Here is a 50,097-nt window from a genome sequence, read left to right on the forward strand (position 1 = left end):
ATTCAAGGTGGGAATCAGCAAGGATTCAACAATCGAACCTCCCTGCCACGCGTTGCCGAGATCGTAAACAACGACCCGATTGTTCTTTTCCAAAACTAAAGACAACCCATGCCCAACATCCAAGATATCGATTGTTAATTTGTTTTGCTGCTTACCGAACTCCCACCACAGTACAAACACTGCAATGACCAATATTGATAGTGTTCGTTTGAGATATCGACTGACGAACCCGAAAAATAAGATGAGGAATACAGACAACGCCATACTGTGATTATCAACTTGAATCCAAAATCGTTCAGAGAAAGGAAGGCTATATACGAGAGGATCAAGCGACAAGTCGACCAACATCCATAGCTGTTCAGAAAAACCATTGCTTAACGCTGTCAAACTCATCACCTCAGACACTGACTCCAATATTAAGCTAAGTAACATCGCAAGAAACAGCAGCGGGATCGTCACTACTGATACCCAAGGCAAAAGGAGCAAGTTGTAGAGAACAGAGACTAGACTCACCCCTTTGAAAAACAGTATCGAAAAGGGAGCAATAAGAAATGTCAGCATCAGTTGAATCTTGATGAGCTGCAGCCCTCGTTCGATAAGAGTGGCGTTTGAAGATGATGGCCGACTATTCAAGGCGATATAAATAACGGCACCCAACGCACCAAAGGATAGCCAAAAGCTGCTCGACAATGCTGAAAACGGCCAAATCAGCAGAACCATGCACAGGCTTAAGACGACATACCGAAGCACACTGATATTTTGCCCACGCCACAAGAAATAGCTCGCGATAATACACATCACTAAAGCTCTCAAGGTTGGCAGCGTGAATCCAGCAAACCAACTATAGAAATAGGCTAAGCCGAGCCCGAATATTGTGGGAAACCAAAGAAATGAAGGTGAGAGTAACCTGAATACCTTTCCTACCTGATAGCCGATACCAAAGGCAATCCCAATATGTAGCCCCGAGATAGCCATCAAGTGAATCAAACCACTGCTTTTAAGCAAATCCCAACGCTGAGGATGGATAAGGTCTCGGTAACCAAAACTCAAAGCCATAATGAGGTCTTGATTTGCTAACTCACTTAACCTTTCAAGACGGTTTTCAAACCAATGAGACCGCATGTTGGTATTGGTGTGAATTCGATATTTGGTATCGGCTCTGTAAGTTGCATTGGCAACCACACCGGTACTAAACAAATACTTTTCTAGATCAAAGCCTGCTTCATTGAGTTTACCCCACACTGGTTTTATTGAGACTGATAAATAGACATCATCCCCGAGCGTCAACTTAAAAGGAGTAAACAAACGCAATTTTATCAATTGGGGAAAGATTAATTTTTCGCCGCCAATTGATCTGGCTACTATTACGCTTTCAAAACCGTGGCTATTTTCACTAAAAAGGCTAACAACCGAAGCATTTATGGTAGTATTCTGCCCTGATTGGAATAAGCGACTCGTTTGTATTTCAATCGCATTCCCTAGGCAGATAACTAGTATCAATGCTGTTGCTAGACCTCTTGCACTCCGGAAAACGCTATACTTTGTTGATGCTAGCAGTAACAACAGCATCAATGGTGCCCAAACCCAATGTGGCATCACAGGCCAGAAGCTGGCAGACACAACTGTCGCAGCAAATGAAATCAAGAACCAAGTGTTAAACAAGAGAGTAGCTTCCTCCTATGCCAAGAAAGTTTATCAAACGATTTATGCCTGACCATGAGCTAATCAAACGTCAGAAAGCATTGAAAGTTTTTGGCAATGTTTTGTACAACCCCAACTTATGGTGCCTTAATCGTCGCTCTGCGGCTGGTGCGTTCGCTGTTGGGTTATTCATGGCGTTTGTCCCTTTACCAAGTCAAATGATTATGTCTGCAGGTCTTGCGGTCGCATGTGGTGTTAACCTACCACTGTCTGTCGCACTGGTTTGGATCAGTAATCCTGTGACTATGCCGGTGCTGTTCTACTTTGCTTATAAAGTAGGCGCGTTTGTGATGCATGTGCCGCCTCAAGCCTTTCATTTCGAACTGTCTTGGGATTTCATCTTGGCGCAAATGAGCACCATAGGACCTCCGTTCTTGCTGGGTTGTCTGATTTGTGGTGTGGTTTCTGCAATGGTTGGCTACTTTGGTATTCGCGGGTTATGGCGTTACTCAGTAGTAAGAAGCTGGAAGAAGCGACAAGCAAGATACTGAACGACCGTTCCTTGTTATTCAATCTATCCTTGTATGCGCTTCACTTAAAACGTACACAAGTTAAAATCAGATGAGCCACTGAACTCTGCAAGATTGACATGTAACGAAAGTCGTAAAGAACACGAATTGAATTCAATAAAAAAGGATCCCATCAGGGATCCTTTTTTTGTTTATGCCGTTAGTCTATCGCGCAACGTGACGTTTCTTGGCGTATTACTTCGAGCTAAGCACCGAGGCTGGGTTTAACTTAGCCGCTCGTGAGGCTGGATACCATGTCGCCAATAAGCTCAACACAATCGCGGTACCGGAAACCACAACAACATCCGTCATATCAAGTTGTGATGGCAAGAAGTCGACAAAATAGATATCACCGGACAAGAATTGGTGATTGACCAACTTTTCGAGCCCTTTGATAAGCGTAGTGAGATTAAGCGCCACCAAGACACCTATCGCACTCCCGACTAAGCTGCCTAACACACCCGAGAATACGCCCTGCCAAACAAAGATACGTTTAACAAGGCCGTCTGATGCGCCCATGGTTCTTAAGATCGCGATCTCCGATGCTCTGTCTTTGACTGCCATCATTAAGGTCGAGACAATATTGAAACAAGCGACACCAATAACCAGTACCATCACCAGATACATAATGGTCCGAACCAACTGAATATCTCGATACAAGAAGCCAAACTTCTGTTGCCAACTTCGTAGATACACATACACATCAAGCTGGTTACCCACTTCACGCACAATAGAGTTCGCGTTCAGCACATCGGTCACTTTTAAAGAAACTCCGGTTACTGCCTCGCCTAGGTTTGCATAAGCTTGAGCATCGCCAATCGGGATTAGTGCCAAGCTGTGGTCTATCTGGCCATTAAGCGTCAGCAAGCCAACCACTTTCACTCGAACTCGTTTTGGCGCCTGAACTTTCACAGAACCGTTAACCGTTGGAATCATCAAAGTCAGATAGTCACCCACTTTCGCCCCCAACACGTTAGCCACACCAGAACCTAAGATGATTTGTTGTTGCCCTGCTTTAAACTCACTCCAAGCTTGTTTATCGATAAATTTCGATAGGCTTGATACCTGTTGTTCAAGTTGTGGATCAACACCGCGAACTTCAATTGCTTTGAGTTCTTTGCCCTTTTCAGCAAGCGCAGTAATTTTTACATAGGGTGCTGCAGCTACAACTTTATCATTTTTCACCGACTGCTCAATCACGTGCTCCCAGCGAGTCACTGGTTCATTGACACCCTCGAATTCACCATGTGGAATAACGGAAAGTACACGCGATTCAAGCTCTCGCTCAAAGCCATTCATTGCAGACAAACCGATAATGATCACTGCCACACCAACGGCAATACCAATCGTCGAAGACAAAGAGATGAACGACACCATTTTGTCTCGTTGTTTCGCTCGGCTAAATCGGCCACCTATCAATAGAGATAAAGAAGAAAACACTTAGCTCTCCTCTTTTTCTACGTTGACCAATAAACCATCTTGCATGTGAAGCTGGCGATCCATCTTACCTGCAAGTTCACCATCATGAGTTACTACCAAAAAGGCCGTGTCGTACTCGCGGTTTAGTTCACGCATTAAGTCGTAAATAGAAAGTGCGGTGTTGTGGTCAAGGTTGCCGGTAGGCTCATCCGCCAACACCAAAGCAGGTTTATTCACTAAAGCTCGAGCAATCGCCACACGTTGCCTCTCACCACCAGAAAGCTCTGAAGGTCGGTGGTCAACACGATGACTCAATCCAACTTTATCCAACAGACGTTGCGCCTCTTCTTTTGCTTTAGCTGGCTTTTCACCACCAATCAGCAGCGGCATTGCCACGTTTTCTAACGCTGAAAAGTCCGAAAGAAGATGATGGAATTGATAAACAAAGCCAAGATGCTGGTTGCGAAGCTTCGCCTGCTTATTTGAGCTCAAAGATGCTAAGTCTTGTCCGAGAAAGCTCACGCTGCCGTCAGACGCATCATCCAATGCCCCTAAAATATGCAATAACGTACTCTTACCGGAACCAGAGGTACCAATGATAGCGACTAGCTCACCCTTTTCGATTTCAAAGCTGACTCCCTTGAGAACCTCAGTATCTAACGAGCCTTCACGGTACGTTTTACGGATATCATTACATTGAAGAAAATTACTCATAACGAAGGGCCTCAGCAGGTTTCACAGACGATGCACGATAAGATGGGAATACAGTGGCAATCAAGCTAAGTGCAATAGCCAGAACCACAACAACGGCGATTTGAATTGGGTTAATTAAAATTGGCAACTGTCCACCAAATGAGAACAGAGCGACACCCATCGCCTCTAAAATAGTATTGAGGTTCGAAGCCAAGATCACTCCAAGAATGCCACCAGATAACGCACCGATGACACCGCTACTCGCGCCTTGAACCATAAAGATCCCCATGACTTGACCATCACGCATACCTTGAGTTTTTAAGATGGCGACTTCGGATTGCTTCTCCATCACCACCATAATCAGCGCGGAAATGATATTAAACGCAGCAACACCAATGATCAGCCCAAGCATCAAGCCCATCATGTTTTTTTCCATACGAACGGCTTGGAAAAGCTCGCCACGTTGGTCACGCCAATCACTCCACACCCAACCTTCCGGTAGAGGGGTATTCGATAAATTTGCGACTTCAAATGGGTCATCAAAAAACAGTCGCCAGCCTGAAATCGTATCAGACTTATAACGCATCAATCGCCCTGCGTCTTTGATGTCGGTAACCATCAATTGAGCATCGATATCAGATCCTGTATTGAAGATGCCGGCTACCGTGAAATTTCGCTGGCTAGGAATACGTCCGAGCGGTGTGTATTGACTGGCACTGGTCACCATCAGGCGAACTTTGTCGCCCATAGATACCTTCAAATTTCTTGCCAAGGTATGGCCAAGAAATAGCTGATACTGACCCGCTTTAAGTGAAGACAATCTACCCGCAATCAAGTGGTTCTGAAGAGGGTCATCTGAATTAGGTTCAATGCCGATCAACATACCTGCAGATAACTGAGCAGGACTTTGAATTACCGCTTCACTGCGGACAATAGGTTCAACGTGACCATTGAGCGACATTTGCTCCGCAAAGCTAGGCGCTTGAGCAGAAAGTGACGTGGTACCGCCTTGCTCGTACACAACGGCTTGAGGAAGTACACCAAGAATTCGGTCTTTTAACTGCGCTTCGAATCCATTCATTACCGATAAAACAGTAACCAAAGACAGCACACCAATGGTGATTCCGGCCGTCGACATATAAGAAACAAAACGGCTAAAGCGATCACCTGAACGGCCTTTCAAATAACGCAGGCCAACAAACAATGAAATAGGATGAAACATACTTTGAACCATCTAAAGGAGATGCGGGTTAATGTAACGGGTATTGCCGTTACTGTGTAGGGGTTAATTGAAAATATAGAGTGAATTAACTCAATTAGTTAGGCTTGAAAAACAGAACCTTGTCAAATAGCCAACTTTCAAACAACTATTTGAGACTTTCAATTAACTGATCTTGATTACTGCGGCCACATAGCGATAATCAATAGATCACTTCAAGGAACTAACGCATGACAGAACAAGAGTTTTTCACCGTTCACCACAGCCTTACCGCTAATATTGAGCCAATGGACAGTAACTTCGCTTTACCTTCTCAGATTCAATTCGAATCGGAGATCCCTGCCCCTTTTGTTGTGGCAAGTGAGTTTAGCCAATTGGACCTATTAGCCGACAGTGCTCGCAACGAACTGAAAAACAGCGACTTGAAGAATGTCATCAGTTTATTGGATGCACAGAACTCTAAATTAAACCTCTTGTTGAGCTTTATGTTATCGCAACAAGATGATGAACAATTTCGTACCCACACGTATTCATTTGGCGCGAGTCAGTTCTCTTGTTTTTCCAAAACAGATATCGAAGCGGGTCGCTTAGTTAAAGCTAAGCTCTTTATCGAGCACCCAGCCGCCGCTATTTATTGCTACGCAGAAGTCTTCGCTAGCGAACCAAAAGATTCAGGTTTCGAAATCAAATTCAAATATGCTCATCTTCGTGATACTGACCAAGACTTGCTGATCAAAGCTGCGCTTCATCAACAACAAAAGCTCTTACGTCAACGCTCTCTAGAACGAGATAACAAGTAAATAGACATGACAAAACAATCCATTTTTACACTACCTAAGCTCAAAGGTGCCGGTGATAAAAAACACATCGGTAACCTAGTTGGTTCATCTCTCGCGCTTGCTATCGCTAGACTTGCGGAGCAGCATAACAGCCATACTTTACTTGCAGTGCCCGATCCTCAAATCGCACTCAAGCTTCAATCAGAAATTGAACAGTTTACGTCACATGAAGTGGCGCTATTCCCTGATTGGGAGACTCTGCCATACGACAGCTTCTCACCGCACCAAGAGATCATTTCTGACCGTATAGCGCGACTTTATGCACTGCCAACGTTAAAAGATGGCATCACGATCGTACCGATCAGCACGCTACTACAACGTCAGTCGCCACGTGACTTCTTGTTGCAGCACACCTTAATGGTGAAAACGGGCGATCTGTACTCGTTAGAGAAGCTGCGTCTTCAACTTGAAAAATCTGGCTATCGTTACGTAGACCAAGTGTTTGGCCCGGGTGAGTATGCGAGCCGAGGTTCAATTCTCGACTTGTTCCCAATGGGCAGCAAAGACCCGTATCGTATCGACTTCTTCGATGACGAAATCGACACCATCCGTACTTTCGATCCAGAAAATCAGCGCTCTATTGAAGACATCTCTGAGATCCGTTTGCTGCCAGCTCACGAGTTCCCAACCTCTGAAAGTGCTATTGAAGATTTCCGCATTCGCTGGCGCCAACAGTTTGATGCGCGCCGTGAACCAGAATCGGTTTATATGCAGGTTTCAAAAGGCACTTGGCCCGCAGGTATTGAATACTGGCAGCCGCTGTTCTTCGACCATACTGAAACCTTGTTTGATTATGTTGCCGATGAAGCGCAAATCCTCGTTCTAGGTGATGTCGAGACTGCGGTAGATTCATTCCTAACAGACGTTTCTCATCGATACGAACAACGCGGTGTTGACCCGTTACGACCACTGCTGAAACCTGAACAACTTTGGCTACAAAAAGACGAACTGTTCGCACATTTCAAACAAAAGCCACAGGTCAATCTGAGCTTAGATTCAATTGAAGAAAAAGCCGGACGTACCAACCTTCCGGTTGTGTCTCTGCCTGATCTCAGCGTTCAACATCAGAATAAAGAACCTTTGTCTAACCTAAGAAAGTTCACTGAAGCCTTCGACGGCAAAGTAGTCTTTTCGGTTGAATCTGAAGGCCGCCGTGAAGCACTGAGTGAATTGCTTCGAGGCATCAAAGTTCGTCCAAGCGAAGTTGAAAACCTCGACGCGGCGATTAAAGGTAAAGATAAGTTCACCCTGATCCTAGGTTCTGCTGAGCATGGCTTTATCCACGAAGAGCAAAACATCGCCCTTGTCTGTGAAAGCGACCTGTTAGGTGATCGCGTTGTACAACGCCGTAAGAAAGACAAGAAAAGCGTTAACAGCGACACTGTAATTCGTCACTTAGCCGAACTTAAACCAGGTCAACCTGTGGTTCACATTGACCACGGTATTGGTCGTTACATCGGCCTGCAAACACTTGAAGCGGGTGGCATGAAAACCGAATACGTAACGCTTGAGTATCAAAATGATGCCAAGTTATACGTACCTGTTGCTTCTCTGAACTTAATCGGGCGCTACTCTGGCGGCGCTGAAGATTCTGCACCACTGCATAAACTCGGTGGCGAAGCATGGCAGAAAGCTCGTAAGCGCGCCGCAGAGAAAGTTCGTGACGTTGCAGCCGAACTGCTTGATGTTTACGCTAAGCGTGAACTAAAACCTGGCTACAAATTTGTACTCGATCGTGGCCAATACGCGACCTTCAAGTCTGGCTTCCCGTTTGAAGAAACGGATGATCAAGCAATGGCCATCAATGCCGTTATGTCGGATATGTGCCAAGCAAAAGCCATGGATCGCTTAGTGTGTGGTGACGTTGGTTTTGGTAAAACTGAAGTCGCGATGCGCGCGGCATTCGTTTGTACCGACAACAGTAAACAAGTAGCCGTGTTAGTTCCAACGACGCTACTTGCTCAGCAACACTTTGAAAACTTCCGAGACCGTTTCGCGAACCAACCGATACGTGTCGAAGTGCTGTCGCGATTTAAATCAGCTAAAGAACAAAAATTGATCATGCAAGATGTTGCCGACGGTAAGGTCGACATCTTAGTAGGTACTCACAAGCTTCTTTCCAGTGACCTTAAGTTTAAAGACCTTGGCTTGTTAGTCGTTGATGAAGAACACCGTTTCGGTGTACGCCAAAAAGAGAAAGTGAAAGCGATGCGCGCGGATGTCGATATCCTCACGCTAACCGCAACACCGATTCCAAGAACGTTGAATATGGCAATGAGCGGTATGCGTGACTTGTCGATCATCGCCACACCACCTGCACGACGCTTAGCAATAAAGACTTTTGTCCGTGAGAATGATGACGCGATAGTCAGAGAAGCGGTACTGCGTGAAATCATGCGTGGTGGTCAAGTTTACTTCCTGCACAACCAAGTCGACACGATTGAAAAGACGGCAGAGTCACTGCAAAAACTGATTCCAGAAGCGCGTGTCACCGTTGCCCATGGTCAGATGCGAGAGCGAGAGCTAGAACGCATCATGAATGACTTTTATCACCAGCGTTTTAACTTGCTAGTGTGTACCACCATCATCGAAACGGGTATCGACGTACCAACGGCAAATACCATCTTAATGGACAGAGCTGATAACCTTGGTTTAGCGCAACTGCATCAATTACGTGGGCGTGTGGGTCGATCTCACCACCAAGCTTATGCCTACTTGCTAACACCTCCCCCGAAAGCAATGACCAAAGATGCCGTCAAGCGATTAGACGCCATTGCTTCACTTGAAGACTTAGGTGCAGGCTTTACGCTAGCAACCCATGACTTAGAGATTCGTGGTGCAGGTGAACTACTCGGTGATGAACAGAGTGGTCAAATCCAGTCGGTTGGCTTTACGCTTTACATGGAGATGCTTGAACAAGCGGTTGAGGCATTAAAAGAGGGACGAGAGCCATCGCTTGATGACCTACTGCGTGAACAAACTGAAATTGAGATGCGCCTGCCAGCACTGTTGCCTGATGACTACATCCCAGACATCAATACACGTTTGTCTACCTATAAGCGTATTGCGAGTGTGAGTGACACCGACGAATTGGCCGAGTTGAAAGTCGAGCTGATTGATCGCTTCGGCCTTCTACCAGATGCTACCAAAAACTTGTTGTCAGTTTCCGAGCTAAAATTAGCCGCGGCGTCAATCAAAGCGAAGAAAATTGAAGCTCACGATAAAGGTGGATTCTTAGAATTCTACCCAGATGCTGACATAAACCCGGCCTACCTTGTTAAACTGTTGCAATCTCAACCGCAAAAGTTTTCAATGGAAGGACCAACAAAGTTCAAGTTTACGATACCATTGGTCGACAGACGGAAACGAATTCAATTTGTTAGTGATTTATTGGGCGAATTCAGACAGAACTTGCTGCCTTCAGCATAAGACCCAATCCACTTGCACATATAAATTATCCAGCCGATAGATCGGCTGGAAGACGGAGTAAAAATGAAAAGACTGATCCCACTGCTACTATTGTTCGTCTCACTGCCAAGTTTGGCGCAGAGACAATTTGATATAGAAGTGATCATTTTTAAGCGTGCTGTTGATGCAGAAAAAGTGAATGAATCTTGGCCTAACACACAGCCTAAGATTTCACTTGATCGCGTTGGTTCATTTCAAGATACCCAATACCGAGCAAAGAAAGGCGTTCAAATGCTGCCTTACTCGGAATACAAGTTAACGCCTCAGAAAGACAAGCTACGTAAACACGCTGGTTTTGAAGTGCTAATGCATACCGCTTGGCGTCAGGGCGACCAAGGTAAGAGCTCTGCACCTGTATTCCACATTCAAGCAGGTAAAGATTTCTCTAAAGACTTCAACGCTGACGGTTCAGAGAAAGGTGCAGTAACTGCAGCAAATACTGATGGCTTCAAAGAAGAAACCATTGATAAGCCACTTTACGAATTAGACGGCAAGCTGCAAATCTACGTTCAGCATTACCTCTACGCTGAAACAACATTGGATTTAAAAGCGCCGAGCGTTCGTGAAGTGACTCTTCAAGAGCAACAAATCGAGCTAGATTCACCAGTAAGTGGCGCCGAAAGCAATGTTCAAGTGGGCAACCTCACTGAAATCTCTCCGACGGTTGAAGTGGAAGAGTTCCTTAAGAGCTACCGCATGGACCAAAAACGTCGTATGCGCAGTACTGAGACTCACTACCTTGATCACCCGCTTCTTGGTATGGTGATTCAAGTTCGACGTGTGGCGCAGTAAGTTACTTGCCGATTCGGCTATAATTATATAAATAATTCAATACGCCCTCCATTGTGAGGGCGTTTTATTACGCGGTACTTACTATCCTTATCTACACGTTACTTGGTACGTCCTATGAGCCCTGACTTTCAGATCAATACACAAAATCTCAGCCTCAAAATTATTGAAGCCTCAGGCGCTCAAGAATTTTCGCAGCTGGTTAAGTCCTCCCCGAGTTTATTGCCATGGCTCGACTGGTGTCATAGCGAGTTTTCTATCATCGAGGCCGAGAAATTCATTCTGGCGACTCGCTTAAACTGGGTTAAAGCCGAAGCGTTTGGCTTTGGTATCTTCGAGCGAAAAAGCGATAAGTTAGTCGGTATGGTGGCCATTAACGAGCTTTACCACACCTTTAACATGGCAAGTTTAGGTTATTGGGTAGGTGATGAATTTCAAAGAAAAGGGATAGCCAAGGAAGCGATGATTGCCTTATTTGAATTTTGCTTCGCACTGCTCAAATTAACGCGTTTGGAGGTTGTCTGCGATACAGAGAACCTACCCAGCCAAAAGCTGATCGAGAAATGTGGCGCTGAACGTGAAACCATTGCTAAGAATCGCTTTATCTTTAACGGTAAGCCGAAAGATGGCGTGGTTTATTCCGTGCTACCTCCAACCTCTTAACAGCTTAATAGCTTAATAGCTTAATAGCTTAATAGCTTAATAGCTTAATAGAGTAACAATCCGTCACAACACGCAGTCGACACGATCAAAAAAGAACTCCGAAGAGCTCTTTTTTATTATCAGCGTAATGACCTTAGAAGGCTTACCTGATTAGTGAAGCTTTAGGTTTGGACGAAGTACACGGTTAATACGACCAACTAACATCATCAGCGATGTTTTAATTAGTCCGTGAAGCGCCATCTGATGCATACGGTACAAAGAGATGTAAACGATACGAGCAATACGACCCTCAACCATCATCGAACCTTTAGTTAGGTTACCCATCAAGCTACCTACCGTAGAAAATCGGCTTAGCGAAACAAGTGAGCCTTTGTCTTTGTAGATGTAATCTTTCAGGTCACGACCGTTCAACTTAGCAATGATGTTGCTGAATGCACAACTTGCCATCTGGTGAGCCGCCTGTGCACGTGGTGGAACGAATGAACCGTCTGCTTGCGTACATTGCGCTAAGTCACCAATAGCAAAGATGTTGTCATCAAGCGTAGTTTGTAGCGTGTTTTTCACAACCAACTGGTTGATACGGTTCGTCTCAAGACCACCGATATCTTTCATGAAATCTGGCGCTTTAATGCCTGCAGCCCAAACCATGATTTGTGCTGGGATCTTCTCACCATCTTTAGTCGTTAGGCCGTCAGCATCAGCTTGTGTAACCATTGTAGTCGTACGCACAGTTACACCAAGCTTCGTAAGCTCAGAGTGTGCTGCACTCGAAATACGAGGAGGTAAGGCTGGAAGAATACGCTCACCCGCTTCAACAAGGTTAACGTTCAGCTTGCTTGAATCTAGATCGCCAAAGCCATAAGTACGAAGCTCTTTAACCGCGTTGTGCAGTTCTGCAGAAAGCTCAACACCTGTCGCGCCAGCACCAACAATAGCAATATCTACTGTGCCTTGGCCGTTCTTAGCGTGAAGCTTTAAGAACTGGTTGTTCATTTCTGTACGGAAACGGTGCGCTTGCTCTGGACTATCAAGGAAAATACAGTTGTCGCGAACGCCTGGTGTGTTGAAGTCGTTTGACGTTGAGCCTAGCGCCATCACAAGAATATCGTATTCAAGTTCACGGCTTGGCATAAGCAGTTCACCGTGGTCATCTTTCAGTTCGCTCAGGGCGATCACTTTACGTTCACGATCGATGTCGTTCAGGCTGCCCATTTGGAAATCGAAGTAATGGTTTTTTGCGTGTGCGCGGTAGCTTAACGCATCAACACCCTCGTCCAATGAACCCGTTGCTACTTCATGAAGTAATGGTTTCCATAGGTGGCTTGCTTTACGATCTACCAGAGTAATCTGGGCACGCTTTTTACGACCTAAAGTGCGGCCTAGCTTAGTTGCTAGTTCTAAACCACCAGCTCCACCGCCTACTACGATAATTTTTGTCACAATGACAATCCTCTACAAAATGAATAAATGGGGTTCGGTTCGATTACTCCAACCGATAAATTCTATGTATCTACTCGGCCTTGAATGCGAAGGCTGTTACAAATTGGATTACCGCGAAAAAGAATAACGACAGCTCACCGAGTAGTTAGAGGGGTTACAAGCAACAAACATTGGCTTGCCGCTTTGCTCACTTGGATAAAAAAGGTGACTACCTGAGAGGTAGAGCACAAATAATGGGCAAGTTTTATCACTCGCTCTCAATTTTTCTTGATATTTATCAAAATATTTTGCTTGGGAACATTATATATAGCAAAAAGATGACCGCAACAAAAATCCTTACCCACAATGAGGATTCGCGGCGAATTAGTTAACGTTTGCGCAAACTTATCTTTAAATGCTCAAACTCTTCAAAAAATAACTACAACCATTTGATTAATGTTCGGCTCTTGGGTTCAGATGTAAAAAAAGCAGCACTCAATTGAGTGCTGCTTTTATAAAATAACTGGAATAATTAAGCGTTTTTAAACGCTTTCATTGTCTTCAAGTGCTGAGAGATTTTTTTGAACTTATGACTCTCTTTTTCGTCCCAGATGACATCATAATAATCTTCTAACGCGGCAGCTGTTTTGGTACTGTCGTGAATCTCATCTTCACGAGAAAGCACCACTAAACAGCGACCTTTGTTCTTCATACGATATTGAGCAACACACTTAGTCGCGATGTCTTCGTACTCTTCTGGACGGTCAATTCGACCTACCATGTTGTTCTCAGGGTGCAGATTCGGGTTGAACACCACCTGCTTGATACCACATAAAAAACCAATACGTTCAGACCAAAAACCACCTAAGCCTACACCACAAATAATCGGATGCGGGTCATCGGATTGCTCTATCACTTTATGCACTTCTTTTAGCAAATGTTGCATATCGTGTTTTGGATGCAAAGTACTGTAGTTGATGAAACGAACGTCATCATCAATGAATTGCAACTGCAGTATTTTTCCGTGATTGCCCGGGCTAGTTGAGTCGAAGCCATGTAGATAAATAATCATTAGTACCTCCTTGTTGAATATTGGTACGTTTTAATTAATCTAACATGAAAAATAAGGTTTTAAAGGGAACACGAACGAAATTATATTTTTCACTTCCTAAACGTGATCCTAGCTACATAAAGTGTGACTCAGCGCCTCTGCTTCACGCAGATAACTTTCATCGCCCCAGAGCTGATGCGCAAGTAAATACCACAGCATCGCCATCATTTGGCTTCTTGGTAACCATGCTTCTACCCCATCAAGCCAAGGTTGGGCATCATGGATGCCTCGCAGCTGACAGTACTGATTAACGGCTTCAGCAACTGGTAATCCTGCAACAGCAATGGTCAGCGTAAGATCAAGTCTAGGGTCTGCTAATGCTGCATATTCCCAATCAATAATCTTAATCCCATCACTATTTCTCACTAAGTTATAACCACCTAAATCAAAATGGCACAAAGACAGGTCAACATTTGGGATACTTGGAGCCACGCGCCACTCTTGATAAATCTTGGTGCAGGTTTCAGTCTTATGAATCGCATCAAGTTGGAGCCAGTAATGATCGACTCGCGCTGTGAAACTGAACGGTTGGAGTGGTAATCGCGCGGTATTAACCAAATGCACCGAGATCAGAGTCTTCAACAAATCATCAAGCTCTAAGCCTTCGTAAAGCGTCTCACCCGCAATCCATTCAACCAATAAGCCTTGCTCATTGACCACTATTGGACTTGGTCCAATACCTAGACGTTCAATCGTAGACAGCACTTGGTACTCTTCATGACGAGAGATGAAGAACGCTTTGGTGATAGGAGTGGTTGGCCGCCAAACATACGCGGTGCCATCGGCTGCAACCAGTTTCCAACATCGATTGGTCAACCCACCGGTCAGCGTTTGAGCTCTAACAGGTGGCTCAGAAAAGTAACCATCAAGCGAACTCAAACTGGTATCAAGAAGCTTAGCCTCAGACCAAGAAAAAATTGCCATATTTACTCCCTATAAACGTCTTCATTTCCCTACAAAAAAAACACTGACCAAAAGCCAGTGTCTCTTCATAAACAGCACATCATGCACTGCATTGGCGCGTAACCAAGCTCTGTGTGGCCAAGCTATGCGTTACCAAGACTAGACGCTGTCAAAACTGGCTGCGTTTAGTTGGCAAGTAAGCGAAATTAAAGGCCTAGTAGGCTCTTAGATTGTTGCTTACGGATTTCAGTCTCGTCAGCCCATTCGATCAAGCCAGACTCAAGATCCATTAGACGCATCGTCATTTTGTAGTAAACGTCTTCGTCGCTACCGTCTTTCTTAACGATGCTTGACAGGTTACCGTACAACATGTATTGAGCACCGACCATTTTACCGAATTGAATTGCTGAGCTTTGATTTACAAGCTCATCATTGTTTTGGAAGTTCAATTGGTCACGAACAGACTCTACACGGTCCATATCAACGAAACGGAACTTACCAGAGTTCAGCATCTTAGTACTGATAGTGTCAGTGATTGACTCAGTATCGATGTGCTCACTTGTTTTGTTCTTGATTCGCTCTACAAACACGATCGGACGCTGTTCACGAGTAATGTAAGACACAGAACCAGACGCCATCATGCTATCGACCATTTCACCCGCAATCGTTTGAAGGTCAGTTGAACCGAAATCGATTGTCGTGGTTTCTACTGCTTGTGCATCACCGTAGCTTACCTTGTTTGAACAACCGCCTAAAATAACCGCTAAACCTAGTAGCGCAACGACACTCTTTTTCATTTTGTTTCCTCAACTTATCACTGAGCGGGGTTACCCACACTCTTAAATTCTTGTATTGGCGAATCATTAGATCCGTTTTATCAGACTTACTGCTCTCGGAACTGGACTCTGAACTGAGTTGCTTTCGGGTTTACCGACACTTCTGACAGCGAAATACTTTCAAAACCACGAACAATCGCTTGCTTCCAAGGGCCTTGTTTTAGGTTGACCTCAAGCCCTGCATCGTCGTACCAGTAAAAACGATAAAGGATATGTTGATCGCCTTTATAGTTACTGTTTAAACGAACAATTCCTCGAGTGTGACCGTCAACTTGGTCGGTACGGATATCTTCAACCAACAAACGGCTGCCCAATACCTTGTCACCAAAGAAAACGTTCTGAGTCAGACTATCAACCCTTACGCCAGCTGTATTATCAGCACAACCAGCCAGAGCCATAACCGCTGCTAAACTCACTAACCACTTTTTCATTACAGCCTCCCTAGCTGTTTATGCCACATTGTTGCATTGTTACCTTGTCGAGAAATCCACACCAAAGTGGTCTGCCCTTCTCGGATATCAAAGTCGTACGTTTTAGCGCCCGCTTCTAGCGTAAATTGACCGCTGTTTGCTACGAACGTGCTGCTCTTAATCTCAGCCGGTAGAGATTGCCAACTGCGGGTGTCTGGTTGTTCAGTGAAAGTATTCCACACATTGAACAAGATATTGCCGACATCGTTGCCTTTGGTCGCTTCTTTACGGATACGGTCTTTCGCGACTACCCGTAGCGCTTGGCGAATAACAATGCTCGTCATACGTTCAGATAAATCGTTTTGCGCCATCGCGTTTACGTCAGTGATCAAGTGTTCTTGTAACGGTTGCCCGCTGATTCGCAAAGCAGAAAAACGCTCTACGTTTTGGCTCGGATAATAAGGCAGCGCAAGAGAGTATATTGCCCCCTGATCGCGACTGTCATAAACAGGTAAATCTAATCGCCAACTGTCCATTGCTTGTACAGCGCTTTGCTCTTGAAGAACAATCACTCGCCCTTCACCTGCACCAAGCTTAGATGATTGCTTGTAACGCTTTTCCAATGTCGCTAAATCTTGTCGCATCCCTAAACGGGCGGCAGTTGCCATCGTTCTGTCGATAATTTCTTGGTTGTCAGGCATAACAGCCAAAGCACGACGATAGTCAACGTATGCGCTGTTTAAATCATTCGAAGCTTCATAAAGTAGTCCAGACAAGAACATCAAATACGCATTCTGTACCGACTGCAGCTTCTTACCCGCATCAGGATAGTTTGCAAGGATGCTCCCCACATTGGCAGACAACCCCTGCTTCTTCGCATCGCTGGCTGCTTTGTCTAACTCAGCTTCACGTTGCTTCTTTGCTTGTTCTTGAACTTGGTTGGCGCGACGCATTTCAATCACCGCACCTTCTAAATCGTTTTTCTTGAGATAATTTAAACCGAGATACAGATGAAGAAACCCCAGCTCATAATCGGCTGGCACATACTCAGTAATATTATCATTCACCGCCAATGCACCCACGCTGGTTGCACTGTCTGAAATCGAGATCACGGCTTGTCTTTGCTGCTCAGTTACCGCTTGATCCGCCACTTCAAACGAAGACTTACTCTCTGGGTATTGCTGATCCAGAAGGTTAATTCTACCTCTTTCAAAGTTATCAAGGATGTCACCCGCAGCGTAATCTGGTAGCTCTTGTTGAGCCTCTGAATAATCTCCAGATTTAACGGCTTGGTAGATCTCTTTGTTTTGCGCGCTGTAATGACTGAACAGGGTTCCTGCAGACATACTTGCACAGCCCACAGTCAACGCCGATAACAGGGCAATGGAAGCGAATCTAAACTGTTGCTTCACTTATCGTCTCCGTGCATGTTTAAAATGCCAACTTTGTTAGGGTCTGCTGACCTTTCGTGGTTAAATTTTGTTCGAGATAGAACCCTTCGGGCAGTCTTTGTGGTTCATTTCTACTGCGTTATCAGCTTCTCATGTAGGCTAGCTACACTTCAAAGCCTCTGCCTTGTATAAATTTCCCACAAAGTGCTGCAAAAATCATCTCGAAAGATCAACAGACCCTAGTCTCATTATCAAAACGAAACGTGTTGTAAAAAGGATCTCAAGCCAGTTGAAACCCTACTGATTTAGCTTTTGCCAAGGCGATGCCGACATTCAGACAACAGATAGAACTTAAAGTTGGCATACAAACTACAAATTTTCCAACTAACTACTTGTGCTAACCCACTAATGAGTTCGTTTAAACTAGCTCATTAGCTTTCATTAACTTGGTAGCTTTGCATTAGCTCATTAACTTTTTATTAGCTCATTAATAGCGGACCAAGTGGACGGCCACCAACCAAATGCATGTGAATATGGTAAACCTCTTGGCCGCCATGAGAATTGCAGTTCACAATAAGACGGTAGCCATCTTCTGCAATGCCTTCTTCTTTTGCTAACTTGCGAGCCACGGTAAACATGCGCCCCATCATGGCTTCATCTTCTACTTCAACATCGTTGGTTGTTGGAATCAGCTTGTTTGGGATGATTAAGATATGGCTTGGCGCGCGAGGGTTGATATCGCGAAATGCGGTTACTAAATCGTCTTGGTATAGTAGATCTGCTGGGATTTCTTTGTTGATGATCTTAGTAAAAATGGTTTCTTCAGCCATGTTTCTCTCCGATAAAACATTTATTTTTTAATGCTTTGAGTATGCGCTATGCCGCATCAAACCACAATAAATCTGCTTTAAAGCATAATAAAAAACACCGTTCAAATCAAAGAAAACGAGCCTTAGCTCTCAAGAATGGCATGTTGGTTATAACTGAGGGCTATTTTTGACGTGTGCGTCATAAAATGCGTAAACGGAGCTCAATAGAATGCTGATAATTTTGTTAGTTTTACTTTGACCTGACATTAGGTCTGCATTTTTATTTAGGGAGAAAGCCATGAAGGGATCTGTGATCAAGCGTATGTACGCTGGTTTCGCACTGATCATCATCATGTTCGCAGTCACGATAACCATCATGATGAACAGCATGAATCAGATACACAGCAATTTTGAGAGTGTCTCAGAAACCTCACTACCACTTGTCGCGCTTTCAAATCAAACAAGTGTTCAATTGCTTTCTGCTGATAAATCATTCAAAGATTACTTAACCACACAAAACGCTGAACGCATGTCTGCAATGCGTACTGAGTTTGCTGCGTCACAAAACTCGTTTTCAGAAGTTCTCGGAAGTTTAGAAGCGGCAAGCCAAAACAATGTTTCGCTCACTGAACGCATTGCCCAATTAAGAGCAATGGAAGAACGCTACTTCGCCGAAGCAGACGAAGCGATGAACAACTACGTCGCGATGTTTGAAGCTCAAGAGCAAGTACAGAAAGCATCTCGCGATTTCCAACGCTTACATTCAGAGTTAACTGTTGGCATGAAAGAATACGTTGCCGACCAAAAAAGCATCTCTGTAAAAGTGATGGCAAAAAGCTACTTCATTAAACTTCAAGATGCTGAAGTGATTACCTCTGATGCGCTAGCGAGTTCTGATGTTGCCTTCGTTCAGAAAGCCGTTAACCAAAACAAAAAGGCCGTTACTCACCTTAACTACGCTTATCGCGGCCTATCCACACAACTGCCAGCACTTAAAAATGTCTTTGATGAATCGGTTCAGAAATTCACCAAAGACGTTGGTCAAAAAGGCGGTGTGTTGGACAAACACAACAACTACTTGAAAGCGAAACAAGCTCTGTACATCAACATTGCTAACTTAGCCGTAGAAATAGACCAAGCCATGGCTGTTTTAGACTCATTCAACGTGACTGCGGAAGAGCAACTGAACGCTTCACTTGAAGACGCAAGCAGCATCTACGACAAAGGCCTGTTCAATGCGATTGCAATTGGTATTGTTGTCACCGTATTCGCTGCAGCAATTGGTTACCATATTGCACATAGCGTAAGAGAGCCATTAACTCGTATTCTAGGTACATTAGAAGGCCTAACTGAAGGCGATATGACTCAGCGTATCGATATTCGTTATGACAACGAATTCAGCCGTGTGAGTCGTCACATCAACACCTTAGCCGACAACCTACGCAATATTCTGGTGAAACTGAATGACGCTTCAGATGACTTAACTCAGACCGCAAGCGTAAACCAGAAAACCTCTACAGAGACGCAAGCTCAACTGAACAGCCAACGTGAGCAAACGGCAACTGTCGCGACCGCAATGACAGAAATGTCTCATTCTGTACAAGAAGTGGCGAACAGCGCGCAAAGCTCACTAACCATGGTTCAACAAGTAGAATCGGCTTCTGAGTCTGGTCGTCAGATAATGAACACCAACATCAGTACCATTAACCAGCTCGAGGTTCGCCTTACTGAATCTGTTGGTGCTGTAGGTGAGTTGCAACAGATGAGTAGCCAGATTGGCTCAATCCTCGACGTGATCCGTGGTATTGCAGAACAAACCAACCTACTTGCACTCAACGCGGCAATCGAAGCGGCGCGTGCCGGTGAGCAAGGCCGTGGTTTTGCAGTGGTTGCCGATGAAGTACGCGTGCTAGCACAGAAGACCACTCAATCAACGTCTGAAATCGAGACCATGATCAGCAACCTACAATCAAGCTCGAAAACAGCAAGCAACGTGATTGAAAGTTGTATGAGCGATATGGACATGTCGGTTCAACAAGCTTCAAGTGCCAACAGTGCGATGGAAGAGATCCAAGCCTTGATTCTAGAGATCAGCCACATGAGTACACACATCTCTCAAGCAGCCGCTGAGCAGAGTGAAACTTCTGGTGATATTGCGCGGAATATAGAAGACATCAACCATATCGCAGATAAGAGTTACCAAGCGATGTCTTCAATTGCTGAGGCAAGCCAAAACCTAACAATTCTCGCAAACCAGCAAGGTGATTTGGTTCATCAGTTCAAGCTATAGGTAGCTGAGAAATTGATAGATATTTAGTGAGAATATTGGGACTTCTTACCCAATAGTGATAACTATTTGAACAAGGGCAACTTTTATCAAGGGTTGCCCTTGTTTTTTATGATCTTTGTCATTATATGATTATTAAGGCTTGCTGCTTCCCGTTTTTTCTTTCACCTTTATGAGCGAGCCGCTATTAAGGAATTTATATGGCTGTTCATGTTGGCATTATCGATCAAGATCCCATTCGCTTGATCACCCCACTACTCGATAACCGAACGATCAGCACTCACATCGTGTTCATCGGTGACAAGAATCAAGTCAGTATTTACCAACGCTTAGACAGCGTTTTGCAGAAGCGCGACATTACGAGTGAATTTTTCGAGATTCCAACCCTCGTAAATACATCCGCGATTAAAGAGTCTATCCAAAACCTTGCCGAAGACCTCAAAGCTCGTGGTGAAGAAGTGAAACTCAACGCAAGTTGTGGCCTTCGTCACCGCCTACTTTCTGTCTACGAAGTATTTCGTACTTACCACTGGCCAATCTTTGTTGTTGAACCAAACAGTGACAAGCTGTGCTGGCTTTACCCGAATGGTAAAGAAGACGCACAAGTTCAAGACCGCATCACTATCGACGACTACCTGACTGTGTTCGGCGCTCGTGGTGAATTCAGCGATGTACAGCTGTCTCCGCAACTTGATCAAAAGCTTTATGAGCTGGGTGAACGCTGGGCAAGTAATGCACTAGAACTCGGCCCAGGCCTCGCTACATTGAACTATCTTGCAACGACCTGCCGCAAAGAACAGAGACTTGATGTGGGCTTGTCAGAGAAACAACAAGGCTATCGCGAGCTAAACATGCTGTTGAGCGATTTGGTTGAAGCTAAGATCGCCACTTATGACAATGGTATTTTGACGTTTGCCAATGAAGACGCACGACGCTTCTCAAACGGCGAATGGCTTGAAACATTAGTTCATAGCACAGTTAAGCAGATCCAAGATGACATGCCGACCATTCAAGATCGCTCTTTGAATGTTCAGGTTTATCGTCAACTCGGTGAGCGCGAGGTGCGTAATGAGCTTGATGTTGCTTCTGTAGTGAACAATAAGCTGCACATCATCGAGTGTAAGACCAAAGGCATGCGTGATGATGGCGATGATACCTTGTACAAGCTGGAATCGCTTAGAGACCTTTTGGGTGGCCTACAAGCACGTGCCATGCTGGTGAGCTTCCGCCCTCTTCGTCATAACGACATCACACGAGCAGAAGATCTTGGCCTTGCATTGATTGGTCCTGACGAATTAAAAGATCTTAAAACACACCTAGCGGCATGGTTTACCGCCGCCGGTGGTGATGAAGATTTAGAATGCTAAAAGCCAATAGACTCTTGAGAGCTCAACGCTCTTAAGTAAATCTAAAAAGGCGAATGACGATTAGGTCACTCGCCTTTTTTGTTCTCTAGCCGTTTATCTGTTTATCTGTTTATCTGTTTATCTGTTTATCTCTATTTTCATCTTTCAACTATCTATGTCTCTAATTTCTTTGCCCCATAAAAAATGGCCGCATCATTTGATGCGGCCATTTTTAAATCTTGGAAACAGACTTAAAGCATTTTTATAACTAAAAGTATGTTTACAACTTAAAGCATTTTACGAGCAGCTTCTACAACCACTTTGATTGAACGCGCTTCTGTTACTTTTAGCGTTTCGTGATCAGGCGTCTCTTTTTGAGTACGGTTGATGATTACACCAGCAACACAACCCGCTTTAAGACCAGAACTTGCACACATAGTTAGAAGCGTTGCAGATTCCATTTCGAAGTTTAGAACGCCCATGTCTTGCCATTCTTGCATAGAGCCTTGGAAACGCTTAACAACGCGACCAGAGAACGTGTCGTAACGCTCTTGACCTGGGTAGAACGTATCGCTTGATGCCGTTACGCCCATGTGAACTGTTGCACCTGATTCATCAACTGCCGCTTTCATTGCTGTTGCAACTTCAAAGTCAGCCACTGCTGGGAACTCCATAGGAGCAAAGTGCAGGCTAGCACCGTCTAGACGAACAGAACCTGTAGAAACAATCATGTCACCCACGTTTACGTGTGGTTGGATAGCACCAGTAGTACCAACACGTAGGAAAGTGCGAACACCAAGTTGAGCAAGCTCTTCAACTGCGATAGAAGTAGATGGACCACCGATACCTGTTGAACATACAACAACTGGCTTGCCGTCTAGCTCTGCGCGGTAAAGCGTGTATTCACGGTGACTAGCAAGAAATACAGGATTCTCCATCTCTTCGGCAATTTTTTGCACACGAGCAGGATCACCAGGAATGATCGCAAGAGTAGCACCGTTAAGATCTGCTTCAGTAACACCTAAATGGAAAACAGCTTGAGACATAGTTCGCTCCTTTTGGCTTATTGGGCTTTTTACCCTTATTTAAGCTCATAGTAAATTCGTGGGGTACGAACACACTCTAACCAAGCTCATTACAAAATGAAGTGACGAGCGTCACACCAATGATCGCAACAAGATTTCAAGTTTCACGAAAAACCGATTGGCATCACAAAAACAAGCAATCTACACGCATGTGTTGCATACGAATGAGACAAAAAACGCCTTTAACGAATTACAGCTAAAGGCGCTTTTTATATTAGGCGTTTTTGATATTAGGTGCTTTAAATTGAGAGCGTCCTACATCAGGAACCTGAACCTAATCCGCTTTTGATTTGAATCGAAGTAAACGAAGAGCGTTGAGTGTCACCAAGGCTGTCGCACCACTATCCGCTAAAACTGCCACCCACAAACCGGTAATACCTAACAAACTGGTCACTAAGAATACGCCCTTCAAACCAAGTGCAAGAGCTACGTTTTGGCGAATGTTATTCATGGTCGCTTGCGACAGTTCAATCATCGCTGGTAACTCAGTTAAACGGTTGTGAGTCAGTGCTGAATCCGCAGTTTCAAGGGCAACATCCGTACCACCGCCCATTGCGATACCTACATTTGCTGTTTTCATAGCCGGCGCATCGTTGATGCCATCGCCCACCATGGCCACGTGTGACTGCTGAGATAACTGTTCAACGTAAGACACCTTGTCGCTTGGCAATAGGCTTGCTTTATACTGCATACCAATCTTGCTGCTGATCGCTGCCGCGCTTCGCGGGTTATCCCCAGTAAGCATGATAGATTGAATTCCCAAGTCATTGAGTCGTTCAATCGCAAGCTTAGCGTCACTACGTAACGTATCTTGCCAAGCAATCAGACCAATCACAGTCGCAGCTTGCTCTATTGATTCTTCTTGATCTTTAAGCTCAAGAGCAACCACAACCGTCTTGCCCTCGCCTTCTAATGCTTCAACCTGAGAAACAACATCGGCACCAAGATCGAACGTCACCTTAGAAGGCGATAGAACCTGATACTTAATTCCGTCGACATCGCCTTCAACACCACTACCGATCAGCGCGGTCTTGTTGTGTGACTCTGGAATTTCGACATTCAGTTCTTTCACTTTAGCAACTAGCGACTGCGCCAATGGGTGAGTAGAACCCACTTCAATTGCTCCAACCACACGAAGCATCGCATCTTGTTGCCAACCCGATAGAGGCTGAATGTCCGTAACCTGAGGTTTACCTTCAGTCAGTGTGCCCGTCTTATCGAAGGCAATAGTTTGAATTTTACCAAGCTGCTCCAATGCTGCGCCGCCTTTAATTAGCGCACCACGTTTCGCGGCTGCTGCTAAACCAGACGTAATCGCGGCTGGAGTTGAGATAACCAACGCACACGGACAAGCAATCAACAATAGCGCTAAACCACGATAGACCCACGTTTCCCAAGGCTGTGCGAACAACAATGGTGGTGTGATGATGACTAAAAGAGCAACCAACATCATTAACGGTGTATACCAGCGACTGAACTTATCGAGGAATCGCTCGAGCGGCGCTTTACGAGATTCTGCTTCTTCAATCAGGTGAAGAATACGGTCGATCGCGTTCTCACCCTGTTTTGAAGTGATGGTAATACGCACCACTTTATCGACCACCACAGCGCCAGCCATGATGCTGTTGCCTTCGATATGTTCAACAGGAACAGATTCACCCGTTAATGCACTTTCATCGAAGCTTGCTGCGTCGGTAATCAGTTGGCCATCAGCAGGTAAACGAGAGCCCGCCGCCACTTCAATCACATCACCGGGAACCAGTTCACTGACTGCAACTTCAACACGTTCGCCGTTGATAATCTTGGTGGCATTTTCTGGTACCAATGCCATTAGCGCTTGAACGCCACTTCTTGCTCTTGATGAAGCAAACGCTTCTAAGCGCTCACCAATCAAGAACAACAGTAAAACCATCGCCGCTTCCGCGGTTTCGCCCAGGTACAAGGCACCCAGCGCGGCAACACTCATTAGAGTTTCTATTGCGAAAGGTGTTCCTGAACGTGCCAGCTGAACCGCTTTCTTAGCCACCGGATATAATCCAAGTAGGCAGGTTGCGGTGAATAAGCCTTCACTTAATTGAGGATATGTACTTTTCAGAAGCGCAGCGAACAGCATTGCCGCTGCAATCGCGATAATCTGAAAATTAGGTTGGATGTACGCTTGCCAAAAAGTCTCAGGTTGTTGTTTTTCTTTCTTAGAACCGACTTCCGAAAGAGGGAAGCCCGTTTTGATAGAGACCTGTTCAATGGTGTCGGCAAGACTTTCATTATCGAATTTAACAACCAGTTTTTCGGTAGCAAAGAGAACCTTCGCTTGAATAACACCGTCAATATTACTGATCGCGTTTTCTATTTTTCTTGCACAAGCTGGGCAGTCCATTCCGGCAACCAGCCAACTTTTGGAGAATTGGGCGTTAAGAGACTCAGTTAAGGGCAGCCGGTCTTCTTCTCCACTGTCTGAACCACAACAATCATCTGCTGCTGCAGAAGCCGTCGTAGAACTACAGCATGATGAAGTACCCGCTGCCGTGATGCTGGAAATTTTAGGGCTGGAACAGCTTGCTCCTGCCGCTTGAGGTTGAACGTCCACTTTTGTTGAGCGGCACGCTGCATGTTTTGCGCACATAATGTATCTCCTTAATACTCAAAAGCCTTGAGGTTGTTGCTGGCTAATCACAGCAACCAAACCTTAAGTTCATCAAAAGTATAAACCTTGGAGGTAACTCCAAGGTCAAGAAGAAATTGTCCAAGGCCAAGAAGAAATTTGCAAACCGACCAATCTCGTATTGGAATGCCGGTGTTATTGCGACTTGAACTCTTTACACTCTTCTCTGTTCGCAGATACATCATCAATAAGAACCGCATCGTGTGAACAAAACGGTTGTGTATTCAAGCTCACTATCGATACATCGTCTTCTACAGGGTCAACTTGGGAACCTTGCATAAGCTCGGCAATATGATAGCGAAGCACCAAGGTACCGAGTATTCCGAACAAAACATTACCCAAGGCTTGCCCATACAACACACCCAATGCGCCATACCATTGCGAGCCTAAGTAGACGAACGGCAACGTACCAAGAGTGGCTTTACCCAGATTCAGTGCTGTCGAGTAAAGCGGTTTACCCAGGTTATTGAAAGACGTATTGGCAACAAACAGCGCGCCATTAAAAGTAAAGGTTAAGGCGACATAAGTACAAAATGCCGCAACAATAATTGCTGCATCACCTTGCAGGCTAAAGCCTTGGATCACATAGTCTTGGACAAAGTACAACAGAATACAGACGGCGATGGTGTATGCCGTAGTAACCAACAATGAGTTGTTGAGTGTTTCTTTTACTCTGTCCATTCGTTCTGCACCAAAGTTTTGCCCAATGATTGGTCCTACAGCGCCAGACAAGGCAAAAATAACCGCAAAGCAAACCGGCGTTAGACGACCAATAACGGCAAAGCCCGCGACAAAATCCTCACCGTATTGTGCGATACCCGTTGTCACAATCGCATTACCGATAGGTGTTGCGGTATTAGTGATAATTGCGGGAAGCGCAATGGCCAATATAGGGCGAATATTAATGCGCCACTGCACCAATGAAGGAGGTGCAACCAAGTGATGACTACGAATCAGAGGATACAGCGAGAAAAGAAGCACCGAAAAACGGGCAAAAACAGAAGCAATAGCCGCCCCTTCTATATTCCAGCCAAAACCAAAAATAAACAGAGGGTCCAAAATCGCATTAACGATACCACCCGACAAAGTCGCCCACATCGAACGTTTGGCATCTCCTGCCGCCCTCAAACCCGCACCCGCTGCCATCGCCAACGCTAGAAATGGCCCACTTGGCAATAAAATCTGTAGGTAAGCTTGAGCACGCTCTGCGGCAATCCCTTTTGCCCCTATAGCGGCTAACAGCTCAGGGATATAAGCAAACATCACCGCGGTAATCGTCAAACTGATGACAAAAGCAGTCAGCATAATACTGGTGGCGAGATTTCGAGCGTGTTCCTGATTCTTTGAACCGATCGCTTTGGAAACTAACGCGCCCATAGCAATGGAAGTACCGATCGAAACGGAGGTAGAGAAAAAAGTCAGCGTGCCTGCAAAACCCACTGCGGCGGCCAGTTCGACTTGTCCCAACATACTGATGAACAACATATCGAGTAAATCGACCACGAATAACGCCATCAAACCGACTGAGCCAGCCCCCGACATCACCAAGATGTGGCGCATCGTTGAACCTTCTACAAACTTTGCCGTTTGATTTGACATGAAACCTCCAAAAGCTGGGACACCCACAAGCAAGATCCCTAAACTAGTGATCCAAAGCGAGCGTTCCACAAGCTAGGGAGCCACAAAGAAAGGATCGACCAAGAAAAGCTCTATACAGAAAAAAGGCGCTAGTGCGCCTTTTTTCAATTGAGGGTATTGAGAAAAATAATCGTTCTTAACACGCTACTATACCTGATGTTTGAAGCATTCTTCCAAGTTCTTGCCGATTGCTCTCAAAACATCGGTTCTGGTGATAATACCCACTAGCTTTTTATTATCGAGCACTGGATAAGCTTTTGGTTTACCCACTTGCATCATATCTGCCAATTCAATGATGGATAAGTCTGGTGATACCGATAGCACCTCTTGGTACATACAATCACCCACAATGTGTGTGTCTTGGCAGAAATAGCTTACCTTCACCAATTTTTCTAATAAATCTTGCTCAGAAAGGAAACCAATAACTTGCTCATTATCATCAATTACTGGACCGCCCATGTGATGGCTGCTCATTACTCTATCTAACGCGAGACTTAACGGCATGTCAGGAGTGAATGTCACAACCTGCGGCGTCATGTAATCTTTCACTTTTATTGAATGCATTGCGTTCTCCCTAAATACTTTTCGTCATGTCTTTTTCTATCTTGTTAACCTAATTGTTGTCTAAAATCTTGATTTTACTAAATGGATTTCAACAATTTTATTGATAGGTAAAACCTACCAAGGCGAGAAAACAAGGTCACAAAAGGCTTGTGAGCATTTTTACGCAAGCAAAAAAATAAAAAATAGAGTCCTTACAAAGCCTTACTTTATGACACTGGCTTGAATGAATAAACCTTGTACTCTTCACGCCATAAATAATTATATCGTTACAATTAGGCCGTTTATGCAACACAACAACAGTATGTACGCGTACATTTATTCCGGTGTCGATGGTACAGAAAACACCCTCATCGCCACTGTCGACAACCAAGAAAAGCCCCTTATCTCTAGCTGCGTCGATGAGATAAAACACATGTCTAGCTTAGCGATTGATCTGGCGGCAAAACACAATTTGAAAGTAAAGTTGGTCAAATACCAAAGAGCACAAGAGATCGACTTCGGCTTGTTCGTTAAATAGCAGACTCATCACACATGTCTTGACCGACAGGCTCAACAAGCATTGTCAACGACACATGAATACCGTATTTTGTGGCAAGTTCTTGAGTAGGTAATCACATTGACGATGATTACCTGCTTTAACCGATAAGCGCTCGAATTGGAGACATCCATCGCACCGCTTTTCATTGTCCAAACGGTTCACTATGACTTCGCTTCGTTCTCCTCAAACTGTTCTATCTCACTTTATCCCTAAACTAAAAAGCTACTTTAGCGAATTATTGGATTTCCAATCGCGCATTTGGGTGGTTCATATTTTTGAAGACTCCATCACCGATCAGTCCTTTGTGATAAATGAAGATGGCTTTAAAGAACCGTTAGAGTGGATGAAGAAACGAGCCTATCAAACAGCATTGCTTGAACGCGTTGAGAAGATGAAAATTTCACAAGTGATTGAGATTCAATTCGAAGACAAGATGCATCGATTGATGCGAGTGAAGTAGCTCTGTTGTTTGGGCATTCACGAAAGGCCCTTGCTAGAAATTAAGCATAAAAAAGGCCAGCGCTCGCTGACCTTCTCTCATTGGTTAAAAACCATCATCTAACGCGCACAATACTCATGCCACAGACGCACCGCTTTCTGGTATGCCTCAGTTTTATCGTGCGTTTCTGCGAATAAAATCGCAGTCATACTGTCCACGACACTGTTTGCCATCAGCTCCATCTCATCTTCCGGTGTACCCAGTACACATTCAGAAGGCAGAGGCAGTTCAACATTCATCGTGCCTTCCCAGTAGAAAGATTCCACCTTCTCAGGAGAACTCATCCAGACAGTTTGACTCACTTTAGGGTTGTATTCTGATTCGCCATTCATGCCTTTGAATGAAATCACCGAGTGGGATTTATTACCAATGACATGCTCAACTTCAGCGTGTAATTGAGGAAAGCCCGGGTGAAAACTACCACGCAAGCCCAAACGACCACCACCGGGGTTCAATGCACGAACCACGGTGTTAATTGGAGTACGCAGACCATAGCGATGTTTCCAACCAATCATAGTTTGAGCTTCAGGTGCGAAGTTCGCCAAAGGCAAATAGGCGATACCATCCGCTTCAAGGATCTGCTTGGCGTCTTGCGGGTCTTGAGCTCGGCGAACACCAACACACTCTAGGTGAGTCTCAACGTGCGTGCGGCCACTTGGTTTGTCCATGTAGCCGTGCATTAAGACTTTATAACCATTATCAGCTAAGATTTTTGCCGCCAACAAATTCCAAGGCTTACCACTGGCGGTATCGTTACGCTTACCTGCGTAGCACGGCCAGTCAATATCGGCGCCTAAGTCTGGTACTCGAGATTGAAACGCTTTTACAAAGCCTGCGATCTCTTCATTGGTTTCATTCTGCACACGAATCAACATCAGTAGCATAGCCATTTGGTCGTCACCGACCTCTCCGCTTAAATACTCATCCATGATGCGGTAGGCTTGTTCGAACGATAAAGGCTTACGCCCTCTTTCTCCTCGTCCAACTGTACGAATACACTCTAAAATACTACTCATTGATTGTTTATTCTCTTCCGTTGATATCAATAAAATTCGAATACGCTTTCGATTCTATGATACCCACAGTGCATTGCAAAGCGATTCAGTGGCTATCGACCTAATTACCAATACGCGGATTGATGTTCTAAAAGTAAACTTACTGGTGTAAAATTTGCGTATGCAATGTTAACCGCGACCTATTGAGTAGTATCCCGATGACTGTAAAAAAAACACTAAGCCAAAGAAAACGTGAATCGATCGTTGCCGCTGCTATCGCAGAGTTTACTGAGCACGGTTACAAGGCCACCAGCATGGATAAAATCTCGAGCCGCGCGGAAGTATCAAAGCGCACGGTATACAACCACTTTGCCAGCAAAGAACTGCTTTTAGATGAGATTTTGGACAGCATTTGGAGCAAGACTCTCGCCGCGACGCATTTCCCTTATCAAGCAGAACTTCCTCTTGATGAGCAACTCACTTCGATTGCCAATCAAGAACTAGAACTTTTAGAATCAGAAGGCTTTATCGACTTATCTCGCGTGCTGTTCTCAGAGTATTTCCATAACGCCGAACTGGCGCATCAAGCTATGGAGAAATATTCCCAAGCAGAAAGTGGACTCACAACCTGGATTAAAGCAGCACTGGCAGATGACCGCTTAATTGAACTAGACCCTCTATTTGCATCTACCCAGTTTATTGCACTGTTAAAGTCTTTTGCATTTTGGCCACAAATCATTGGTCATACGCCGTCACCGGATGCTGCGCACAAACAAGTGATCATCCAATCCAGTGTCGAGATGTTCCTGAAACAGTATCAAGCGTAATAAAAGTTGAGCTCGGCTAAGTTTTATTGGGTTTGATTAGAGATGCGCAAACGAGTGAGGTATGATTCGCCCGCTTCACTCGTTTACCAAGACTAAGAATTCATGCCAAAGTTGATTAACAAAATTTGGGTACACGCTTTCATGCTCTTCGCTATGCTAATGGCCACCATTAGTGTGGACAGCATCGCGAGCAGCAATGCTCTGCAAGCCCCCCAAGCTCAATCAACTTCTGCCAATAGCTTCTCTTTCTCTGCTTCTAACATCAGTTCTGTAGAGAGCACCCCAACACCTTTTTCCAGCGCACAACCCACCGTTGAGCACCACTGTTGTGGATCGGTCTGTCTACTGAAAATGCCACCACTGATCGTTTCTGAATCTTTCGAACCGCAGATTGAATCACTGGCACTGATAGAAAAAGAGCCTTCGCACAAAGCGATTGTTGCACCACAAGCGCCATACCGCCCCCCTATTTCCTAATCGTTTGTCCCTGTTTGGCAATATCTGCCACCAAGTTATAACAGCATTTTTGCTGTATCAAATGACATCCGAATTTAGGAAATGAATACATGAAAAAACTATTTAGCCTCTTTGCCGCTCTACTCTTAAGCGTTTCAGTAAACGCCGCACAATTTGAAGAAGGCACGCACTACAAAATCCTTGATGTAGCCAAGGCCGACAAGCCTGTCGTTACCGAATTTTTCTCTTTCTACTGCCCACATTGTTACAAGTTTGAAGGGGTCATTAAGTACCTGAAAGCAGACTTGCCAAAGTCAGCAAGCTTCCAAAAAGTGCACGTCGCTTTTATGGGTAACAACATGGCAGTACCAATGGCGAAGGCTTACGCGACCATGATTACTCTAGACGCTGAAGAAAGCATGGTTCCTGCCATGTTTGCTCAGATCCATGAGAAGCAACAAACACCAAAAAATGAAGCAGAACTGCGTGAAGTTTTCATTGATAACGGTATCGATGCGAAGAAGTTTGATGCGGCATACAACAGCTTTGCAGTGAACTCGATGCAAAAACGTTTCGATAAAGAGTTTGATCAAAGCACACTAACTGGTGTTCCTGGAGTTCTGGTTAACAACAAATACATCGTAAAACCGGATCAAATCAAGAGCTACGAAGAGTACAACCAACTAGTGAATTACCTGCTAACGCTCTAAGTCCGTTTTTCATCTCAAAGCCAGTGATTTCATCGCTGGCTTTCTTATATATGAAGTCTCCCTAGCCGCTCACCATTCCCGTAAATCCGCTTGGGAAGTATTGTTAACTGGCATCCTCCACAATTTTTCATATACTGCACTCAATTAAGCTATCCATTGTGCTGTAGCATTCAAAATATTAGCACTCAAATATTGGGACCTTTATGATCATTCTGACCACAAACTTTGGCGACATTGAAATTGAACTGAACCTTGAAAAAGCGCCGGTAACGTCGAAAAACTTCCTTAAATACTGCCAAGATGGCTTCTACGAAGGCACAACATTTCACCGTGTTATTGAAGGTTTCATGATTCAAGGTGGTGGACACACTATCGACATGACAGAAAAACCAACTCGTGCACCTATTGTGAATGAAGCTAACCGCGGCTTAAAGAACGTGATTGGATCTCTCGCAATGGCTCGCACTGACGCACCCCATTCAGCAACGGCGCAGTTCTTTATCAACCTTGACGACAATGATTTCCTTGATCATACAGCAACCAGCAACTCAGGTTGGGGCTACGCTGTGTTTGGCAAGGTATCAGCAGGTATGGATGTGGTAAACAAGATTGCACTTGCACCAACCACCACTCGCTGGGGACATGAAGATGTGCCATGTGAAGACATCGTGATTACTAAAGTCACTGTTCGCGACTAATTCACTCACGTGCTTTCCTGCCCCTAGTGCATTCGAATTGATTGTACAAAGAAAAGAAGGCAGCGCGATAGAACTATGGTGGTAAGGATTCGACTTTACCACCTGTATTCAAAGCTCGTTATTAGAATCGTTACCAACGAGAGCGGTAAGTACGGTGACATCCTTTACAAGTATTGTTCGCAGAATCTAACCCTTGTTCTGCGCTCGACAAATCTTGCTCAACACTCGCTTGATAAAGCTCTGCAAAGCCTTGGTGCATCTGTAACATCAGTTGGTTAAATTTCTCAGGCTTGCTCCAAATCTCCTTTTTTGCCTTACCTCCAGTATCACCTTCAGCAAAACTCGCATTCAATACGGTTCCATGTTCCACCAACATGTCACTTAGCTCACCCACTTTCAGCCAATCCACGTCACTGTTATTCAATTCTGAATCGACTTGTTTGCTGACCTCTTCAATAGAGCTAAAAGCCTGTTGACGATTATTTACAACATCCACTGCGGCTGCAGAGATCATGGGTAGAGCAATCGTAGGCAGTGCGATGATTAAAGCGATGGTGAATTTTTTCATAGTGTCATTCCTAGTGATTAATTGATTGAGTGCTTAATTAACTGAGTGGCTAATTGACTGAGTGATTTGTTCGTTAATTACTGATTGGTTTCTTAGTAAATTACGGCTTGATAGTTCAGCCGTAATCGATGAGATGCATTTAATTTACACAACAATAGTTGCATATGCAACTATTGTTGTGTAAATTATTCCCACCAAGCAAATTCGCAAACAGGAAAAGCATTATGAAAATCTGGGATCTACCAACTCGACTTTATCACTGGCTTCAAGCCGCACTCTTTATTGGTCTTGCTGCGTCAGGGTTTAACGGACAAGGTCCTCATGTTTACTTAGGCCTCGCACTGTTCAGTCTGATTTTATGGCGCTTGGTTTGGGGAATCGTCGGCAGCGATACCAGTCGCTTTTCTCAATTTATTAGCTCCCCAAAATCGGCTTGGAATTACTTCCGCGGAAAAGCACGACCAAAACCGGGACATAATCCGTTAGGTGCGTGGATGGTGATAGGAATGATCACGACTCTGTTTGTCCAATGTATTACAGGGCTTGTTATTGCTGGTTTCTTTGATGCGATTCCAGGCTCGGAACGCGTGATTACTGATGCAGTATTCGATGTGTTATGTACGGTACATGGCATTGCCGCACGCATGTTAGTGGTCTTTGTGGTACTGCACTTGGTGGCCATTATCATTTACAAACTACGCTCAAAACCGCTGGTTCTTGCCATGATCACAGGCAAACAAAGCCATTCAGCGTCAACGGATTATTTCAGAAATGGCAGTCAATTGGCTTTTTCATCAAATAGGAAAGCGTTGTTGGTGCTAATTGCATCGGTATTAGTTACGATGACAATAGTTGTGATATCACAGTAAAATTAGGTAGCGAAAGATGCCAGAAGAGTTTGATAGACAAAAAAGCTTTGGTTGGATGATCAATGTGATCGCCAATAAAGCGACCAAAGATTTCGACACGGAATTGAAAGAACATGGCTTAAGCATTGCACTATGGCCAACCATGATGTGTCTTTGGGAAGAAGAAGGTGTGACTCAGCGTGATATTGCTGCGAAATCCAAAGTCGAGAATTCAACAACGACACGTACATTAGACAAGTTAGAAAAACTTGAACTGGTGGAACGCAGAGCCGATCCAAACAGTCGCCGTTCTTTCCGAATTTACTTAACGGAAAAAGGCAAAGCACTTGAAGAACAACTCGTTCCTATCCCAGTTCGTTTAAACAAAGCGTTGATGAACGAGTTAGATGCTGAAGAACAGCAGCAAATGCTCAAGCTACTTCAGAAAGTAGTCGCGGCAATCTGATCTTACCGCGCTCGCTGCTTACCAATCTCACTGCTTAGCAAAGCTTGTTACACTCTGAACGTGTATTAAAAAACAACCAACACTCGGCCTTGCGCCGAGTGTTTTATTTTCGTCTCGACCATTTGATATAGCAAAACAGTGAAGCAATGATCACCGCTCCACCGAGCAGCTTCTGCATCTCTACACTTTCGCCAAGCACACTCACACTTAACAGCAGCGTCCACACAGGCTCAAGAATCATGATCAATGCCGCCACTTCCATATTCACGGAGTGCTGACCGACCGTTTGCAGCAAGTAACGAATAGATGTTGCAATCACCGCAGAGACAATAAACCAGAAGACTAAGGTTTTGGTGATTTCGAACTCCGGCTGAGCTGTCATAGAAGCAAAGGCTAAACCACTCACACCCACTACAAACAGCTGCACACAAATTGATGCGATAGGCTTGATATTGGTAATCACACGCTTGTTCATCACAAAGTGAACAGACAACAACATCGATGCTAGCAAGAAGTAAATCTGACTCTGCTCTATATTCCAACCATTGCCCAAAGTCAGCAGTAGCATGCCGATAATCGCGATAGGGAAAGACATCCAAAACGCACGATTAGGCTTTACTCGAAACAAAATCCAAGACACAAACGGTGCAATGATCATGGCTAAGCTCATGATGAATGCCCCTTCCGACAAGCTTTCCGTCACTGAAACCGCAAACACCCATACCTGCAATGAGGCAGACAGCAGCAAACCCACTCCGCAAAGAGAAAGAACCTGCTTAAGCGAAAGCTTACGAATGTGATGAATACAAAACGGCAGAAGAATCAAACTCGCGACGAGGAATCGCACACCAATGAACACTGGCCCCGGCATTTCTAATACCACCAGCTTAGATGCAATCCATCCAATCCCAGCTAACAGGGTAGCAAATAGGAGGTAAAGCTCTCCGCGCATCGCTTTCATCATTTTACTTGGTCCAATAACAAAAAAAGCAACCCGACTCTGCAAGGTTGCTTTTTATAAACATTCAACAGGATCAAGATACTATCTCAATACTCTGCTTCAGGCAGCTGTTTTTAGCCTGCGTATTCTGGGTAATCAATTAAACCTTTTTCAGCACCGCCGAACAATGTGTTTGGATCGTGCGCCGCAAGTGGGTAACCATTTTGAATACGAGCTGGTAAATCTGGGTTAGCAACGAATGGACGACCAAAACCAACCATGTCAGTTACGCCTTCAGCAACCGCTTTTTCGCCACGCTCGCTATCGTATTTACCCGCATAAATCAGGACACCTTGATAAGCATTACGTACTGCTGATTTAAAGGTTTTTGGTGTTTCAGGTGCATCGTCCCAATCGACTTCTGCAATGTGCAGGTAAACAATTTTGTATAGGTTAAGTAATGCTGCCGCCGCTGTGTAAGTCTCTACTGGCGTAGCATCAACGGTACCATTCAACGATGTGAACGGAGCAAGACGCACACCAACACGGTCAGCACCAATCGCTTCAACCATAGCCTCAACCACTTCACCTAGGAAACGTAAACGGTTTTCAATTGAACCACCGTATTCGTCAGTGCGGTTGTTTGCTTCAGAATCGATGAATTGGTTGATTAAGTAACCATTCGCGGCGTGAAGTTCGATACCATCAAAGCCTGCTTCAACCGCATTTAAAGCCGCTTGGCGATACTGTTCAACCACTTGTTTGATGTCTTCTTTCGTCATCTCACGAGGTTCAACCACATCTACAAAGCCCGGTTCATCAGTACCGTTATCGATGAATACTTTTACGTTTTCTGCTTTAAGTGCAGAAGACGAGATTGGCTGTTCACCACCAATGTTGTCTGGGTGTGTGACACGGCCTACATGCCAAAGTTGAGCGAAGATAACGCCCTCTTTTTCATGTACGGCATCAGTCACTTTTTTCCAACCAGCGATCTGCTCGTCAAAATAGATACCTGGAGTCCAAGCATAACCTTGGCCCATAGGTGAAATTTGTGTACCTTCCGCAATAATCAAACCTGCAGAAGCGCGTTGAGCGTAGTAAGCCGCCATCATGTCGTTTGCTGAATTACTAGGTTGCGTTGCGCGAGAACGCGTCATCGGTGGCATAACAATACGGTTTTTAAGCTCGATATTACCAAGTTGAATTGGTTGAAATAGTGCGTTTGTCATTGTTATATCCTCGATTAACCTAGTTGAATCAGTTCGATTTGGTAGCCGTCTGGGTCAGTAATAAAAGCAATGTGCGTTGAGCCACCTTTTACTGGCCCCGCTTCACGAGTCACATTGCCACCTAGCGATTTGATCTTGTCGCATGCTGCGTAAATATCGTCTACACCCAATGCCAGATGACCAAACGCGCTGCCCATCTCGTACTCATTCGTATCCCAGTTGTACGTTAGCTCGATAGTCGTGCCGCCTTGCTCGTAGCCAACAAAAACCAATGTGTAGCGGTAGTCTTTGTTCTCGTGGCGTTCAAGTTCCTTCATTCCCAATACCTTGGTGTAGAACTCGATAGACTTGTCTAAATCAGTAACTCGGATCATTGTGTGTAGGAATTTCATATTTCACCCTTATTAGCACCACAAGCATGGCGCCGTTATTATTTTGAGTGGAGGTTATCCACTAATCTCTGAGTGAAATAATACGATTCAGCGAGGGATTAAGGAAATTATCAAAAATTCTCAATGTGATAATTTTTTGTTATGAAGCTTATGACTAACACGAACTCTATGACACAAAAAAAGGGAAGCCAATACTTCCCTCAGAGTTAGACCCTCAATTAGAACCGCAAACGCCTATCTTTAAGCGCTTTCGACATTGCATCTGATGTACTGATGACTTGTTCTCTGAACCATTTATGAGCGGGGTCGCTGTTCTGCTTCTTCAACCAAATCAGGTAGTGAGACATCGGCTGATACTCAAAGGGTGGCTTGAACAGCTGTAAACTTAACTTTTCTTGGAACTGCACGGCCATAGATAAAGGCACGACAGTGATGTAATCGGATTGGCTACACAGCAAGATATTACTGAACAGCGAACGCCCATGAAATACGATTTTACGCTGGGACAGATCCAAAGAAGTGTAGTGATTCAAACTGCGAACTTTGCGTCGTGTTCTGTCTAATACGGCATGCTTTTCACTTAGGAACTGCGCTTCGCTGATTTCACCTTGGATTCGCGGGTGATCAGCTCGACACACGATCACAAACTCGCCTTCATAAAGTGTTTCACTGACGATACTTGGGTGTTCAGGCACCACAATATCGATCATCGCATCGAACTCTTGCGTCAAAAGATCTTCGTATATGCGCTCATCACTGTCTGGTTGATCAAAGACTTCCAGCGACAAGTTTTGATTAGGAAGCGCCGCGAAACTATTGAGCAGTACCCACTGTAAGTGCTCAGGTGCAGAAATAACAAACTTACGCTCAGAGGATTGCTCATCAAAATTAGCCATCGACTGAAACACGCCATTGAGTTCATTGATCGGCGCTTTAATTTGTTCATACAAGCTTTGCGCATAAGACGTAGGCGCAACACCTCTTCCTTTACGAACAAAAAGCTCTTGGCCAATCTCTTTCTTTAGGCGGGCTAACGCGGTACTGATGGTCGATTGGTTGGTACTGAGTTGATCCGCAGCCTTACTTAAACTGCCCTGCTCCATCACCGCAGAAAAAACAGCAAGTAGGTTGAAGTTGGGGATGTCATTACTCATATATCATTACTCGTTAGGCGACCATGAGTACTATGCTATCGTAAAAGCGATAGAATGAAATAAGAATCCCTCGTTTAAAGTCCCAAATTGAGACACTAACATCCCGCGTAATTAGTTTCTTAATAGGTTTCCCCATGAAAAAACACTACCTTGCCATCACTATTGCGATGATGACGAGTAACGCGATGCTTTCAAACCCAGTACTGGCTGCGGCTCACCTTCTTCCTGAACTTGGTTCTCTCAACGCAAGTACCGCAGGCGCAGGATCGGCAGCGTTAGCTGAAAGTGCGTTAACCGCATGGACTAACCCTGCCGCTATGTCTCAGCTAGAAAACCCTGAACTCACCGTCAATCTGGCAGGCCTCTACACAGACATCAACTATTCAGATACAGACCCAACAGAGCGTTTTGACAGTAACATTGATGCTGGTGGTTGGGCTCCGGTAGGAAGCTTCTACTTTGTCACCCCTATCAACGACAAATTTCACGCTGGCTTTGCTTTGGCTTCTCAAGGTGGTTCAGGGATCGATTATGGCGATAACTTTTCTGGGCAGCGTTTATTAAAGAATGTTGAATTCATGACTGTTCAACTGATGCCTTCGATATCTTACAAAGTGAATGAGCAGTTCTCGTTGGGTGCCTCAGTCAATGCGGAATACCTCACAGCTAACGGCGAGTTGAATCCTTTTATCGGCACTGGCGACATTGGTTCTGAACACTTATTCGAAGCAGACGCGGATGATTTCACGGTTGGCTACTCTCTTAGTGCCTTTTACCAACCGAACGAACAACACCGTTTTGGCTTTATCTACCGCTCTGAACTTACTCATTACGGTGAAGGGGATCTTCAACATTCGGCTAGCGACACCAAGCGTGATGTTGGGCTCGACTTTATCATGCCTCAACACATCCAAATTAGCGGCGTGCACGCCGTCAATGACCAATGGGACATGCTGTGGAGTGTGACTTGGTATGACCTATCAACTTGGACTGACCTCACGCTAGACATCAATGATAATTCAGTCAAAGTTGTCGACCGTAACTTTGACGATGTGTGGAACCTAGCCATAGGTACTCATTACCAAATCACCCCAACCTTGCGACTAGAAACAGGCATCAGCTACGAGACTTCGCCTCAAGATGACGCAACTCATCAATATATGGATCTTCCTGTAGGCGAAACCAAACGTATTGGCGCCGGTGCCACCTATGCGCTCAATAAGAACTGGGAACTGCGCGCTTACTACGATTACATCGATCTCGACGAGCCTGAGCTTAATTACTCAAAGGGGCAAGTTATCAATGTTCAAGGCGCTTATGATAACAGCGCACACTTCTTCGGTATGCAAGCGAACTACCGCTTCCTGTAAAGCGGCAGTCTCGACCTTTCGTCAATTATCTATGAGTCACGTACAGTGCCTGATTCATGGCCTCACTCGTGCACAACATCAAGGCCTAGCTATCCGCTAGGTCTTTCTCTATCTGTTCTTCAACTGCAATGTTTTATCCCCAATCAACATCGCATTTGATTGGGTTAGATTACATATTCAATAGAACATAAACAATACGATATTGTCTCGTTTATCATGACACTGTGTTCAGCGACATTGAGATATACATTTGAAGAATTAAAGCTACAATATTTCGAATCCAGCACTCTACCGTAAACAGAAACGTATTTTTCCAGTGTTCAAAAACCTATTATCAGTTATATGCCATCCATCATTCGTTTCTATTATTCCTTTTATTGTAAGAAGCGTGTAAAAAGATTAATTCCGCCAAATTGCTTATTGATGCTTTTATTAGTCATTTCATTGTTCCAAACCAAGTTAATGAACAATGTTTTCTATCTGTATATGAGCCTTTTCAAATAAATCGACCTACCGATTTAGAGTTATAACTACTAATCGTAATTACGATATTATCAAATCGTAATTCTGGGTAGATACTGCTCAAAACTCTTCCTATTATCCTGCTAACAAATCAATTCTTAGCCCAAACAGAATGCTGACAAATGTTTTACAACACTATGTCAATTGCCATGGAAGATCCCCTCGACAGACGAGGTATTACACGTAAAGAAGACAATAGCTAAAAGAACGAGCCTAATATTTCGTTCAACAGTGCATCGTCATTCAACCTGCGTTTCAGGCTAACAATAAGAATTGATTTGTAGAGGAGCATATTCGCTTCTTGATACCGAGAATCGGCTGTCTGGACTGAGCAATATCACTTTAAATATCATCTATTACTTTTGTTTATTATGAGCACCAATCTCTCCACATAATAGACATCTACTTTTTAAGATGTCATTAAAGGTGACTTCTAGGCTGCAAATTCTCTCTTCTTATTGATGTAGGTTGAGATATGAACTTTATAAAAATCGTTTTCCAGAAGATCTGGGCCGTTGCTATGGTCTTGATTAAATTCTGCCTGTTTATGGCGGTGATGTTTGCTGGTGCATGGGCTCTTGCACCGTTAGGCACTATCCATTCTAAAGACATCGACATGTCTCAATTCAACAACCATCCCAATGAAATGATGATGAACTTCTTCCAGATGGAATACTTCTCTGGTTACTTGTTCTCAGTGACCATTGCTGTGGTATTAGCCGGTGTTTACGGCATGTGGCAATTGCATGAACTGGGAGTGCATAAAGCAAAAGAGCACAAAAGCGCTCACGTACAGATCGTGTTTGCACTGTCACTTTGCGGGCTCTTCATCAGCAAAACATTCTGGGTTATCGCGTTGGTTATCGCATTGGCGAACTGGAAGCATATTGGTCAATCACTAAGTGATGTGATTCGCCGTGGTGTACAGCCTAAACAAGACGCGACCAATACAGAGACAGCCGCAGTACACGTATCACCTGAACAATCGGTAACAGAGCCGTCTCAAACAAATCAATCTCAAACACAACAGTCTCCAGTAGAGCAATCTTCAAAAGAACAGGCTTCAGAAGAAAAGGCTCCAACAAAACCATCCCCTACAGAAAAAGAGGTCGCATAATGAAAGAGATGATGATTCCATACATCCTAATTGTATGGTCACTGTTTGCGACAGGCGCACTTAAGAAGAACTTCAAAAACTACACGTGGGCTGCCATTGGCGGCGTAACAATCCTTGCGGTATTAGCGGTTATCTCTCGCTTGTGGGCACCCGTTGATTTAACGAACTCGACCACAGTAAAAGCACCACACGCGGTTATGTCACCTATCTTCGGCCAGCAGATCGACAAAGTGCTTGTTGATCACAACCAAATGGTTAAAGAAGGCGACATAATCTACACGCTCGTCGACATCGATTCTGCCGCAGACAAAGCAAAGATCGAATCTTCAATTGTTCAGAAAGAAGAAGAAATCAAGCAAATGACTCGGGACTTAGAGCGTGCTGAAACGTCACCTGAAATCTTCAATATGCGTGACGTAGAAAAGTACGACTCAGATCTTCGAGTGCTGCACGCTGAACTTGTTTCGTTAAAAGCCGATCTACAAAAAGTGAACTGGGCGCAAGAGAAGAAAACCATTAGAGCGGAATTTGACGGTCAGGTATCGATAGTGAATATTGCTGAAGGTTCTGTCATGGGTAACATGCACCTCTACAACACCAGCAAAAAGTTCCTTGAGATGCGCATTTCAGACCAAACTTATGGCTATGTTCAAGTAGGAGACTTCGCTGAGTTCTTCGTTGATGCCTACCCGGGGCACGTGTTCCGAGCAAAAGTACACAGCTTTAATGCCGGTACCGGTGAGTCGAGTATTTCTCCACTTCAGGGGCCACAAAGCGTCGGTCAACACGTAGTAAGAAACGGGAATGCTTTAGGTCGTACTATCGTACTTGAGATCATCGAACCAGAAGGTTACAACATCCCTATTGGTTCAACTGGCGCGGCTTGGATCTCGGCTGAGAAGCCGCATCCGTTCTGGGGCTTCATCGATGTAATCGGCGCAGCAACGGTTCGCCTACAATCTTACAAGTCTTACTTAGGTGCTTGGTAAGTACTGAGGTTCTCGGTAAGTATTAAGATTCTCGGTAAACACTTATATAACAGCCATTAGTTCCAAATTAAATGCCCTGAATTTCAGGGCATTTTTGTATCTGTCACAAGCCCCACTTACTAATTGATTTAGATCAACATAAATCGCTAATACAATCATTAGATATACAAATCATCGAAAAAACGATATATTGATATCCTATTAGCACGTAGATAGCGACCTCTCCCACCTCTATCATTTGGCTCAAGAAATCCAATTCCTGTATCCAAATATAAGGTCACTACCATGACTAATACATTCAAAAAAATGGCGCTCCCTGTTGCTATCGCGAGCGCTCTATTTGCTTCTGGTTTTGCATCTGCAACTCCAACTGTAGAAGCGACATCGAAAGTAGGCCAAGAACTTCAGACAGCAAATGCTGCGCAATACCAAAACATTGACCTTGATGCTCGCTACAAGAGTGAGGTTCTTTTCGAACACAAGTCAAACATGTTCTGGGGCAAAGGCGAGCGCATCCAAGTTGTTTCGAAAACGGGCGACTCACTGGCTTACACTGAAGAATCTGATCACGTTCATCCAATCCTAACCAAGCATGGTCGTAAAATGGACCAAGCAATCATTAAAGTGGATGACAACGTTTACCTTGGTTACGGTTTCGGTCTAGATACACCAGTAATGATCGAAGGTACGGACGGCATCATCATTGTTGATCCAGGCGAGTCAGTAGAAATGGCTCAATCGGTTAAAGAGCAGTTCCGTCAAATCACCGACAAGCCGGTTAAAGCAATCATCTATTCTCACAACCACATCGACCACATCTCTGGTGTGCGTGCATGGGTTACTGACGAAGAAGTGGCATCAGGTGAAGTAAAAATCATCGCTGAAGAAGGCCTAACCGCTGCAGTGGCAAACTGGTCTTCAAACCTAGGTACTCTATTTGGTCACCGTACTTCTTACACAGGTGCTAAGCACGTAGAAGAAGGCGAGCACGGCACAGTAAACGACGGGCTTGGTCCACGCTTCATGCAAGGTGCTATCTCGTTCATCGAACCAAACCTGCTTGTACCAAGCCAAAGCCACATCGAAATCGAAATTGCTGGCGTGAAAATGCACATCGAGAACGTGCCATCTGAAACTAAAGATGAGTTAGTGGTTTACTTCCCAGACCAGAAAATCCTGCACGCGGCTGAAGTACTTCAAGGTGAGAACTTCCCTAACCTTCACACCATCCGTGGTACTAAATTCCGTGACCCATCAATGTGGTTCAAGGGCATCGACGTAATGCGTAAGTTCGACACTGAGATCATGATTAACTCTCACGGTCGTCCTGTTGAAGGTAAAGAAGCGGTATCTGACGTATTAACGGCTTATCGTGATGCGATTCAATACACGCATGACCAAACAATCCGTTACATGAACAAAGGTATGACGCCAGACGAGCTAGTTGAAGTGGTTAAACTTCCTAAGCACCTTGCTGAGCACCCTTGGTTAGGTGAGCACTACGGTACCGTTGCACACGCCGTTCGCCAAATTTACGTAGGTTACAACGGTTTCTTCGAAGCGGATCCATGGCAGCTAGAGCCAATGGCTTACGAGCAACGCGCTAAAGCATTCGTAGAGATCATGGGCGGTCGTGACAACATCATCGACACAGCAAAAGCGGCGATGAAAGCAGAGAACTACACCTTTGCAGCAGAGATTCTTTCTTACCCAATCACGGTAAACAAAGATGACATGGAAGCACGCTTACTGAAAGCACAAGCTTACAAAGCATGGTCTGCAGATCAAGTGAACATCAACTGGCGCAACTGGGCATTGAATGCTGCAGCTGAACTAGAAGGTACTCGTGATTTCTCTAACATGATCAGCTTCGCTTCTGTAGACGTACTAACTGCGCTACCAAGTAAGCAAATCTTCGATATGATGACGTCGACGCTAATCGCAGAAAACTCGTTAGACGTAAACATGAAGCTAACGTACAACTTCTCTGATACTAACGAAGCATTCACTATCGAAATTCGTAACGGCATTGCTCAGTTACACGAAGAGGCAGTGAAAGGCGCAGACGTTCAAATCAACACCACTCGTGCAGTATTGAACCAAATCTTGATTGCGGGTCCAAACGCTCAACAAGTGATTGGTACCAACCTACAGTCTGGTGCATTCAAGTTCTCGAATGGCGACATCAAAGGCTTCGGTCAATTCATGAGCTACTTCGATAAGCCAATGACTCCAGAAGAGATCATGCTCATCGTTCGCTAATAGCGAGTTCGAACGGTCGCTCTTCGGCGATAGCTCTTCGATGATAGCTCTTCGATGATAGCTCTTCGACGATAGCGTGTTAGTAAACAATCACTAACACACTATCAACCAATACGCTGACCGCTTCACATGGACGACAAACAAATACAGGGACCCTTTGTGGTCCCTTTTTTTATCGTCAGGTTCGGCTTCTGCCGTCAGATTCTTAACCCTGTTATAGGTCTCGATAACCATTATGTTAAAACGATTTGCTCTGATTCTTTCACTCACCTCTTCACTTACGTTTGCCTGCGGTCTTCACCAAGAGACAGGGTTTAGTTTAGTGACAGAGCCCGGTTCACTCGAGGTATTTGGCAACGTCATTACAGCCAGACAAGACGATGAATTCAACAACCTCAATAAGCCGGATCACTTTCGAGTCTTTGCCATCAAGGCCGCGCTTGCGAAACCCCACCCAAGCAAAATTGAGTTCAACTTGTTCGAAGCAATCAAAGGTCATTACAGCCAAGTGAAACTTGAGAAGGGTGTCGATGTGTCAGGTAGAGACACTTTGCCTACTGAAGAAGATCTACTGTTAATTACTGAATTAGATGTGTTCGATGCGCTAGCAACTGGCACTATATCTTGGGATCACGCGACACTAAACGGCTTAGTGATCATCAATGGCCCACAAGATAAACGAGAGCAGCTTGAAGATTGGCTTAGTGATATTTTTGGAAAGTAGTTCGATCTCCTATTCGTATTTACTCCCCCGTTCAATTTGAGACAACAAATAAAACCAAACATAAATAAAGCTAAGTAACAATAACTAAGTAAACTATTTATGGGAGCAATGTTTTATTCTTAAAACAAAACCCGTCAATTTCGAGCGAAAAACAACCTAATTACAATCAGTTACAAAATACGTTACAAAACTGATGTTAAAATGAGCTGTTTCATTTAGTTCCACATACAAAGTGTGATTTTCTACCATTCTTTGAAATATTTTTGTGATTAAATACGACAAATTTCAATCAAAGGTGGAGAGATAACATGTCTGCAAAAGCATTCGGTGACTTTTACTGTTACTTACACTGTATGAATTTACTTTCAATCAAAGAGCATGGGATAACGCCAAAAGAGTACCTTGATGATGTGCGCAAAGAGCCTTTTTACTATCGTGGAGGCACCTCCAAAGAAGCGCAACAAAAGTGGGCGGAGCGAATCTTGGAGTCGATCTACAAATATCACGGTATTCAAGGCGACGGTCCAAATGGGCATAATGATCTCTTGATACGAGAAGGTATCGCATCAAAAGCCCGCTACAAAATAAGAGAAGGGGCTGAATTCGATGTTAACCCCGGTTTACATGAATCAATAGCAATACTCAACACCATCGGTAGCCAATTACTTGAACGAGTTCTACCCGCGGCAGGGTCTAAACTCAGCCAAGCATTAACACTGCTTTCTAGGTCCAAGAATGTGTCAAATACGGCACCTTTTAAGATGATAATCGGCAGCTATGACCTCATTGCCCCTAACGCAGATTACACAGTGCTAAGCAGTCTCGAGAGCGCACTAGAAAACCGTCTTGTGGTTTCATTTGAGTACGAAGGAAGTCGTTGCGAAGTCGATCCTTATGCTTCATTTGTTTACCAAAGGAGCTTCTATCTTGTCGGTCTAGAGCGCTATAGAAAAAGCACTGAAAGTAGTTTGATGCTCGGCGACTATCGTGCTTACAAGGTCCATAATATTAACAATATTGAGGTTCATTCTACTCAGAGTTTTTCTATGGGTAATCAAAAAGACTTTTGCCTCCATGATTTCCTCTCTTCAAGCAATGGTAAAATGGTTAATGGTGGAGAAACCTGTGAAGTACTCTTAAAGATGAAAAGAGATGCTGATGGCTACAACAGGTTTGTTGACGAATACAAACTAAGTGAATGTCAAAAAATAGAAGAGACCGCTGACAGCCATTTCATTGTAAGAGCTCAAGCTCGAGATAGCGTAGTTTTCAAAAGCTGGCTCATTAACAACGCCGATTGCGTTGAAATTTTAAAACCACTACAACTACGTACTGATGTAATACAAGACATTAAACACACTATGAGCGTCTATGCACATTAAATTTAAAAACCATCATATATGAAGTTCAACATTGGATCCTCCAATATCAATAACCATTCAATATAGTAATAAGTTCAACAATAAACAAAAGTAATTAATAAAGTAGCATTCAACTAAAATAAAATTAACGGTATTATTTTTAGTTATTTTCTATTTTAGACAGAAAATGTCAGATTTTATTGTCACAATACTATTCTCACAACAATAAAATTAGGCTTAGCTGTGATATACAAAATAAAAAAATCATTTATTGATGAACTTTATCACCTTAATTATAAATCAAACAGTTTAGAACATCGTCTTCCTTTTTATTGGTATAGACCTTTAAAGGTATTAAGTCGACTACTCGCATTGCCTGTTATCTTATTTTTTATGGTGTAAAAGTAATGAACCGTAATTTATCAAAGGTAGAATGGATTCTGCTGGCCATAGCTGCAACATTCTTAGGTTTAAGCTTATTCCTCTACTACTCACTCTGCAAAAATCTATTCTCTGGCGGATTCAATGACATCATTGAAATCATTGTAGTTCTGGGACTTTTTTACTGCTCATTCATTGCAGCAAACTACAGCATGACGATGCTTGCAGAAAAATACTGTAGTCGGAGAAACCGCTATGAAGAGCTTTAAGTTCCTTCTCTCGGTATCAACTTCGCTTGCATTTTGGATATTCGCGCTATTTTATTTCTTCTCAAGCTCGATTAATACCAATACGGGGCTAAGTATGGCTCCTACTTTTGAAGGTAAGTACTGGACAACAGTAAATGGAGTTCGACCAGGACGATATACACCAGAACATGGTGACGTAATTCGATTCCGACATCCACCTAAGCACCGAAGCGAAAATATAACCTTTAGAAAGCGGGTAATTGGTATTCCAGGCGATACAGTCACATTAAAGAATGGCTACCTTTATATCAATGACAATAAGATGTCATATGGAGTGATCAAAAAAGAAGATGGATTTGTCTATATAAAAGAACAAATAGGTAATAGTAAATATAATGTCAGGTACCTAAAAGAAGGTTCAAACATACTTGAAAACAGTACTACCTGGCATGTCCCGGAAGGAAAGTTAATTGTTCTAGGTGACAACCGAGATTACTCTTACGATTCAACGTATGAGAGCTTTGGGTATGTCGACATTAACAACGTTAATGGTGTCTATAACAAAGTCCTGCTCAATGTTGCCAATGGGAATCGTAAATTCAATTGCTCATTAACGATGGTAACGAACTACTCGCCTTTTCATAAAGCTTGTTAGAAATCGCCCAGTAGCGAACCAATAATGGTAATAAAAAACCGAGCTATTTAGATAGCTCGGTTTTTGACATGCTTGCCATTTACCTACAAGAAAGGCAACGGAATCAACTCCAGCCCCAGTACACCACTGATGCTCATCACCACCAGCAGAGAGACCTTGAAGACGGTCTTTGACCACTGGATGTAGTTGAGGCAATCAACTTTGCGAAATGTCACTTTGGTCCACATAAAGCAAACCGCCGCCGACACCGCGAGGTATTCATAACCTGCTTCCCCGAGTAGGAACAGCGCCAATGATACTGCACCAAACGCCACTACATAGGCTTTCATGTGTTGATGCGCTTTGTCGACGCCCTCTTTCACCGGTAACACAGGAATGCCTGCATCTCGATAATCTTGAAGGCGGAACATCGCGATCGCGTACGAGTGTGGCATTTGCCATAAGCAGAACATCACAAACAACAATACCGCTTCAAGGCTGATGTAATTCGTCACCGCCAAATAACCCACCAATGGCGGAACGGCTCCCGAAATACTGCCGACTAAAGTGCCATAAACCGATGTACGCTTGTACCACATGGTGTAGAAAAAGACGTAAAACACATAGCCAAGCAACACCATGACCGCAGAGATCGGATTAGCGAACTGGAACAGAAGCGCTGTGCCTGAGAGTAGTAAAACCAAGGCATAAACGAACGCGACGTCTGTATTGATGTTGCCCTGAACCAATTCTCGATTTCGTGTGCGCTTCATCTTTTGGTCGATGTCTCGATCAAAGATGTTGTTCACAACACAACCTGATGCAATCACAAGTCCCACACCCGCTAATGTTGTCAGTAACAACATCGCGCTGGCTGGTTCTGTTTTTGCGGCGAGGAAGAACCCCGCCGCAACAGAAATCAGGTTGCCGAAAATGATGCCCGGTTTGGTGATAGACAGATATCTTTTCAGCATACCTTAGCCTACAACTTCATGTTGACGTTCATGTTGTAGATAATCCATACCGAGCCAGCGATAAGAATCAATACAACAATGGCGGTAAACATCAGTGACACCAAGTTCCAACGCCCATCGGAAGATTTCGCTTCCATATGTAAGAAGTACTTAAAGTGCGCAAAAATTTGCACCAACGCGCAGCCGAACAAGATCACGTACGTTTCTGTGCTTGGTAATACATGCGCCCACACGATGTAGAACGGAATAATGGTGAGAATCAGTGACGCAATAAAGCCTTTCACATAATCCGTTGCACCACTGTCTAGATGCTGTTCCATTACATCACCCCCATTAAGTACACGATGGTAAATACACAAATCCAAACGATATCAAGGAAATGCCAGAACAGGCTTAAGCACTGGAAACGCATCGACATGTTGTCGTTCAAGCCTTTGGTTGAAAGCTGGTGATACGCCACCGCCATCCAAATCAGACCGAACGTTACGTGCAAACCGTGTGTGCCAACCAAGGTAAAGAACGCAGAAAGGAATGCGCTTTCTTGAGGACCATAGCCTTCTGCAATCAAGTGATGGAACTCATACACTTCCATACAGATAAAGGCTAAGCCCAATACGAAAGTCACTTTGATCCAGCGCTTCAGTCCGGTCACGTCTTTGCGCTTCATCGCAATCATGCCAAAACCGAAGGTGATACTACTGAACAGCAGCATCATGGTTTCGACAAACACGAACGGCAGTTCAAAGATGTCTTTACCTGTCGGCCCTGCAATTGATCCACTCTCAAGCACGGCATACGTCGCGAAAAGCGTGGCAAACAGGACACAGTCACTCATCAAGTAAACCCAGAAGCCAAACAACTTGTTGCCCGCAGCTTCGTGGTGATGATCATGCGAATGTGCAAGATCATAAGTGTGTGACGGAGTATTAGCTTGCATACGTCGTCTCCAAGTCATCTTTATTGTCGTTATTACCACTATCAGCATCACTGTCAGCGCTGTTACCACGACCAGAATGGTCGCCTTTCACTGACTGTTTCTTCGCTTCTGCAAGCTGTGCACGTCGAGCCGCTTCAATCGCTTTGATCTCTTCAACTTCCACGTAGTAATCCACATCGTCGTTGTAGCTGTGTTGAATACACGTCACCACGATGCCCACTAAGCTTGCAGCCGCTAGCCACCAGATGTACCAGATCATTGCGAAGCCAAATGCCAACGCCCATGCAGACACATAAATGCCTGTCGGTGTGTTCTTCGGCATGTGAATACGTTCGTATTCTTCTTCCTGAGTTGGATCAAACTCACCACTTTGCTTTTGATACCAGAACGAATCGATCTCATCGCCCTTAGGCAGTTTTGCAAAGTTGTAGAACGGCGGTGGTGAAGACGTTGCCCATTCGAATGTGCGTCCGCCCCACGGGTCACCGGTTAGA

At 44.4% G+C, this 50,097-nt stretch carries 47 protein-coding genes and 1 pseudogene (1 of these 48 running past the window's edge); 23 read left to right on the forward strand and 25 right to left on the reverse strand.

Annotated features, from left to right (window positions below):
* Nucleotides 1-1,662, reverse strand: partial view of a DNA internalization-related competence protein ComEC/Rec2 gene (locus tag AACR09_RS11740; protein ID WP_193835013.1) — the 5' portion only. 666 nt of this gene lie to the left of the window's left edge; only the first 1,662 of its 2,328 coding nucleotides appear in the window; its start codon is at nt 1,660-1,662; its stop codon lies beyond the left edge, outside the window.
* 17 nt (nt 1,663-1,679) lie between these two features.
* Here AACR09_RS11740 and AACR09_RS11745 point away from each other — a divergent pair, with 17 nt between their 5' ends.
* On the forward strand, nt 1,680-2,192 hold the full coding sequence (locus AACR09_RS11745) for a DUF2062 domain-containing protein (RefSeq protein ID WP_017078948.1): 513 nt from the start codon (nt 1,680-1,682) through the stop codon (nt 2,190-2,192).
* 213 nt (nt 2,193-2,405) lie between these two features.
* Here AACR09_RS11745 and lolE read toward each other — a convergent pair whose 3' ends face one another.
* Genes lolE through lolC form a run of 3 tightly spaced genes read right to left on the reverse strand, consistent with a single transcriptional unit; the run spans nt 2,406 to nt 5,544 of the window.
* Nucleotides 2,406-3,650 carry a lipoprotein-releasing ABC transporter permease subunit LolE gene (gene lolE / locus AACR09_RS11750; protein ID WP_102447013.1) on the reverse strand — a complete coding sequence of 415 codons (1,245 nt, stop codon included), beginning with the start codon at nt 3,648-3,650 and terminating at the stop codon, nt 2,406-2,408.
* Nucleotides 3,651-4,343 (reverse strand): lipoprotein-releasing ABC transporter ATP-binding protein LolD, encoded by a 693-nt coding sequence (gene lolD / locus AACR09_RS11755; protein WP_017083246.1) that lies wholly within the window; start codon nt 4,341-4,343, stop codon nt 3,651-3,653.
* The gene (gene lolC, locus AACR09_RS11760; RefSeq protein ID WP_193835014.1) at nt 4,336-5,544 is read right to left on the reverse strand and encodes a lipoprotein-releasing ABC transporter permease subunit LolC; all 1,209 of its coding nucleotides are present in this window, start codon (nt 5,542-5,544) and stop codon (nt 4,336-4,338) included. Before lolC ends, lolD begins: the two co-directional genes overlap by 8 nt.
* Before the next feature lie 227 nt (nt 5,545-5,771).
* Here lolC and AACR09_RS11765 point away from each other — a divergent pair, with 227 nt between their 5' ends.
* The 4 genes from AACR09_RS11765 to AACR09_RS11780 all read left to right on the forward strand — a co-directional run bounded on the left by AACR09_RS11765 (nt 5,772) and on the right by AACR09_RS11780 (nt 11,300).
* A complete protein-coding gene (locus AACR09_RS11765; RefSeq protein ID WP_009847150.1) occupies nt 5,772-6,341 on the forward strand; it encodes a hypothetical protein in 570 nt (189 codons plus the stop codon).
* A 6-nt stretch (nt 6,342-6,347) separates the two neighbouring features.
* Nucleotides 6,348-9,809, forward strand: a complete 3,462-nt coding sequence (mfd, locus tag AACR09_RS11770; RefSeq protein WP_102449349.1) for a transcription-repair coupling factor — start codon at nt 6,348-6,350, stop codon at nt 9,807-9,809.
* A gap of 63 nt (nt 9,810-9,872) precedes the next feature.
* Nucleotides 9,873-10,640 (forward strand): peptidoglycan binding protein CsiV, encoded by a 768-nt coding sequence (locus AACR09_RS11775; protein WP_076645518.1) that lies wholly within the window; start codon nt 9,873-9,875, stop codon nt 10,638-10,640.
* Between the two features lie 114 nt (nt 10,641-10,754).
* A complete protein-coding gene (locus AACR09_RS11780) occupies nt 10,755-11,300 on the forward strand; it encodes a GNAT family N-acetyltransferase (RefSeq protein ID WP_017095638.1) in 546 nt (181 codons plus the stop codon).
* A 150-nt stretch (nt 11,301-11,450) separates the two neighbouring features.
* Here AACR09_RS11780 and AACR09_RS11785 read toward each other — a convergent pair whose 3' ends face one another.
* From AACR09_RS11785 to hinT, 7 genes are all read right to left on the reverse strand, one after another.
* Entirely contained in the window at nt 11,451-12,740 is a 1,290-nt protein-coding gene (locus tag AACR09_RS11785) for an NAD(P)/FAD-dependent oxidoreductase (RefSeq protein ID WP_004736261.1), read from the reverse strand.
* Nucleotides 12,741-13,251: 511 nt separating this feature from the next.
* Nucleotides 13,252-13,791: an alpha/beta hydrolase YcfP gene (gene ycfP / locus AACR09_RS11790; protein ID WP_193835015.1), complete on the reverse strand. Its 540-nt coding sequence runs from the start codon at nt 13,789-13,791 to the stop codon at nt 13,252-13,254.
* Between the two features lie 108 nt (nt 13,792-13,899).
* On the reverse strand, nt 13,900-14,754 hold the full coding sequence (locus tag AACR09_RS11795) for a phosphotransferase (protein ID WP_029222080.1): 855 nt from the start codon (nt 14,752-14,754) through the stop codon (nt 13,900-13,902).
* Nucleotides 14,755-14,939: 185 nt separating this feature from the next.
* The gene (gene lpoB / locus AACR09_RS11800; protein WP_004736264.1) at nt 14,940-15,530 is read right to left on the reverse strand and encodes a penicillin-binding protein activator LpoB; all 591 of its coding nucleotides are present in this window, start codon (nt 15,528-15,530) and stop codon (nt 14,940-14,942) included.
* An 86-nt stretch (nt 15,531-15,616) separates the two neighbouring features.
* Entirely contained in the window at nt 15,617-16,000 is a 384-nt protein-coding gene (locus AACR09_RS11805; protein ID WP_004736265.1) for a YcfL family protein, read from the reverse strand.
* Nucleotides 16,000-17,391 (reverse strand): COG3014 family protein, encoded by a 1,392-nt coding sequence (locus AACR09_RS11810; RefSeq protein WP_193835016.1) that lies wholly within the window; start codon nt 17,389-17,391, stop codon nt 16,000-16,002. Before AACR09_RS11810 ends, AACR09_RS11805 begins: the two co-directional genes overlap by 1 nt.
* A gap of 458 nt (nt 17,392-17,849) precedes the next feature.
* The gene (gene hinT, locus AACR09_RS11815; protein WP_017065295.1) at nt 17,850-18,200 is read right to left on the reverse strand and encodes a purine nucleoside phosphoramidase; all 351 of its coding nucleotides are present in this window, start codon (nt 18,198-18,200) and stop codon (nt 17,850-17,852) included.
* Between the two features lie 277 nt (nt 18,201-18,477).
* On the opposite strand from hinT, the gene AACR09_RS11820 reads away from it, so the two are divergent.
* Nucleotides 18,478-20,469, forward strand: coding sequence for a methyl-accepting chemotaxis protein (locus tag AACR09_RS11820; protein ID WP_017093525.1), 1,992 nt, complete (start codon nt 18,478-18,480; stop codon nt 20,467-20,469).
* A gap of 197 nt (nt 20,470-20,666) precedes the next feature.
* A complete protein-coding gene (locus AACR09_RS11825; protein ID WP_004736271.1) occupies nt 20,667-21,833 on the forward strand; it encodes a DUF1887 family protein in 1,167 nt (388 codons plus the stop codon).
* Nucleotides 21,834-22,099: 266 nt separating this feature from the next.
* On the opposite strand, the gene udp is transcribed toward AACR09_RS11825, so the two are convergent.
* The 4 genes from udp to AACR09_RS11845 all read right to left on the reverse strand — a co-directional run bounded on the left by udp (nt 22,100) and on the right by AACR09_RS11845 (nt 27,761).
* Nucleotides 22,100-22,858, reverse strand: coding sequence for a uridine phosphorylase (gene udp, locus AACR09_RS11830; protein ID WP_004736272.1), 759 nt, complete (start codon nt 22,856-22,858; stop codon nt 22,100-22,102).
* Between the two features lie 313 nt (nt 22,859-23,171).
* A complete protein-coding gene (locus AACR09_RS11835; RefSeq protein ID WP_193835017.1) occupies nt 23,172-25,520 on the reverse strand; it encodes a zinc/cadmium/mercury/lead-transporting ATPase in 2,349 nt (782 codons plus the stop codon).
* Nucleotides 25,521-25,694: 174 nt separating this feature from the next.
* Nucleotides 25,695-27,158: an MATE family efflux transporter gene (locus AACR09_RS11840; protein ID WP_017084664.1), complete on the reverse strand. Its 1,464-nt coding sequence runs from the start codon at nt 27,156-27,158 to the stop codon at nt 25,695-25,697.
* Nucleotides 27,159-27,344: 186 nt separating this feature from the next.
* Nucleotides 27,345-27,761, reverse strand: coding sequence for a CBS domain-containing protein (locus AACR09_RS11845; protein WP_017078938.1), 417 nt, complete (start codon nt 27,759-27,761; stop codon nt 27,345-27,347).
* 283 nt (nt 27,762-28,044) lie between these two features.
* Between AACR09_RS11845 and AACR09_RS11850 the strand changes: the two genes are divergently transcribed.
* Nucleotides 28,045-28,278: a hypothetical protein gene (locus AACR09_RS11850; protein WP_017078937.1), complete on the forward strand. Its 234-nt coding sequence runs from the start codon at nt 28,045-28,047 to the stop codon at nt 28,276-28,278.
* A gap of 184 nt (nt 28,279-28,462) precedes the next feature.
* Complete coding sequence (locus AACR09_RS11855) at nt 28,463-28,759, forward strand: hypothetical protein (protein ID WP_193835018.1); 297 nt, start codon at nt 28,463-28,465, stop codon at nt 28,757-28,759.
* 98 nt (nt 28,760-28,857) lie between these two features.
* Here AACR09_RS11855 and AACR09_RS11860 read toward each other — a convergent pair whose 3' ends face one another.
* Nucleotides 28,858-29,814 carry a glycosyl transferase family protein gene (locus tag AACR09_RS11860; RefSeq protein ID WP_054546684.1) on the reverse strand — a complete coding sequence of 319 codons (957 nt, stop codon included), beginning with the start codon at nt 29,812-29,814 and terminating at the stop codon, nt 28,858-28,860.
* Nucleotides 29,815-30,011: 197 nt separating this feature from the next.
* On the opposite strand from AACR09_RS11860, the gene AACR09_RS11865 reads away from it, so the two are divergent.
* From AACR09_RS11865 to AACR09_RS11880, 4 genes are all read left to right on the forward strand, one after another.
* Nucleotides 30,012-30,620 (forward strand): TetR/AcrR family transcriptional regulator, encoded by a 609-nt coding sequence (locus AACR09_RS11865; protein WP_102533564.1) that lies wholly within the window; start codon nt 30,012-30,014, stop codon nt 30,618-30,620.
* Nucleotides 30,621-30,722: 102 nt separating this feature from the next.
* The gene (locus AACR09_RS11870) at nt 30,723-31,097 is read left to right on the forward strand and encodes a hypothetical protein (RefSeq protein WP_017078933.1); all 375 of its coding nucleotides are present in this window, start codon (nt 30,723-30,725) and stop codon (nt 31,095-31,097) included.
* Between the two features lie 89 nt (nt 31,098-31,186).
* Nucleotides 31,187-31,786 (forward strand): thiol:disulfide interchange protein DsbA/DsbL, encoded by a 600-nt coding sequence (locus AACR09_RS11875; protein WP_102556304.1) that lies wholly within the window; start codon nt 31,187-31,189, stop codon nt 31,784-31,786.
* A gap of 203 nt (nt 31,787-31,989) precedes the next feature.
* Nucleotides 31,990-32,484 carry a peptidylprolyl isomerase gene (locus AACR09_RS11880; protein WP_004736286.1) on the forward strand — a complete coding sequence of 165 codons (495 nt, stop codon included), beginning with the start codon at nt 31,990-31,992 and terminating at the stop codon, nt 32,482-32,484.
* Between the two features lie 130 nt (nt 32,485-32,614).
* Here AACR09_RS11880 and AACR09_RS11885 read toward each other — a convergent pair whose 3' ends face one another.
* Nucleotides 32,615-33,052 carry a c-type cytochrome gene (locus AACR09_RS11885; RefSeq protein WP_193835019.1) on the reverse strand — a complete coding sequence of 146 codons (438 nt, stop codon included), beginning with the start codon at nt 33,050-33,052 and terminating at the stop codon, nt 32,615-32,617.
* A gap of 224 nt (nt 33,053-33,276) precedes the next feature.
* Here AACR09_RS11885 and AACR09_RS11890 point away from each other — a divergent pair, with 224 nt between their 5' ends.
* Both AACR09_RS11890 and AACR09_RS11895 read left to right on the forward strand, forming a co-directional pair.
* Complete coding sequence (locus AACR09_RS11890) at nt 33,277-33,921, forward strand: cytochrome b/b6 domain-containing protein (protein ID WP_193835020.1); 645 nt, start codon at nt 33,277-33,279, stop codon at nt 33,919-33,921.
* Between the two features lie 16 nt (nt 33,922-33,937).
* Complete coding sequence (locus AACR09_RS11895; protein ID WP_017086111.1) at nt 33,938-34,366, forward strand: MarR family winged helix-turn-helix transcriptional regulator; 429 nt, start codon at nt 33,938-33,940, stop codon at nt 34,364-34,366.
* Nucleotides 34,367-34,469: 103 nt separating this feature from the next.
* On the opposite strand, the gene AACR09_RS11900 is transcribed toward AACR09_RS11895, so the two are convergent.
* The 4 genes from AACR09_RS11900 to AACR09_RS11915 form a co-directional block, all read right to left on the reverse strand.
* Nucleotides 34,470-35,330: a DMT family transporter gene (locus AACR09_RS11900; protein WP_193835021.1), complete on the reverse strand. Its 861-nt coding sequence runs from the start codon at nt 35,328-35,330 to the stop codon at nt 34,470-34,472.
* 110 nt (nt 35,331-35,440) lie between these two features.
* On the reverse strand, nt 35,441-36,538 hold the full coding sequence (locus tag AACR09_RS11905; protein WP_193835022.1) for an alkene reductase: 1,098 nt from the start codon (nt 36,536-36,538) through the stop codon (nt 35,441-35,443).
* Nucleotides 36,539-36,552: 14 nt separating this feature from the next.
* On the reverse strand, nt 36,553-36,930 hold the full coding sequence (gloA, locus tag AACR09_RS11910; RefSeq protein ID WP_004736293.1) for a lactoylglutathione lyase: 378 nt from the start codon (nt 36,928-36,930) through the stop codon (nt 36,553-36,555).
* 218 nt (nt 36,931-37,148) lie between these two features.
* Nucleotides 37,149-38,084, reverse strand: a complete 936-nt coding sequence (locus AACR09_RS11915; protein ID WP_017089150.1) for a LysR family transcriptional regulator — start codon at nt 38,082-38,084, stop codon at nt 37,149-37,151.
* A 134-nt stretch (nt 38,085-38,218) separates the two neighbouring features.
* On the opposite strand from AACR09_RS11915, the gene AACR09_RS11920 reads away from it, so the two are divergent.
* The 8 genes from AACR09_RS11920 to lepB all read left to right on the forward strand — a co-directional run bounded on the left by AACR09_RS11920 (nt 38,219) and on the right by lepB (nt 47,713).
* Entirely contained in the window at nt 38,219-39,454 is a 1,236-nt protein-coding gene (locus AACR09_RS11920; protein ID WP_193835023.1) for an OmpP1/FadL family transporter, read from the forward strand.
* Nucleotides 39,455-40,451: 997 nt separating this feature from the next.
* A complete protein-coding gene (locus AACR09_RS11925; RefSeq protein WP_102452913.1) occupies nt 40,452-41,093 on the forward strand; it encodes a magnesium transporter in 642 nt (213 codons plus the stop codon).
* Entirely contained in the window at nt 41,093-42,082 is a 990-nt protein-coding gene (locus AACR09_RS11930) for an efflux RND transporter periplasmic adaptor subunit (protein WP_004736298.1), read from the forward strand. Before AACR09_RS11925 ends, AACR09_RS11930 begins: the two co-directional genes overlap by 1 nt.
* 285 nt (nt 42,083-42,367) lie before the next feature.
* A complete protein-coding gene (locus tag AACR09_RS11935) occupies nt 42,368-44,344 on the forward strand; it encodes an alkyl sulfatase dimerization domain-containing protein (RefSeq protein WP_193835024.1) in 1,977 nt (658 codons plus the stop codon).
* A gap of 235 nt (nt 44,345-44,579) precedes the next feature.
* Entirely contained in the window at nt 44,580-45,068 is a 489-nt protein-coding gene (locus AACR09_RS11940) for a hypothetical protein (protein WP_193835025.1), read from the forward strand.
* Between the two features lie 308 nt (nt 45,069-45,376).
* A complete protein-coding gene (locus AACR09_RS11945) occupies nt 45,377-46,450 on the forward strand; it encodes a helix-turn-helix transcriptional regulator (RefSeq protein ID WP_193835026.1) in 1,074 nt (357 codons plus the stop codon).
* A gap of 386 nt (nt 46,451-46,836) precedes the next feature.
* Nucleotides 46,837-47,079, forward strand: a complete 243-nt coding sequence (locus tag AACR09_RS11950) for a hypothetical protein (protein ID WP_151407628.1) — start codon at nt 46,837-46,839, stop codon at nt 47,077-47,079.
* Nucleotides 47,066-47,713: a signal peptidase I gene (gene lepB, locus AACR09_RS11955; protein ID WP_151407629.1), complete on the forward strand. Its 648-nt coding sequence runs from the start codon at nt 47,066-47,068 to the stop codon at nt 47,711-47,713. Before AACR09_RS11950 ends, lepB begins: the two co-directional genes overlap by 14 nt.
* A gap of 83 nt (nt 47,714-47,796) precedes the next feature.
* Here lepB and cyoE read toward each other — a convergent pair whose 3' ends face one another.
* The 4 genes and pseudogenes from cyoE to AACR09_RS11975 form a co-directional block, all read right to left on the reverse strand.
* Complete coding sequence (cyoE, locus tag AACR09_RS11960) at nt 47,797-48,666, reverse strand: heme o synthase (RefSeq protein WP_193835027.1); 870 nt, start codon at nt 48,664-48,666, stop codon at nt 47,797-47,799.
* A gap of 8 nt (nt 48,667-48,674) precedes the next feature.
* Nucleotides 48,675-48,986: a cytochrome o ubiquinol oxidase subunit IV gene (gene cyoD / locus AACR09_RS11965; protein ID WP_193835028.1), complete on the reverse strand. Its 312-nt coding sequence runs from the start codon at nt 48,984-48,986 to the stop codon at nt 48,675-48,677.
* Nucleotides 48,986-49,603: a cytochrome o ubiquinol oxidase subunit III gene (gene cyoC, locus AACR09_RS11970; RefSeq protein ID WP_010439790.1), complete on the reverse strand. Its 618-nt coding sequence runs from the start codon at nt 49,601-49,603 to the stop codon at nt 48,986-48,988. Before cyoC ends, cyoD begins: the two co-directional genes overlap by 1 nt.
* Nucleotides 49,593-50,097 (reverse strand): annotated as a pseudogene (locus AACR09_RS11975) (cytochrome o ubiquinol oxidase subunit I); the annotation flags it as partial. The pseudogene AACR09_RS11975 and the gene cyoC, both read right to left, overlap by 11 nt.

This window comes from Vibrio sp. OPT20, from assembly GCF_963889365.1.
Classification (GTDB): Bacteria; Pseudomonadota; Gammaproteobacteria; order Enterobacterales; family Vibrionaceae; genus Vibrio; species Vibrio splendidus.

Excerpts from the sequence above, each read along its gene's own strand:
- AACR09_RS11745 (WP_017078948.1), top strand. The coding sequence starts at position 1,680 with ATGCCAAGAAAGTTTATCAAACGATTTATGCCTGACCATGAGCTAATC.
- lolD (WP_017083246.1), bottom strand. The coding sequence starts at position 4,343 with ATGAGTAATTTTCTTCAATGTAATGATATCCGTAAAACGTACCGTGAA.
- lolC (WP_193835014.1), bottom strand. The coding sequence starts at position 5,544 with ATGTTTCATCCTATTTCATTGTTTGTTGGCCTGCGTTATTTGAAAGGC.
- AACR09_RS11765 (WP_009847150.1), top strand. The coding sequence starts at position 5,772 with ATGACAGAACAAGAGTTTTTCACCGTTCACCACAGCCTTACCGCTAAT.
- mfd (WP_102449349.1), top strand. The coding sequence starts at position 6,348 with ATGACAAAACAATCCATTTTTACACTACCTAAGCTCAAAGGTGCCGGT.
- AACR09_RS11775 (WP_076645518.1), top strand. The coding sequence starts at position 9,873 with ATGAAAAGACTGATCCCACTGCTACTATTGTTCGTCTCACTGCCAAGT.
- AACR09_RS11780 (WP_017095638.1), top strand. The coding sequence starts at position 10,755 with ATGAGCCCTGACTTTCAGATCAATACACAAAATCTCAGCCTCAAAATT.
- ycfP (WP_193835015.1), bottom strand. The coding sequence starts at position 13,791 with ATGATTATTTATCTACATGGCTTCGACTCAACTAGCCCGGGCAATCAC.
- AACR09_RS11795 (WP_029222080.1), bottom strand. The coding sequence starts at position 14,754 with ATGGCAATTTTTTCTTGGTCTGAGGCTAAGCTTCTTGATACCAGTTTG.
- lpoB (WP_004736264.1), bottom strand. The coding sequence starts at position 15,530 with ATGAAAAAGAGTGTCGTTGCGCTACTAGGTTTAGCGGTTATTTTAGGC.
- AACR09_RS11805 (WP_004736265.1), bottom strand. The coding sequence starts at position 16,000 with ATGAAAAAGTGGTTAGTGAGTTTAGCAGCGGTTATGGCTCTGGCTGGT.
- hinT (WP_017065295.1), bottom strand. The coding sequence starts at position 18,200 with ATGGCTGAAGAAACCATTTTTACTAAGATCATCAACAAAGAAATCCCA.
- AACR09_RS11820 (WP_017093525.1), top strand. The coding sequence starts at position 18,478 with ATGAAGGGATCTGTGATCAAGCGTATGTACGCTGGTTTCGCACTGATC.
- AACR09_RS11825 (WP_004736271.1), top strand. The coding sequence starts at position 20,667 with ATGGCTGTTCATGTTGGCATTATCGATCAAGATCCCATTCGCTTGATC.
- udp (WP_004736272.1), bottom strand. The coding sequence starts at position 22,858 with ATGTCTCAAGCTGTTTTCCATTTAGGTGTTACTGAAGCAGATCTTAAC.
- AACR09_RS11835 (WP_193835017.1), bottom strand. The coding sequence starts at position 25,520 with ATGTGCGCAAAACATGCAGCGTGCCGCTCAACAAAAGTGGACGTTCAA.
- AACR09_RS11840 (WP_017084664.1), bottom strand. The coding sequence starts at position 27,158 with ATGTCAAATCAAACGGCAAAGTTTGTAGAAGGTTCAACGATGCGCCAC.
- AACR09_RS11845 (WP_017078938.1), bottom strand. The coding sequence starts at position 27,761 with ATGCATTCAATAAAAGTGAAAGATTACATGACGCCGCAGGTTGTGACA.
- AACR09_RS11850 (WP_017078937.1), top strand. The coding sequence starts at position 28,045 with ATGCAACACAACAACAGTATGTACGCGTACATTTATTCCGGTGTCGAT.
- AACR09_RS11855 (WP_193835018.1), top strand. The coding sequence starts at position 28,463 with ATGACTTCGCTTCGTTCTCCTCAAACTGTTCTATCTCACTTTATCCCT.
- AACR09_RS11860 (WP_054546684.1), bottom strand. The coding sequence starts at position 29,814 with ATGAGTAGTATTTTAGAGTGTATTCGTACAGTTGGACGAGGAGAAAGA.
- AACR09_RS11865 (WP_102533564.1), top strand. The coding sequence starts at position 30,012 with ATGACTGTAAAAAAAACACTAAGCCAAAGAAAACGTGAATCGATCGTT.
- AACR09_RS11870 (WP_017078933.1), top strand. The coding sequence starts at position 30,723 with ATGCCAAAGTTGATTAACAAAATTTGGGTACACGCTTTCATGCTCTTC.
- AACR09_RS11875 (WP_102556304.1), top strand. The coding sequence starts at position 31,187 with ATGAAAAAACTATTTAGCCTCTTTGCCGCTCTACTCTTAAGCGTTTCA.
- AACR09_RS11880 (WP_004736286.1), top strand. The coding sequence starts at position 31,990 with ATGATCATTCTGACCACAAACTTTGGCGACATTGAAATTGAACTGAAC.
- AACR09_RS11885 (WP_193835019.1), bottom strand. The coding sequence starts at position 33,052 with ATGAAAAAATTCACCATCGCTTTAATCATCGCACTGCCTACGATTGCT.
- AACR09_RS11890 (WP_193835020.1), top strand. The coding sequence starts at position 33,277 with ATGAAAATCTGGGATCTACCAACTCGACTTTATCACTGGCTTCAAGCC.
- AACR09_RS11895 (WP_017086111.1), top strand. The coding sequence starts at position 33,938 with ATGCCAGAAGAGTTTGATAGACAAAAAAGCTTTGGTTGGATGATCAAT.
- AACR09_RS11900 (WP_193835021.1), bottom strand. The coding sequence starts at position 35,330 with ATGATGAAAGCGATGCGCGGAGAGCTTTACCTCCTATTTGCTACCCTG.
- AACR09_RS11905 (WP_193835022.1), bottom strand. The coding sequence starts at position 36,538 with ATGACAAACGCACTATTTCAACCAATTCAACTTGGTAATATCGAGCTT.
- gloA (WP_004736293.1), bottom strand. The coding sequence starts at position 36,930 with ATGAAATTCCTACACACAATGATCCGAGTTACTGATTTAGACAAGTCT.
- AACR09_RS11915 (WP_017089150.1), bottom strand. The coding sequence starts at position 38,084 with ATGAGTAATGACATCCCCAACTTCAACCTACTTGCTGTTTTTTCTGCG.
- AACR09_RS11920 (WP_193835023.1), top strand. The coding sequence starts at position 38,219 with ATGAAAAAACACTACCTTGCCATCACTATTGCGATGATGACGAGTAAC.
- AACR09_RS11925 (WP_102452913.1), top strand. The coding sequence starts at position 40,452 with ATGAACTTTATAAAAATCGTTTTCCAGAAGATCTGGGCCGTTGCTATG.
- AACR09_RS11930 (WP_004736298.1), top strand. The coding sequence starts at position 41,093 with ATGAAAGAGATGATGATTCCATACATCCTAATTGTATGGTCACTGTTT.
- AACR09_RS11935 (WP_193835024.1), top strand. The coding sequence starts at position 42,368 with ATGACTAATACATTCAAAAAAATGGCGCTCCCTGTTGCTATCGCGAGC.
- AACR09_RS11940 (WP_193835025.1), top strand. The coding sequence starts at position 44,580 with ATGTTAAAACGATTTGCTCTGATTCTTTCACTCACCTCTTCACTTACG.
- AACR09_RS11945 (WP_193835026.1), top strand. The coding sequence starts at position 45,377 with ATGTCTGCAAAAGCATTCGGTGACTTTTACTGTTACTTACACTGTATG.
- AACR09_RS11950 (WP_151407628.1), top strand. The coding sequence starts at position 46,837 with ATGAACCGTAATTTATCAAAGGTAGAATGGATTCTGCTGGCCATAGCT.
- lepB (WP_151407629.1), top strand. The coding sequence starts at position 47,066 with ATGAAGAGCTTTAAGTTCCTTCTCTCGGTATCAACTTCGCTTGCATTT.
- cyoE (WP_193835027.1), bottom strand. The coding sequence starts at position 48,666 with ATGCTGAAAAGATATCTGTCTATCACCAAACCGGGCATCATTTTCGGC.
- cyoD (WP_193835028.1), bottom strand. The coding sequence starts at position 48,986 with ATGGAACAGCATCTAGACAGTGGTGCAACGGATTATGTGAAAGGCTTT.
- cyoC (WP_010439790.1), bottom strand. The coding sequence starts at position 49,603 with ATGCAAGCTAATACTCCGTCACACACTTATGATCTTGCACATTCGCAT.